Annotated in this window: 50 protein-coding genes and 1 tRNA gene (1 of these 51 cut by a window edge); 22 read left to right on the top strand and 29 right to left on the bottom strand. The window is 68.3% G+C overall.

Going from position 1 to position 57,271, the window contains the following annotated elements; genetic code table 11:
- Together MOQ72_RS30780 and MOQ72_RS30775 are read right to left on the bottom strand one after the other, a co-directional pair.
- A protein-coding gene (locus MOQ72_RS30780; protein WP_242189248.1) for a site-specific integrase crosses the window boundary here: on the bottom strand, positions 1-719 show its 5' portion. Its footprint begins 550 nt before the window's first position; the window shows 719 of its 1,269 coding nt (coding positions 1-719); its start codon is at positions 717-719; the stop codon falls past the left edge of the window.
- Between the two features lie 75 nt (positions 720-794).
- Positions 795-868: transfer RNA gene (locus tag MOQ72_RS30775), tRNA-Leu, on the bottom strand.
- Between the two features lie 244 nt (positions 869-1,112).
- Here MOQ72_RS30775 and MOQ72_RS30770 point away from each other — a divergent pair.
- Together MOQ72_RS30770 and MOQ72_RS30765 are read left to right on the top strand one after the other, a co-directional pair.
- Positions 1,113-2,420, top strand: a complete 1,308-nt coding sequence (locus MOQ72_RS30770; protein WP_242189269.1) for an amino acid permease — start codon at positions 1,113-1,115, stop codon at positions 2,418-2,420.
- A gap of 119 nt (positions 2,421-2,539) precedes the next feature.
- On the top strand, positions 2,540-3,151 hold the full coding sequence (locus MOQ72_RS30765) for an ANTAR domain-containing response regulator (RefSeq protein ID WP_242189247.1): 612 nt from the start codon (positions 2,540-2,542) through the stop codon (positions 3,149-3,151).
- 7 nt (positions 3,152-3,158) lie between these two features.
- Here the strand turns inward: MOQ72_RS30765 and MOQ72_RS30760 are convergent, their stop codons facing one another.
- Positions 3,159-3,515 (bottom strand): PaaI family thioesterase, encoded by a 357-nt coding sequence (locus MOQ72_RS30760; RefSeq protein ID WP_242189268.1) that lies wholly within the window; start codon positions 3,513-3,515, stop codon positions 3,159-3,161.
- Between the two features lie 202 nt (positions 3,516-3,717).
- Between MOQ72_RS30760 and polA the strand changes: the two genes are divergently transcribed.
- Together polA and MOQ72_RS30750 are read left to right on the top strand one after the other, a co-directional pair.
- On the top strand, positions 3,718-6,363 hold the full coding sequence (gene polA / locus MOQ72_RS30755; protein WP_242189267.1) for a DNA polymerase I: 2,646 nt from the start codon (positions 3,718-3,720) through the stop codon (positions 6,361-6,363).
- A 193-nt stretch (positions 6,364-6,556) separates the two neighbouring features.
- On the top strand, positions 6,557-6,967 hold the full coding sequence (locus MOQ72_RS30750; RefSeq protein WP_242189246.1) for a VOC family protein: 411 nt from the start codon (positions 6,557-6,559) through the stop codon (positions 6,965-6,967).
- 131 nt (positions 6,968-7,098) lie between these two features.
- Here MOQ72_RS30750 and MOQ72_RS30745 read toward each other — a convergent pair whose 3' ends face one another.
- Genes MOQ72_RS30745 through MOQ72_RS30730 form a run of 4 tightly spaced genes read right to left on the bottom strand, consistent with a single transcriptional unit; the run spans position 7,099 to position 11,618 of the window.
- Positions 7,099-9,123 (bottom strand): YhgE/Pip domain-containing protein, encoded by a 2,025-nt coding sequence (locus MOQ72_RS30745; RefSeq protein ID WP_242189245.1) that lies wholly within the window; start codon positions 9,121-9,123, stop codon positions 7,099-7,101.
- Positions 9,120-9,770 (bottom strand): ATP-binding cassette domain-containing protein, encoded by a 651-nt coding sequence (locus MOQ72_RS30740; protein WP_242189244.1) that lies wholly within the window; start codon positions 9,768-9,770, stop codon positions 9,120-9,122. The genes MOQ72_RS30745 and MOQ72_RS30740 overlap by 4 nt, the downstream gene beginning before the upstream one ends.
- A 45-nt stretch (positions 9,771-9,815) precedes the next feature.
- On the bottom strand, positions 9,816-10,748 hold the full coding sequence (locus MOQ72_RS30735; protein WP_242189243.1) for a GNAT family N-acetyltransferase: 933 nt from the start codon (positions 10,746-10,748) through the stop codon (positions 9,816-9,818).
- Between the two features lie 9 nt (positions 10,749-10,757).
- Positions 10,758-11,618 (bottom strand): class I SAM-dependent methyltransferase, encoded by an 861-nt coding sequence (locus MOQ72_RS30730; RefSeq protein WP_242189242.1) that lies wholly within the window; start codon positions 11,616-11,618, stop codon positions 10,758-10,760.
- 297 nt (positions 11,619-11,915) lie between these two features.
- On the opposite strand from MOQ72_RS30730, the gene rpsA reads away from it, so the two are divergent.
- Together rpsA and coaE are read left to right on the top strand one after the other, a co-directional pair.
- Positions 11,916-13,424 carry a 30S ribosomal protein S1 gene (rpsA, locus tag MOQ72_RS30725; protein WP_242189241.1) on the top strand — a complete coding sequence of 503 codons (1,509 nt, stop codon included), beginning with the start codon at positions 11,916-11,918 and terminating at the stop codon, positions 13,422-13,424.
- Between the two features lie 414 nt (positions 13,425-13,838).
- Positions 13,839-15,029, top strand: coding sequence for a dephospho-CoA kinase (gene coaE, locus MOQ72_RS30720; RefSeq protein WP_242189240.1), 1,191 nt, complete (start codon positions 13,839-13,841; stop codon positions 15,027-15,029).
- Between the two features lie 82 nt (positions 15,030-15,111).
- Here coaE and MOQ72_RS30715 read toward each other — a convergent pair whose 3' ends face one another.
- The 3 genes from MOQ72_RS30715 to MOQ72_RS30705 all read right to left on the bottom strand — a co-directional run bounded on the left by MOQ72_RS30715 (position 15,112) and on the right by MOQ72_RS30705 (position 16,847).
- Entirely contained in the window at positions 15,112-15,618 is a 507-nt protein-coding gene (locus MOQ72_RS30715; RefSeq protein ID WP_242189239.1) for a DUF402 domain-containing protein, read from the bottom strand.
- Between the two features lie 106 nt (positions 15,619-15,724).
- A complete protein-coding gene (locus MOQ72_RS30710) occupies positions 15,725-16,321 on the bottom strand; it encodes a ribonuclease FAU-1 family protein (RefSeq protein ID WP_242189238.1) in 597 nt (198 codons plus the stop codon).
- A gap of 94 nt (positions 16,322-16,415) precedes the next feature.
- Positions 16,416-16,847 carry an SPW repeat protein gene (locus tag MOQ72_RS30705; protein ID WP_242189237.1) on the bottom strand — a complete coding sequence of 144 codons (432 nt, stop codon included), beginning with the start codon at positions 16,845-16,847 and terminating at the stop codon, positions 16,416-16,418.
- Positions 16,848-16,955: 108 nt separating this feature from the next.
- On the opposite strand from MOQ72_RS30705, the gene uvrB reads away from it, so the two are divergent.
- Both uvrB and MOQ72_RS30695 read left to right on the top strand, forming a co-directional pair.
- Entirely contained in the window at positions 16,956-19,112 is a 2,157-nt protein-coding gene (gene uvrB, locus MOQ72_RS30700; RefSeq protein WP_308197996.1) for an excinuclease ABC subunit UvrB, read from the top strand.
- Between the two features lie 31 nt (positions 19,113-19,143).
- Entirely contained in the window at positions 19,144-20,289 is a 1,146-nt protein-coding gene (locus MOQ72_RS30695) for an FAD-dependent oxidoreductase (RefSeq protein WP_242189236.1), read from the top strand.
- A 127-nt stretch (positions 20,290-20,416) separates the two neighbouring features.
- Here MOQ72_RS30695 and MOQ72_RS30690 read toward each other — a convergent pair whose 3' ends face one another.
- Both MOQ72_RS30690 and MOQ72_RS30685 read right to left on the bottom strand, forming a co-directional pair.
- Entirely contained in the window at positions 20,417-21,343 is a 927-nt protein-coding gene (locus tag MOQ72_RS30690; RefSeq protein ID WP_372495586.1) for a DUF2705 family protein, read from the bottom strand.
- A complete protein-coding gene (locus MOQ72_RS30685) occupies positions 21,340-24,204 on the bottom strand; it encodes an alpha/beta fold hydrolase (RefSeq protein WP_443706323.1) in 2,865 nt (954 codons plus the stop codon). The genes MOQ72_RS30690 and MOQ72_RS30685 overlap by 4 nt, the downstream gene beginning before the upstream one ends.
- 493 nt (positions 24,205-24,697) lie before the next feature.
- Here MOQ72_RS30685 and MOQ72_RS30680 point away from each other — a divergent pair, with 493 nt between their 5' ends.
- Positions 24,698-25,675, top strand: coding sequence for a TerC family protein (locus MOQ72_RS30680; protein ID WP_242189263.1), 978 nt, complete (start codon positions 24,698-24,700; stop codon positions 25,673-25,675).
- Between the two features lie 90 nt (positions 25,676-25,765).
- Here the strand turns inward: MOQ72_RS30680 and MOQ72_RS30675 are convergent, their stop codons facing one another.
- The 3 genes from MOQ72_RS30675 to MOQ72_RS30665 form a co-directional block, all read right to left on the bottom strand.
- A complete protein-coding gene (locus tag MOQ72_RS30675; protein WP_242189235.1) occupies positions 25,766-26,422 on the bottom strand; it encodes an RES family NAD+ phosphorylase in 657 nt (218 codons plus the stop codon).
- A gap of 40 nt (positions 26,423-26,462) precedes the next feature.
- Positions 26,463-27,047 carry a DNA-binding protein gene (locus tag MOQ72_RS30670; protein ID WP_242189234.1) on the bottom strand — a complete coding sequence of 195 codons (585 nt, stop codon included), beginning with the start codon at positions 27,045-27,047 and terminating at the stop codon, positions 26,463-26,465.
- 169 nt (positions 27,048-27,216) lie between these two features.
- Positions 27,217-28,194 (bottom strand): chitinase, encoded by a 978-nt coding sequence (locus MOQ72_RS30665; protein WP_242189233.1) that lies wholly within the window; start codon positions 28,192-28,194, stop codon positions 27,217-27,219.
- 199 nt (positions 28,195-28,393) lie between these two features.
- Between MOQ72_RS30665 and MOQ72_RS30660 the strand changes: the two genes are divergently transcribed.
- From MOQ72_RS30660 to MOQ72_RS30640, 5 genes are all read left to right on the top strand, one after another.
- A complete protein-coding gene (locus MOQ72_RS30660) occupies positions 28,394-30,091 on the top strand; it encodes a class I adenylate-forming enzyme family protein (protein ID WP_242189232.1) in 1,698 nt (565 codons plus the stop codon).
- Entirely contained in the window at positions 30,088-30,843 is a 756-nt protein-coding gene (locus tag MOQ72_RS30655; RefSeq protein ID WP_242189231.1) for an SDR family oxidoreductase, read from the top strand. Before MOQ72_RS30660 ends, MOQ72_RS30655 begins: the two co-directional genes overlap by 4 nt.
- Positions 30,836-31,606, top strand: coding sequence for an SDR family oxidoreductase (locus MOQ72_RS30650; protein WP_242189230.1), 771 nt, complete (start codon positions 30,836-30,838; stop codon positions 31,604-31,606). The genes MOQ72_RS30655 and MOQ72_RS30650 overlap by 8 nt, the downstream gene beginning before the upstream one ends.
- 78 nt (positions 31,607-31,684) lie before the next feature.
- Positions 31,685-32,302, top strand: coding sequence for a TetR/AcrR family transcriptional regulator (locus tag MOQ72_RS30645; RefSeq protein ID WP_242189229.1), 618 nt, complete (start codon positions 31,685-31,687; stop codon positions 32,300-32,302).
- Positions 32,303-32,465: 163 nt separating this feature from the next.
- Positions 32,466-34,025 (top strand): AbgT family transporter, encoded by a 1,560-nt coding sequence (locus tag MOQ72_RS30640; protein WP_242189228.1) that lies wholly within the window; start codon positions 32,466-32,468, stop codon positions 34,023-34,025.
- A gap of 76 nt (positions 34,026-34,101) precedes the next feature.
- Here the strand turns inward: MOQ72_RS30640 and MOQ72_RS30635 are convergent, their stop codons facing one another.
- From MOQ72_RS30635 to MOQ72_RS30605, 7 genes are all read right to left on the bottom strand, one after another.
- Positions 34,102-34,554 carry a MaoC family dehydratase gene (locus MOQ72_RS30635; protein WP_242189227.1) on the bottom strand — a complete coding sequence of 151 codons (453 nt, stop codon included), beginning with the start codon at positions 34,552-34,554 and terminating at the stop codon, positions 34,102-34,104.
- Between the two features lie 52 nt (positions 34,555-34,606).
- Positions 34,607-35,722: an acyl-CoA dehydrogenase family protein gene (locus MOQ72_RS30630; protein ID WP_242189226.1), complete on the bottom strand. Its 1,116-nt coding sequence runs from the start codon at positions 35,720-35,722 to the stop codon at positions 34,607-34,609.
- Positions 35,719-36,903: an acyl-CoA dehydrogenase family protein gene (locus tag MOQ72_RS30625; RefSeq protein WP_242189225.1), complete on the bottom strand. Its 1,185-nt coding sequence runs from the start codon at positions 36,901-36,903 to the stop codon at positions 35,719-35,721. The genes MOQ72_RS30630 and MOQ72_RS30625 overlap by 4 nt, the downstream gene beginning before the upstream one ends.
- Complete coding sequence (fabG, locus tag MOQ72_RS30620) at positions 36,903-37,658, bottom strand: 3-oxoacyl-ACP reductase FabG (protein WP_242189224.1); 756 nt, start codon at positions 37,656-37,658, stop codon at positions 36,903-36,905. The genes MOQ72_RS30625 and fabG overlap by 1 nt, the downstream gene beginning before the upstream one ends.
- 70 nt (positions 37,659-37,728) lie before the next feature.
- Positions 37,729-38,943, bottom strand: coding sequence for an acyl-CoA dehydrogenase family protein (locus MOQ72_RS30615; RefSeq protein ID WP_242189223.1), 1,215 nt, complete (start codon positions 38,941-38,943; stop codon positions 37,729-37,731).
- A gap of 1 nt (position 38,944) precedes the next feature.
- A complete protein-coding gene (locus tag MOQ72_RS30610; RefSeq protein ID WP_242189222.1) occupies positions 38,945-39,985 on the bottom strand; it encodes a phosphotransferase family protein in 1,041 nt (346 codons plus the stop codon).
- A gap of 100 nt (positions 39,986-40,085) precedes the next feature.
- Positions 40,086-40,766, bottom strand: coding sequence for an HAD family hydrolase (locus MOQ72_RS30605; protein WP_242189221.1), 681 nt, complete (start codon positions 40,764-40,766; stop codon positions 40,086-40,088).
- 103 nt (positions 40,767-40,869) lie between these two features.
- Between MOQ72_RS30605 and MOQ72_RS30600 the strand changes: the two genes are divergently transcribed.
- Together MOQ72_RS30600 and MOQ72_RS30595 are read left to right on the top strand one after the other, a co-directional pair.
- Positions 40,870-41,403 (top strand): DinB family protein, encoded by a 534-nt coding sequence (locus MOQ72_RS30600; protein WP_242189220.1) that lies wholly within the window; start codon positions 40,870-40,872, stop codon positions 41,401-41,403.
- Between the two features lie 321 nt (positions 41,404-41,724).
- Complete coding sequence (locus MOQ72_RS30595; RefSeq protein WP_242189219.1) at positions 41,725-42,360, top strand: cyclase; 636 nt, start codon at positions 41,725-41,727, stop codon at positions 42,358-42,360.
- A gap of 64 nt (positions 42,361-42,424) precedes the next feature.
- Here MOQ72_RS30595 and MOQ72_RS30590 read toward each other — a convergent pair whose 3' ends face one another.
- Positions 42,425-43,606, bottom strand: a complete 1,182-nt coding sequence (locus MOQ72_RS30590) for a benzoate/H(+) symporter BenE family transporter (RefSeq protein WP_242189218.1) — start codon at positions 43,604-43,606, stop codon at positions 42,425-42,427.
- Positions 43,607-43,654: 48 nt separating this feature from the next.
- Here MOQ72_RS30590 and MOQ72_RS30585 point away from each other — a divergent pair, with 48 nt between their 5' ends.
- From MOQ72_RS30585 to MOQ72_RS30575, 3 genes are all read left to right on the top strand, one after another.
- Positions 43,655-44,218, top strand: coding sequence for a helix-turn-helix domain-containing protein (locus MOQ72_RS30585; RefSeq protein WP_242189217.1), 564 nt, complete (start codon positions 43,655-43,657; stop codon positions 44,216-44,218).
- 123 nt (positions 44,219-44,341) lie between these two features.
- Positions 44,342-44,923 carry a TetR/AcrR family transcriptional regulator gene (locus MOQ72_RS30580; protein WP_242189262.1) on the top strand — a complete coding sequence of 194 codons (582 nt, stop codon included), beginning with the start codon at positions 44,342-44,344 and terminating at the stop codon, positions 44,921-44,923.
- Positions 44,920-45,294, top strand: coding sequence for a VOC family protein (locus MOQ72_RS30575; RefSeq protein WP_242189216.1), 375 nt, complete (start codon positions 44,920-44,922; stop codon positions 45,292-45,294). Before MOQ72_RS30580 ends, MOQ72_RS30575 begins: the two co-directional genes overlap by 4 nt.
- Before the next feature lie 156 nt (positions 45,295-45,450).
- Here the strand turns inward: MOQ72_RS30575 and MOQ72_RS30570 are convergent, their stop codons facing one another.
- The 3 genes from MOQ72_RS30570 to MOQ72_RS30560 form a co-directional block, all read right to left on the bottom strand.
- Complete coding sequence (locus MOQ72_RS30570; RefSeq protein ID WP_242189215.1) at positions 45,451-47,001, bottom strand: GMC family oxidoreductase; 1,551 nt, start codon at positions 46,999-47,001, stop codon at positions 45,451-45,453.
- Between the two features lie 22 nt (positions 47,002-47,023).
- Positions 47,024-48,568 carry an APC family permease gene (locus tag MOQ72_RS30565; RefSeq protein WP_242189214.1) on the bottom strand — a complete coding sequence of 515 codons (1,545 nt, stop codon included), beginning with the start codon at positions 48,566-48,568 and terminating at the stop codon, positions 47,024-47,026.
- Between the two features lie 323 nt (positions 48,569-48,891).
- Positions 48,892-50,385 (bottom strand): aldehyde dehydrogenase family protein, encoded by a 1,494-nt coding sequence (locus MOQ72_RS30560; protein ID WP_242189213.1) that lies wholly within the window; start codon positions 50,383-50,385, stop codon positions 48,892-48,894.
- Between the two features lie 444 nt (positions 50,386-50,829).
- Here MOQ72_RS30560 and MOQ72_RS30555 point away from each other — a divergent pair, with 444 nt between their 5' ends.
- Together MOQ72_RS30555 and MOQ72_RS30550 are read left to right on the top strand one after the other, a co-directional pair.
- Entirely contained in the window at positions 50,830-51,405 is a 576-nt protein-coding gene (locus MOQ72_RS30555) for a TetR/AcrR family transcriptional regulator (protein WP_242189212.1), read from the top strand.
- Positions 51,406-51,675: 270 nt separating this feature from the next.
- A complete protein-coding gene (locus MOQ72_RS30550) occupies positions 51,676-52,626 on the top strand; it encodes a coiled-coil domain-containing protein (RefSeq protein WP_242189211.1) in 951 nt (316 codons plus the stop codon).
- 307 nt (positions 52,627-52,933) lie between these two features.
- Here the strand turns inward: MOQ72_RS30550 and MOQ72_RS30545 are convergent, their stop codons facing one another.
- Positions 52,934-53,329: a PPOX class F420-dependent oxidoreductase gene (locus tag MOQ72_RS30545; protein ID WP_242189210.1), complete on the bottom strand. Its 396-nt coding sequence runs from the start codon at positions 53,327-53,329 to the stop codon at positions 52,934-52,936.
- A gap of 148 nt (positions 53,330-53,477) precedes the next feature.
- Here MOQ72_RS30545 and MOQ72_RS30540 point away from each other — a divergent pair, with 148 nt between their 5' ends.
- On the top strand, positions 53,478-54,848 hold the full coding sequence (locus MOQ72_RS30540) for a S28 family serine protease (protein ID WP_242189209.1): 1,371 nt from the start codon (positions 53,478-53,480) through the stop codon (positions 54,846-54,848).
- Between the two features lie 157 nt (positions 54,849-55,005).
- Here MOQ72_RS30540 and MOQ72_RS30535 read toward each other — a convergent pair whose 3' ends face one another.
- The gene (locus tag MOQ72_RS30535; RefSeq protein WP_242189208.1) at positions 55,006-56,118 is read right to left on the bottom strand and encodes an acyltransferase family protein; all 1,113 of its coding nucleotides are present in this window, start codon (positions 56,116-56,118) and stop codon (positions 55,006-55,008) included.
- A gap of 114 nt (positions 56,119-56,232) precedes the next feature.
- Positions 56,233-57,036 carry an SAM-dependent methyltransferase gene (locus tag MOQ72_RS30530; RefSeq protein ID WP_242189207.1) on the bottom strand — a complete coding sequence of 268 codons (804 nt, stop codon included), beginning with the start codon at positions 57,034-57,036 and terminating at the stop codon, positions 56,233-56,235.
- Positions 57,037-57,271 lie beyond the last annotated feature (235 nt).

Below are 57,271 nucleotides of genomic sequence, written 5' to 3'. Positions count from 1 at the left end.
ACGAGCGTTCCCCAGTCGTCGTCCATGCGGAACGCCTCTTCGGAAAGCCGGGCGGCCTCGGCCAGGGTCGGCGGGTCTGGTTCCGGGCGCTTCTGCCTCGGCTTGCGGGCCACGCGGGCAGGATTCGAGCTGATCCAGTCCCAGCGCTCGGCGGCGTCGAGGGTGCCGCTGATGATCGCGTGAATCTGTCGGACCGTCGAAGCGGCCATTGGCTTGCACTCGTGCGCTCGGAATTGCTCGGTCGCGCAGTCGTGTTCGCCGCTCTTCTTGTGGCGCTCGACATACGGCTTGCCGTCGCAGCGGCGACGGCAGCGTCGAAGCTCCGTGTAGAAGCTCTCCAGCATGCGAGCCGAGATCTTGTTTACGGCAGTGTCGCCGAGTGCGGGCACGATGGAGCGGTTGATGTAGCCCTCGTAGGTGTGCCGGGTGCTGTCTTCGATCTCGCTCGTGCGCATCCACTCGGCGAGCGCGTACGACAGGCTCACCGATGACGGGGCGGAGCGCTGGCCGTCGACCTGGGCCAGCAGCTTGTTCAGCGCCTTCTCCGCGAGCTTCTGTGCCGCCTTGTCTGTGCCGTTGATGGTCTCGCGGAGGTAGGCCCGCTTGCCGGTTACGGGGTCCGTACCTGCGTAGACGATGACGCGGAGGGTCTTCCCGCGTTCTTCGATTCGGCCGCGTTGACGGCCCTCAGCCCGAGCACGACTCATGGCCTTGAGCATACTCGCACCCAAGGCCGCACCCACTGGACCAGATCATGATCCACACCTTCACTTGTAACGCCAGGTCAGGCGCTGTGCCCCCGGTGCGACTCGAACGCACACTGGACGGATTTTGAGTCCGCTGCCTCTGCCGATTGGGCTACGGGGGCTGGTTCGGTCGTCAGCATACTCGATCCTTGATCAACCCTCTTTGGGAGGGTGCCGGGGCTTTCTTGTCTTGTTTGTCCTGGTTCGGGACCCTGGTGGTTTTCGATCATTGCGGGTTAGGTTCGCAGCTTCTACGCCGAATTTACGCCGGGGGCTGTTGTGGTTGATGAAGCCAGGGTTGGGGCCGTCGCCGACGATTCCGATGATGTTGGGCTTCGGCGGAGTCTGAAGAACCGGCACCTGCAGATGATCGCGCTCGGCGGCATCATCGGCGCCAGTCTGTTCATCGGTAGCGGCGCCGTGATCTCCACCGTCGGGCCCGCAGCCGTGCTGTCCTACGCGTTGGGCGGGCTGATCGTCGTACTGGTGATGCGGATGCTCGGCGAAATGGCCACCGCCGCTCCCGCGCTCGGGTCGTTCATGGAGTACGCGCGGGCTTCGTTGGGCAACGGTGCGGGGTTCACCATCGGTTGGCTGTACTGGTACTACTGGGTCGGCGTCGTCGCCTTCGAGGCCGTGGTCGGCGCCGAGTTGGTGAACCCGCTGGTTCCCGCGGTGCCTCAGTGGGTGATCTCGCTGGTGCTGATGTTCCTGCTCACCGCGACGAACCTGGTTTCGGTCCGGTCTTTCGGGGAGACCGAGTTCTGGTTGGCGTCCATCAAGGTCATCACGATCGTGATCTTCTTGGTGTGCGGGACCATTTTCGTGCTCGGGATTTGGCCGGGGGCGGAGTTCTCGGTCGGCAACATCGCGCTCGACGGGTTCGTCGCCAAGGGCGGCTTCGCCGTGTTGCACGGCGTGGTCATCGTGATCTTCTCCTACTTCGGCACCGAGATCGTCACCATCGTGTCGTCCGAGTCCAACGAGCCGGAGAAGTCGGTCGCCAAGGCGACCAGGGCCGTGGTGTGGCGGGTGCTGCTGTTCTACGTGGGTTCGGTGACGTTGCTGGTGATGATCACGCCCTGGCAGGACATTCCCGCCGACGGCGACAGCCCGTACGCCGCTGCTTTCGCCCGGTTCGGGTTGCCCGCCGCCGAGGTCGTGGTGAACGTGGTGGTGTTCACCGCCGTGATCTCGGTGCTCAACTCCGGGCTCTACACCGCCTCGCGGATGCTCTTCGCCTTGCAGCGGCGCGGGTTCGCGCCGAGCTGGGTTCGCGATGTCAACGGTCGTGGGGTGCCGTGGAAGGCGATCCTGCTGTCCACTTTGATCGGATACGTCGCCGTCGCGGCCAGTTACGTCTCACCGGACACGATCTTCTACTTCATCATCAACTCCGCCGGGGCCGTCGCGTTGTTCATCTACGCGATCATCGCGCTCTCCCAGCTGCGAATGCGGCGGCGGCTGGAACGGGAGGCGCCGGAACGGCTGAAGTTGCGGATGTGGTTCTTCCCCTACTTGACCTGGGCCACCTTGATCGTGATCGCCGCGGTGATCGTCACGATGGGCGCCATCGCGGAGATCCGTTCGCAGCTCACCCTCAGCCTGATCAGCCTTGCCGCCATCGTGCTGATCTACCTGCTGTTCGTGCGGCGGCGGGCGGCTCGTCCTTGATCGGCCCGATGTCGCAATGGTCACGTCGCGTGTTTACCTCGGCGTGAAGTTGTACCCGGTAAGCTGCGGTTTCCGATGCAAACCGCATCGGCGGACCCGAGTTCTACTGGAGGACCCCGGTGACGACGCCGGCTGCCGAGGACACACGCGAGGCCAGGCCCGTCGAACGTCGCGTACTCGTGGCCGAGGACGAGGCGTTGATCAGGCTCGACCTGGTGGAAATGCTCCGCGAGGAGGGCTATCAGGTCGTCGGTGAGGCCGGGGACGGGCAGGAAGCCGTTCGGCTCGCCGAGGAGTTGCGCCCGGATCTGGTCATCCTGGACATCAAGATGCCGAAGATGGACGGCATCGAGGCCGCCTCCAACATCGCCGGTGAGCGCATCGCGCCGGTGGTGATCCTGACCGCGTTCAGCCAGCGCGACCTGGTCGAGCGGGCGCGCGACGCGGGGGCGATGGCCTACCTGGTCAAGCCGTTCGCCAAGCGCGACCTGGTGCCTGCCATCGAACTGGCGGTGTCCAGGTTCACCGAGGTGCAGGCGCTGGAGGCCGAGGTCGCCGACCTGACCGAGCGGCTGGAAGCGCGCAAGACCATCGAGCGGGCCAAGGGCCTGCTGATGAGCCAGCACAACCTCTCCGAGCCGGAGTCGTTCCGCTGGTTGCAGCGCACCGCCATGGACCGCCGGACCACCATGAAGGCGGTGGCCCAAGCGGTGCTGGAGAACCTCTCCTGAACACTGCTCACTGGCCGGGCGGCTGGTCGCGCAATGCGCAGGTCAGCCGCGCGGAGCAGGTTCGCCGACCCTGCTCGTCGGTGATCGCGATGTCGTAGGTCGCCGTCGTGCGTCCCTGGTGCAGGGGCGTGGCGACGCCGGTCACCACTCCTTCGGTGGCCGCGCGGTGGTGCGTGCAGGACAGCTCCAGGCCCACCGCGACCCGGTTCGCACCGGCGTGCAGGGCCGCGGCGATGGACCCGACGGTCTCGGCCAGCGCCGCGTTCGCCCCGCCGTGCAGCAGGCCGTACGGCTGGCGGTTACCGGCGACCGGCATCGTGCCGATCACTCGATCGGGGCCCCATTCGACGATCTCGATGCCCATCCGCTCGGTGAGCTGCTCGTCGGCAGCCCGCAGCACCGGGTCCGACCGGTCGTTCTCGCTGGTCGTCGCCTCACCGCTGTCGAGCGCAGCCACCCCTGGGTCCTCCTCCGCCTCCGGTCACACGGTGTCGGAGCTTCAGCCTAGACTCGCCGCCGTGACGGATTCCGAGGACCGACGCCTGCTGCTCATCGACGGCCACTCGATGGCCTACCGCGCCTTCTACGCCCTGCCGAAGGAGAACTTCCAGACCGGCACCGGGCAGCACACCAACGCGGTCTACGGCTTCACCTCGATGCTGATCAACCTGCTGCGCGACGAGCAGCCCACCCACCTCGCGGTCGCCTTCGACGTCTCCCGCAAGACCTTCCGCAGCGACGCCTACGCCGAGTACAAGGCCAACCGCGGCGCCACCCCGGACGAGTTCCGCGGCCAGGTCAGCCTCATCCAGGACGTCCTCGGGGCGCTGCACATCCCGGTGCTCAGCAAGGAGAACTACGAGGCCGACGACATCATCGCGACGTTGACGACGCAGGCCGCCGGGCAGGGCTTCCACGTCTCGATCTGTACTGGTGACCGGGATGCGCTGCAGCTGGTCACCGACGACGTCACGGTGCTGTACCCGACCAAGGGCGTCTCGGAGCTCACCCGCTTCACGCCGCAGGCCGTCGAGGACAAGTACGGCCTGACGCCGCAGCAGTACCCGGACTTCGCGGCGCTGCGCGGCGATCCGTCGGACAACCTGCCGAAGATCCCGGGCGTGGGGGAGAAGACCGTCACCAAGTGGATCCAGCAGTTCGGGTCGCTCGGCGAGCTGGTGGACCGGGTTGACGAGGTCAAGGGCAAGGTCGGCGATGCGCTGCGGGAGAACCTGTCGTCGGTGCTGCTCAACCGGCAGCTGACCGAGCTGGTGCGCGACGTCCCGCTGGAGGCCACGCCCGAACAGCTGGCGACGCGCCCCTGGGACCGCGACGCGGTGCACCGGCTGTTCGACGACCTGGAGTTCCGGGTGCTGCGCGACCGGCTGTTCGCGACGCTGTCCAGCGCCGAACCCGAGGTCGAGGAGGGCTTCGAGATCTCCGGTGGCGTGGTGCAGCCCGGCCAGCTCTCCGGGTGGCTGGACAAGCATGCCCGCAACGGCAACCGGGTCGGGCTCGCGTGCACCGGGCAGTGGGCGCGCGGCCGCGGTGATCTGGCCGGCATCGCCCTGGCCACCGCCGACGGCGCTGGTGCGTTCATCGACGTCACGGCCTTGACCGCGGACGACGAACAGGCGCTGGCGGCCTGGCTGGCCGATCCGGCGACCACCAAGGCGGCGCACGACGTCAAGGGCGCGCTGCACGCCATCCGCGACCGCGGTTGGACGCTGGCGGGCCTGACCAGCGACACCGCGCTGGCGGCGTACCTGGTGCGGCCGGGGCAGCGGTCCTTCGAACTGCCCGACCTCGTCGTCCGCTACCTGCAGCGCGAGCTGCGCGCGGAGCAGGGCGAGGACGACGGGCAGCTGTCACTGCTGGAAGACGAGGCGGAGTCCAGGGAGAAGGCCGCGGCGGCCGAGCTGGTCCGGGCGCGGGCGGTGGCCGAACTGGCTGACGCGCTCGATGCGGAGTTGGCGCGCATCGACAGCCGCAGCCTGCTCACCGATCTGGAGCTGCCGTTGCTGCTGGTGCTAAGCGAGTTGGAGAGCGCGGGCATCGCGGTGGACGCCGACCAGCTCGACGAACTGGGCGCGCACTTCGCGGCGCGCGTCAAGCAGGCCGCGCAGGACGCCTACGACGTGATCGGCAAGGAGATCAACCTCGGCTCGCCGAAGCAGTTGCAGGTGGTGCTCTTCGACGAGCTGAACATGCCGAAGACCAAGCGCACCAAGACCGGTTACACCACCGACGCGGAGGCGTTGCAGACGCTTTACGAGAAGACCGAGCACCCGTTCCTGCAGCACCTCCTGGAGCACCGCGACGCCACCCGGTTGAAGACCACTGTGGACGGTCTGGTGAAGTCCATTTCGGACGACGGGCGGATCCACACCACGCTGAACCAGACCATCGCGGCCACCGGGCGGCTGTCGTCGACCGAGCCGAACCTGCAGAACATCCCGATCCGCACCGAGGAAGGCCGCCGCATCCGGGAGGTCTTCGTGGTCGGCAGCGGCTACGCGGAGCTGATGACCGCCGACTACAGCCAGATCGAGATGCGCATCATGGCGCACCTCTCCGGCGACGAGGGGCTCATCGAGGCGTTCCGCACCGGTGAAGACCTGCACAACTACGTGGCTTCGCGGGCGTTCGGCGTGCCGATCCAGGAGGTCGACCACGAGTTGCGACGCCGGGTCAAGGCGATGTCCTACGGGTTGGCCTACGGCCTGTCGGCTTACGGGCTGGCGCAGCAGCTGCGGATCTCCGCCGAGGACGCCAAGGCGCAGATGGACGCCTACTTCGCGCGGTTCGGCCGGGTCCGCGACTACCTGCGGGAGGTCGTCGACCAGGCGCGCAAGGACGGCTACACCTCGACGATCCTGGGGCGTCGGCGGTACTTGCCGGATCTGACCAGCGACAACCGCCAGCGGCGGGAGATGGCCGAGCGGATGGCGCTCAACGCGCCGATCCAGGGCAGCGCCGCGGACATCATCAAGGTCGCGATGCTGGGCGTGCACCGTGCGTTGCGGGACAACGACATGCAGTCGCGGATGCTGTTGCAGGTGCACGACGAACTGATCATCGAGGTCGCCGACGGCGAGCGCGCCGAGGTGGAGAAGCTGGTGCGCGACCAGATGGGTTCGGCGTACCAGCTGGACGTGCCGCTGGAGGTTTCCGTCGGCGTGGGTCGGTCGTGGGACGCCGCCGCGCACTGAGCTGATCGGCGGAGCCGTCTTCGGATGGTGGACATCACCGTCGGCGGGCCCGCTTGCACGCGCCGCGCACCGGTGCGGATAGCCTGCCTAGGCGCTACCGGTCGCGACGGCGCGCACGGCCGTACCTTCCGGCGGGCGCGCAGAACGGTGCGGATACCCCGAATCCGCTTCCGCGCCAACCCCGAGGAGGAGCATGATCAGCATCGACAGAGTCGACCATCTGGTCCTCACCGTCGCCGATGTCGATCGAGCAGTGGAGTTCTACGAGCAGATCCTCGGCATGACGCCGGTGACCTTCCCCGGCGATCGACGGGCGGTGAGCTTCGGTCGGCAGACCATCAAGTTGCACGCGGCCAGCGAACTGGTGGAGCCGACCGCGACGCACCCGGTGCCCGGCTCGGCCAACCTGTGCTTCGTCACGGCCAGCCCGCTCGCCGAGGTCCAGGAACACCTGCGCGCCAACGAGGTGCGCATCGAAGAGGGTCCGGTTTCCCGGATCGGCGCGGAGGGCGCGATCACCTCGCTGTACCTGCGCGACCCGGACGGCAACCTGATCGAGATCGCCCGCTACGACGAGCCCGCCGACGAGGCCGTTGCCCAGTAGCAGATTCCGGTTTCGGAGAAATCAGTCCAAACTGGATATCCTTGCACTTGCTCGTGCACTGCCACGCATCTGAGCCTTGGGGTTCAGCCAGTTCCACCACCCGCGCTGGTGCGCGGAACGGGCGCGCGGAGCTAAAGGGACAGTTCGGGCTTGAGGCGGCTCGGGGTCCAGATCCGTTGGCGCCATGCCGCGATGGTGCTCAGCAGCAGCGCCGCGACCAGGTAGCAGAGCAGCACTGCGACCGCATTCGTCACCGACGCCGTACTGGCTCCGCCGTAGAGCAGGTGGCGCAGGCCGCTGACCACGTAGCTCAACGGCAGCACCTGGTGCAGCGGGTGCAGCGGTTCCGGGATCGTCTGCCACGGGAACGTGCCACCAGCCGTGACCAGCTGCAGCACCAGGATGACCAGGGCGATGAACTTGCCCTTCGGCCCGAACGCGGCGTTCAGCGAGTGCACCACCGCCGTGAAGGCGAACGAGGTCAGCACCAGGAACCCGAGCGTCCACCAGGCGTGCGCCGGGTGCACGCCCACCCCGAAGACCACGACGAGGTACAGCAGCACCGCCTGCACCAGGCCGACAGCGGCGGCGGGTAGCCAGCCGCCGAGCGCGATGCGCCACGGCGCGACACCGGCTGCGAGCGCGCGGCTGGACAGCGGTCGCATCAGCAGGAACAGCACGAAGCCGCCGATCCACAGCGCCAACCCCAGGAAGAACGGGGCCAGCCCGGCGCCGTAGGTGTCGGCCCGGACCTGGGCCTGGGTGTCGATGGCGACGGGGTCACCGATGGTGTCCGCGGTGGCGGTGCGGGTCCGCTCATCCGGGTTCGGGATGTCGTTCGCTCCCTTGCCCAGTTCCGCTGCCAGCGTGTTCGACCCGTCCGCGAGCTGACCCGAGCCGTCGGTCAGTTGCCTGGTGCCACCGGCGAGCTGGTCGGCTCCGCTGCTCAGCTGCCTGGTCCCGGCCAGGGCCTGCTGTTGGCCGTCGCGGAGCTGGTGCGCGCCGTCGTCGACCTGGGCCGCACCTTCAGCGAGGCGGCCGATGCCGCCGGTCATGGTCGGCGTCGCGTTGGCCAGCTGCCGGTTGCCGTCGGCGACCTGGCGGGATCCGTCGGCGAGCGCGCGCAGTTGGCCGACCTGCGTCTGGACCTTGCCGTTGGCCTCGGTAAGGGGGCTGCCCAGCTGGTCGAGGCTTGCGACGATGCGCTGCACCGTCGTCCCGTCCGTCCCGGCTTGGCGGAGCTGGTCGGCCAGGCGCGCCTTGGTCTCGTCCAGGTGGTCCGCGATTTCCTGCGAAACCCCGCCGAGCACTTCAGCTTTGGCCGCGAGTTCCTCGTTCCCCGCCGCGACCTGCTCCGCGCCGTCGGCGAGCTTCGCGGTCTGCTCGGGCAGTGCAGCGGTCGATCCGCGCAGCTCGTCCAGTCCATTGTGGAGCTTTTGGGTGCCGTCGGAGAGCTGGTTCGCACCCGCGGCGAGTTCGGTTTGGCCGTCGAGCAGTTCGCGGGCACCGGTGGACAGCTGCGCGGTGCCGCGTTCGGCTTGGCCCAGCCCGTCGTGGAGTTGCCCGGCGCCATCGGCGAGTTGGCCCGCGCCGTCGGCCGCTTCGACGGTTTTGTCGTGCACCGTGCTGAAGCCGAGCAGGAACTGGTTCGCGGCCTCGGTTCCGGCGTTGGCGGCTACCCCGTTGCGCACCTCGGAGGCCACCTTGTCGGCGATGGTTCCGACGAGGTAGTTGTTGGCGTCATTGGTGATCAGCTGGAGCTTCGCCTGCCGTGGTGCGAAGTCGGCGGGGGAGAGCAGGGCAGCGGAGAAGTCCTTCGGCACCACCAGCGCGAACGTGTAGCGGCCGCTGGCGACACCGTCCCCGGCCTGCTGCTCGTCGGTGCGTTGCCAGTCGAAGGTGCCGGATTCGACGAGTTCCCGGTACACGTCCTGACCGGCCCGCAGCTGACTGCCGTCGTCACGCCGCGCACCAGCGTCGTCGATGACCACGGCCGCGGGCACGGAGTCGAGCTTTCCGTAGGGATCCCAGTTCGCGTAGATGTACATCGCGCCGTACAGCAGCGGCACCAGGGTGACCGCGAGCAGCGCGAGTTTTGGCAGTTTGCCCGAAGTGAGGCGGCGCAGTTCGGTGGCAGCGAGCCGGAAACTAGTCATCGCAGACCTTCAACGAGATCCAAAGTGGACGTTTCGAGGTTGTCCGCGCCGATCCGAGCGGGCGCGATGCCCAGCTTGTCGGCGGAGTGCGGGGAGCAGAGGACGATGACGGCCATGCCGCGCTCGGCGCAGCGGGTCGCCAGCGAGCACCAACCGGTCGGGTCGCCGCCGTGGCGGTCGGGGCAGTCCAGCACCAGGGCCTTGGTCGAGCGTGCCGCGCAGCCGAGTCCGACCAGCAGTCGGGTGCGTTCGAACCCGGCGAGGTGCTCGAACCGCTCGTTGCCCGCGGCTGCGTGAGCCGACAGCCACTCGCGGACCTTGCGCCGCCCTGATCCGCGACCCGCGAGGCTCAAACCCTCGGCGACCACGTCGCGCACCGGCAGCGCACCGTCCGGCTCGCTGATCTGCGGCGCGTCGACGACCGCGACGCTGCGCCGCTGCGCATTCGCGTCGATGGCGCCGTCCAGGCGGACGGTGCCGCGACTGGGGCGCAGTCGGCCGGACAGCGCCAAGGCCAGCGCGGTGCGCCCGGAGTTCGGGTCACCGGTCACCAGCAGGACGTGACCGCTGCGCACGCGCAGCGAGGTGGGCGCCAGCAGCGGTCCATGCGCTCCGGTGACCTCGACGCCGGTGGCGACGATCTCCACGCCGACTCCTCGACTCTCACGGCCGGTGCGTCGGCCGGGCGAGCGTCAGCGCAGCGCGGTGGCCGGGCGCACCTCCCACATCGTCCACAGTGGCCGGTATCCCTGGCGGGGCCAGAACACCGAGGACAGCGGGTTGGGCGGGTTGTAGTACAGGAAGCTGCCGACGACTCCGGCGCGCGCGAACTCGTTGTGCGCCAAGGTCATCAGCAGTTGGCCGACGCCGGTGCCGCGGACCTTTTCCTGCACCGACACGCAGTTGACGTACGCCCACGTGCCGGACCGGAGCCGGTAGCCGCTGGGGGACTTGGCGGTGTCGACCCAGCCGCATTCCGCGACCGCGACCGGCGTCCCGTCCTGCTCCGCCAGCCACACCGGATCGCTGGAGTGCAGGCGCACGTGCGCAGCGGTCCGCTTCAGCCGCGGAGCGTCGGGGCGGTACGTCGACGTACCGACCAGGGCGGCGTATTCGAGCTCGGCCAGGGTGAGTTCGACGACGGCGTCCAGGTCGGCCGGTCCGGCGCGACGCACTTTTACGGTACCAGACAGTTTCGTATCTGGAGCGGGGCTGGGGGGCCGCACGGCCAGGCAGGAAAGCGGGAGGAAGCCGTGGTCGAGCAGGGCCCGCGTCGCCGCGACGTCCCGGCTCGGCCACACGACCATGCAGGACGAGTTGGGCCCCGGTGAGGTGTGCGTCGCCAGCCATCCGCGCCACGCCCGCAACAGCGCGTCCATGCCCGCCCGCGGCTGCTCGCCGACGATCGGGAAGAGTTCGAAGACCTCGCCCGCCTGCCAGAGGCTCTGCGCCGATCCGGGCGGATTGGTGTGCCGCACGACGAGCCCGGCCGCGGTGCCGCCGTCGGGGATCCGGGCCACGATCGGCTCGCCGTCGGACGGCAACTGGTGGGTGTCCGGCAACTGCGGGTCCAACGCGGCCAGCCGCGCGAACTGCGCCTGCATCAACTCCTGTGCCGTCGCCAAAACATCTCCCTAGGCGTCGAGGGCGCAGACGAAGATCGCCGTGCCGGGGAACAGCCGACCGCGAAGCGGACTCCACTGCCCCCAGACCTGAGTGTGCCCCTCCGGCCACTCCGGTTCGACCAGATCCACCAGCCGGAGTCCGGCGGCGTGCAACTGGCGGACGTAGTCGCCGAGGGTGCGGTGGTGCTCCACGTAGGTGGCCCGGCCGATGCGGTCGACTTCCAGGTACGGCGTCCGGTCGAAGTAGGAGTGGGTCGCGGTCAACCCGGTCGGCCCCGGATCGTCGGGAAAGATCCACCGCATCGGGTGGGTCACCGCGAAAACCCACCGGCCGCCCGACCGCAGCACCCGCGCGACCTCCCGGAACACGGCCTCGGAGTCGGCCACGAACGGCACCCCGCCGAAGGCCGAACAAGCCAGGTCGAAGGATTCGTCGGCGAACGGCAGGCTGTCCGCGCTCGCCTGCACCAACGGCACCGCGGTGCCGCTGCGCTCGCCGCACTCGACGGCATGCCGCAGCATTCCGGCCGAGATGTCCAAGCCGACCGGATGCGCACCCTGGTCGGCCAGCCATCGGGAGCAGGAAGCCGCGCCGCAGCCCACCTCCAGCACCCGCTTACCGCGCACGTCGCCGAGCAGCCCGGCCCGCTGCTCGCGCAGCCGCTCCGGGCACCAGACGAAGTCGCTTTCGCCGAGGAACGCACCGTGCTCGGCTTGGTAGTCGTCGGCGTCGGCATCCCACCAGAGTCGGCTCGCGGACCGCGATTCCGCCGCGCCCACGGTGCGTTTGGTCACACCGGTTGTGCCCAACAACTGTTCTGCCGAGCTACCCTGGGTTTCGTCGCCTGCTGGCTCGTCGGCTCGTGTCAAGGGTTCTCCTCGCCGATAGTGGGTACTGCTCGGACGTGAGCATTGTCCTCGTCCGGGACCCGCTGGTCGTCGAGGAGCACGGTAGTTTGCCCGGCGATCGAGAAAGCGCGTACGATACCGCCCGCGCCGTGGGTCTTTTGTCGGCGGCTCTTCTGCACCGGGTCACCCGGCGGTGGGGGCCGGTCGGGAAGCGGAATCTCCTGGTCCAGCAAGCCAGCTGGTCTTGGCCGGATGCCCGTGGCGCGGCAACAATGTAGATCCAGCGACCAACCTATCCGTACCGGAGCAACCCACCTGATGTCCACCGACACCACCACCGTCCCGACTGCAGCCGCCACCAAGCCGCAGGTCGCAGTGAACGACGTCGGGACGGAGGAGGACTTCCTCGCCGCCGTCGACCAGACCATCAAGTACTTCAACGATGGGGACATTGTTGAGGGCACCATCGTCAAGGTCGATCGCGACGAAGTGCTGCTCGACATCGGCTACAAGACCGAGGGCGTCATCCCCTCCCGCGAGCTGTCGATCAAGCACGACGTCGATCCTGCCGAGGTCGTCACCGTCGGCGACTTCGTCGAGGCGCTTGTTCTCCAGAAGGAGGACAAGGAAGGCCGACTGATCCTCTCCAAGAAGCGCGCTCAGTACGAGCGCGCCTGGGGCACCATCGAGGAGCTCAAGGAGAAGGACGAGCCGGTGCGCGGCACCGTCATCGAGGTCGTCAAGGGCGGTCTCATCCTCGACATCGGACTGCGCGGCTTCCTGCCCGCCTCGCTGGTGGAGATGCGCCGCGTCCGCGACCTGCAGCCCTACGTCGGCCGCGAGCTCGAAGCGAAGATCATCGAGCTGGACAAGAACCGCAACAACGTGGTGCTGTCCCGTCGCGCCTGGCTGGAGCAGACCCAGTCCGAGGTCCGCAGCGAGTTCCTCAACCAGCTGCAGAAGGGCCAGGTCCGCAAGGGCGTCGTGTCCTCCATCGTCAACTTCGGTGCGTTCGTCGACCTCGGTGGTGTCGATGGTCTGGTGCACGTCTCGGAGCTGTCCTGGAAGCACATCGACCACCCGAGCGAGGTCGTCGAGGTCGGCCAGGAAGTCACCGTCGAGGTGCTCGACGTGGACATGGACCGGGAGCGCGTGTCGCTGTCGCTGAAGGCGACCCAGGAAGACCCGTGGCGGCAGTTCGCCCGCACCCACGCGATCGGCCAGATCGTGCCGGGCAAGGTCACCAAGCTGGTGCCCTTCGGCGCGTTCGTCCGGGTCGACGAGGGCATCGAGGGTCTGGTGCACATCTCCGAGCTGGCCGAGCGCCACGTGGAGATTCCGGAGCAGGTCGTCCAGGTCGGCGACGAGGTGATGATCAAGGTCATCGACATCGACCTGGAGCGTCGCCGGATCTCGCTGTCGCTGAAGCAGGCCAACGAGGGCTTCAGCCCCGACTCGGACTTCGACCCCACCCAGTACGGGATGACCGCCGAGTACGACAACGAGGGCAACTACATCTACCCCGAGGGCTTCGACCCGGAGACCGAGGAGTGGCAGGAAGGCTACGAGAAGCAGCGTGAGGAATGGGAGCGGCAGTACGCCGAGGCCCACACGCGCTACGAGAAGCACATCGCCCAGATCACCAAGGCCCGCCAGGCCGACGCGGAGGCCGCCGCGGCCGCCGCTGCCGGTGGCGGCGAGGAGCAGCAGCCCAGCAGCGGTGGTGGCAACTACTCGTCGAACTCCAACGACGAGCAGGACAGCGGCTCGCTGGCCAGCGACGCGCAGCTGGCGGCCCTGCGGGAGAAGCTCTCCGGCGGTGCGTGACGCCTGAACGGTAGCAACGACCGGCCCCGCGCCTTTCGAGGTGCGGGGCCGTTGTCGTGAGTGAAGGGCACCTGTGACCGGCTAAGAACGCGCGGATTGGGCATGTCGAGGGGGTCGTCAGGCAAGCGGCGTCAGCCGCTTCCTCCCACCCTCGCAGCTGGCACCGCCGCGGGTTCTCAGAGGTTTTCTCGCGAGGACAGCCCCGACGTGGTGTATTTGGACATACATGATGTCGGGGATCCCACAGCGAGAAGACCTCTGAGGTTCCGCTACCCGCACCGCCACGCAAGCCAATCCGCGCACCCTCTAAGTCGGTCGAAGGTGCCCTTCACTTCGTCCTCGCGCCCGGTGGGAACGCGGTGTGGTTTGGTCCGGGCCGGTTGGGCGCTCACGACCCCTGGCAGGATGGGCGGCGTGTTGCGGGTGGGACTCAGCGGTGGCATCGGGTCGGGGAAGTCGACAGTGGCTCGGCGGTTGGTGGAGCGCGGCGCTGTGCTCATCGACTCCGATGTGCTGGCTCGCGAAGTGGTGCAGCCGGGCAGCCCGGGGCTGGCCGAGCTCGTCGAGCGGTTCGGGTCGGAGATCCTGGACACCGACGGGGCGTTGAACCGTCCAGCGTTGGCCGAGAAGGTCTTCGGCGACACTGCGGCGCGCGCCGACCTCAATGCCATCACGCATCCCAAGATCCGCGATCTGACGGCCGAGCGGATGGCGCAGGCACCGGCCGACGCGATCGTCGTGCACGACGTGCCGTTGCTGGTCGAGGTCGGCTATGCGCCGAACTACCACCTGGTGATCATCGTCGACGCGCCGGAGCTGGACCGGGTGCGGCGGCTGGTCGACCGCGGCTTGGCCGAGCAGGACGCGCGCGCCCGCATCGCCGCGCAGGCCACCGACGAGCAGCGTCGCGAGGTCGCCGACGTGTGGTTGGACAACAGCGGCCCGGTCGATGACGTGCTGGCGCAGGTCGACGAGCTGTGGCAGCACCGGCTGGTGCCGTTCGAGGAGAACGTGCGGCTGCGCCAACGCCCGCCGAAGCGCGCACCGAAGCTCGTCGAGTCGGATCCGGAGTGGCCCAGGCAGGCCCGGCGGCTGATCGCGCGGATCGAGCGGGCTGCTGGGAACGAGGCGGTGCGGGTAGACCACATCGGCTCCACCTCGGTGCCCGGACTTCCCGCGAAGGACATCATCGACCTGCAGCTGACCGTCCGTTCGCTGGCGGACGCCGACGCGCTCGCCGATCCGCTGGGCGAGGCCGGTTTCCCGGTGCTGTCGGACATCCGCGGCGACACCCCGCACAGCTTCGCGCCGGACCCGGCGCTCTGGGCGAAGCGAGTCCACGTCTCGGCCGACCCCGGCCGCTACGCGAACCTGCACGTGCGCGTCGAGGGCACCCCCGCCTGGCGCCTGGCGCTGCTGTTCCCCGCCTGGCTGCGCGCCGACGAGGCGATCCGCGACGAATACTTGAACCTCAAGCGCGAAGTAGCGGCACGGCACGCGACCGACCCGAGCCACGATGCCTACGCGGAAGCCAAGGAACCCTGGATGGCCGAAGCCCTCCCCAAAGCCCTGCAATGGGCCGACCAGACCGGCTGGACCCCGTAACGAGCGATCTTTTCGGAGTGAGGGGCACCTGTGACCCACTTACTTGGTCACGGGTGCCCCTCACCCTTCGCCAATTGGGTGATCACCAGGCTTCGAAGATGCCTCGGTAGGCGAGCCACTGGTTGATGTCCCGGTGGCGGGTGACTTCCTCCAGGGTGCGGTGCACCGTGCGCAGTGCGTAGTCGGCCTCGCTGAGCCGGATCATGCCGCTGGCCACCGCCGCCGCGAACTCGGCGGCGTGCGTGATCCGCGCGCGGCGGTCCTCGCCGACCTCCAGGCCGAGCAGCAGGTCTGTAGTGGTCCACGACCGGGTTTCGCGTTCGATGTGGACCGCGGTGAGCGTGCTGGGACCCGGTAGCGAATGCCTGCTGCGCGGGCGGTAGCGGGTCAGCCGCAGCCCGAGTTCGGGCAGCAGCCAGGTGATCTCGGCGTCGTGCTCCACAGCGTCCGGCGTCGAACACTCCACGGCGAGTCCCCAGCGCTCGACATGGCAGACGTCCAACTGCGCGACGACCCCCGAAGGCTGCCTACGCCGCGAGCTGAAGACGTCGATGACTTCCACCAATTGAGGAGAAATCGCAGCGCTCACGGCGTCAGACAGTAACGGCAAAACCGCGCCCTAAGATCAACAGTAGCCGTTTTTAACGTAACTTTTTGGAGCTCGTAGAGTATCGATTCCGCTGGTGCGCCCGCTGTCACCGGGTTGGCGGTAGCTTTCGCTGCCCAGGCACGAGATCCTCGATAGGTTGCCCACGCCAGGACAGCTCAATTGCGTTGTCCCGCAACCATTTCGCCAGATCGTATTGGTGCCGGGCAAGCCCGTCCACGGCTTCGCAGGCGTGCCGCATCGCGCGTTCCGCGGTCTCGGCGTCCAACAATTTCGCCTGCACGGCGACCACGAATTCGTCGATGTCCAACAACTGCGCCGAGCGCCGATCCCGCACCGCGATGTCCAGGTAGTAATCAACGGTGCGCCACCGCTGCTCGCCCGGTTCGATGTCCACCACGTCCAGGTAGAAGTCGATTTCCTCGGCATGACCCGGGTGCCAGTACCAGCGCGTCACGCGCAGCCCCAGCTCGGGCAGCAACCACGATTCGAGGGCGGCGAGGCGGGGATGGCCCGGCATGCTGCGGGCGAGATAAAGACCGAACGGCTCGCGGCGATATTCCGCTACCATGCGCACGCGGCCTTTGGGGTCGGTGTTGGTACCTGCGGACAGGTCGAAGACCTCGACCTTCGGCGGGTGGACGGGCAGACCGAGCTGTTCGGCGATCTCGCGCTGCGTGGTCACCCTGCCACTGTATTGCGGCGGGCGCGACGTCCGAAGGTCGTCGCGCCCGCTTTCTGTTTGCGACTTGTGATGCGTCACCTCCGATCAGTCGGGGTCAGGTCGTCGCGCGGGAGGCCATGGCCGGAGCCATCGTCCCCAAGCCCGCGAGGATCAGGACTGCCCCACCGATCACGTTGCACAGGACCGTGCTGAGCGTGATGGCGGTGCCGCTCAGCACGAACACGGCCACGATCGTCCACGCACCCAGCACCGGACAGGTCCAGGCGATGCCGTGCGTGCGGTGGTAGGCGGCCGCGAAGGAGAGCCCGAGAACGGTGGCGGTCAGGCCGGTGATCAGGTTGTTCAGCGCCAACGACGGAGTCAAGGCGGCGAACCCGGTGATCCACGGCGACAATGCGACGAACAGGCCACCGAGCACGGTGAGTCCGTCCGCCACCTGAGCGGTTGGTGTTTCGGAAGCCCGCTCGTAGCGCAGGCGCATCTCGGTGAGATCCGGATGCCCAGCGATAGGTGTGCTGCCCGACATCACACCACCTCCAGCACTGGGGTGACGCAATCCATTATCTTCCCTGGTAGCCGTTTGAGCACCCCGTGACGCAGCACGATGTCGGGGTGGGCTCGTACATTGGTTGTCGTGGCATTCGCGACTGAGCACCCCGTACTGGCGCACTCCGAGTTTCGGCCGGTCAGCGACATCCCGCGGATCGACGGCCGGTTCCGCATGGTCAGCGACTACCGACCGGCCGGTGACCAGCCGCAGGCGATCGAGGAGTTGGAGCGGCGCATCTCCTCCGGGGAGAAGGACGTCGTGCTGCTCGGCGCCACCGGTACCGGCAAGTCGGCGACCACCGCGTGGCTGATCGAGCGCGTCCAGCGGCCCACCCTGGTGCTGGAGCCGAACAAGACGCTGGCCGCCCAGATGGCCAACGAGCTGCGCGGCTTCTTCCCGGACAACGCCGTCGAGTACTTCGTCAGCTACTACGACTACTACCAGCCCGAGGCGTACGTCCCGCAGACCGACACCTACATCGAGAAGGACTCCTCGATCAACGAGGACGTCGAACGGTTGCGGCACTCCGCGACGTCGAACCTGCTCAGCCGCCGCGACTGCGTGGTGGTCTCGTCGGTGTCGTGCATCTACGGCCTGGGCACGCCGCAGTCGTACCTGGACCGGTCCATCCCGCTGGAGGTCGGTGGTGAGATAGACCGCGACGTGTTCCTGCGCGCGCTGGTGGACGTGCAGTACACCCGCAACGACATCGCGTTCGCCCGCGGCACGTTCCGGGTGCGCGGGGACACCGTGGAGATCATCCCGGCCTACGAGGAGCTCGCGGTGCGCGTGGAGTTCTTCGGCGACGAGATCGACCGGCTGCACTACCTGCACCCGCTGACCGGCGAGATCGTGCGCGAGGTGCGGGACCTGCGGATCTTCCCTGCGACGCACTACGTGGCCGATGCGCAGCGGATGGACAAGGCCATCCGCGGCATCGAGCAGGAGCTCGAAGAGCGGCTGGGCACGTTGGAGAAGCAGAACAAACTGCTGGAGGCGCAGCGGCTGCGGATGCGCACCCAGTACGACATCGAGATGATGCGCCAGGTCGGGTTCTGCTCCGGTATCGAGAACTACTCGCGGCACATCGACGACCGCCCCGCCGGGTCGGCGCCAGCGACCCTGATCGACTACTTCCCGGACGACTTCCTGCTGGTCATCGACGAGTCGCACTACACGGTGCCGCAGATCGGCGGCATGTACGAGGGCGACGCGTCCCGCAAGCGGACCCTGGTAGAGCACGGCTTCCGGCTGCCCAGCGCGCTGGACAACCGGCCGCTGACCTTCGAGGAGTTCACCGACCGGATCGGCCAGTCGGTGTACCTGTCGGCGACGCCGGGGCCATATGAGATGGCGCAGGCCGGTGGCGAGTTCGTCGAGCAGGTGATTCGGCCGACCGGGCTGATCGACCCCGAGGTGATCGTCAAGCCCACCGAGGGCCAGATCGACGACCTGGTGCACGAGATCCGGGAGCGCGCCGACCGCGACGAGCGGGTGCTGGTCACCACGTTGACCAAGAAGATGGCCGAGGACCTCACCGACTACCTGCTGGAGCTGGGCATCCGGGTGCGGTACCTGCACTCCGAGGTCGACACCCTGCGGCGGGTGGAGCTGCTGCGCCAGCTGCGGCTGGGGGAGTACGACGTGCTGATCGGCATCAACCTGCTGCGCGAGGGACTGGACCTGCCGGAGGTCTCGCTGGTGTCCATCCTGGACGCCGACAAGGAGGGATTCCTGCGCTCCGGCACCAGTTTGGTGCAGACGATCGGCCGCGCGGCGCGGAACGTTTCGGGCCAGGTGCACATGTACGCGGACCGGATCACCGACTCGATGCAGCACGCCATCGACGAGACCAACCGGCGCCGCGCCAAGCAGATGGCTTACAACGAGGAGCGCGGCATCGATCCGCAGCCGCTGCGCAAGAAGATCGCCGACATCCTGGACCGGGTGTACTCCGAGTCGGAGGACACCGAGGAGTCGGTGGCCGTCGGCGGGTCGGGCCGCAACGTCTCGCGCGGCAAGAAGCCCACCGGGGAGGCCGTGGCCAGCTCCGGGCTGCTCGAGGACCGGGACATCAAGTCGATGCCGCGCGCCGAACTGGCGGACCTGGTGCAGCAGCTCAACGACCAGATGATGAACGCGGCCCGCGAACTCCAGTTCGAGCTCGCCGCCCGACTCCGCGACGAGATCCACGACCTCAAGAAGGAACTCCGCGGCATGGACGCCGCAGGCATCAAGTGACGACGCGCCCCTGCGCTAGCGTGGCCGTCAGATGATCACAACCGATGCCGGGGGAGCCGTCATGCACGTCGTCATCGTCGGTGGTGGCATCGCGGGCACTGCCGCCGCGCTGGCGTTGGACAAAGCCGGATTCAGCGTGAGCGTGCACGAGGCGCATGCGGACAGCGGGGCGGACATCGGAGCCTTCCTGACGCTGGCGGACAACGGGATGCGCGCGCTCCGCGAGATCGGCGTCGTCCCGCAGGCGGGTTTCCCGCTGACCGCGCTGCGCCTGACCGGCAGCTCCGGCGAGGAGCTGGCCGTTTCCGCACTAGGTGGGGCCTACCGCTGCGTCCGTCGCGCTGAGCTGTGCGAGTTGCTGCAGGCAGAGGTTCGAAGCCGTGGTCTCCGCATCGAGCACGGCGCGCGATTCGTTTCCGCCGAACAGGACGGAGACCGGGTGGTGGCGCGGTTCGCCGACGGCCGGGAGGCTGCGGGCGACCTGCTCATCGGGGCAGATGGGCTGAATTCCGCGGTCCGCGCGCTGCTCGACCCGGTGCCGAAGCGCTACGCGGGCCAGCAGGTCTTCTACGGCTACTCCGACCGCGCCGAGCCGCCGCACGAGCCGGAGCACATCGAGATGGTCCGGGGCAGCGGCAGTTCCTTCGGCTACGCGGTATCGCCCGAGGGGCGGACGTACTGGTTCGCCAGGCTTGCGGCGCCCCCGCTGGACGGCGCTGAGACCGCGGCGGCCATGCGCACCCGGCTGCTCGCGGCGCTGCGGCCGGACGCGACGCCGACGGCAGACATCGTCGCAGCGACCGACGATGTGCTCGTCACCAACGCCCACGACCTGGTTCCCACACCGCGTTGGCGCAGTGGTCGCGTGCTGCTCATCGGCGACGCGGCACACGCGGCGTCCCCGGCGACCGGGCAGGGCGCGTCGATGGCGTTCGAGGACGCGGTGGTCCTGGCGAAGTCGTTGCGCGACAACCTAGGTCTGGACGGCTACGAACGCCTGCGTCGTCCGCGGGTCGAGCGCAACATCGTGCGCAGCGCACAGCTGACCGCTGCGCTCGCCCCGGACCACGTGGAACGGGGCGATGAGGTCGAACGGCTGCGGCTGCGCCACGGTGACGTGCCTGCCGAGGATGACCCGCTGGGGTTGTTGGACTGGGACGCCGAACTGCCTTCGTGATGTGACGCAGGCACGGCATCGCCCGGTCCTTGCTGAGGCGTGCCGCGATCCGAACGCGCCGACGGACCGATCGCCCTGCCGTGCCGCGTGAGCGTGACCGAACAGCTGCCCCGTGTCGGACAGGTCGTCAGCTGGTGATGTCCTTGTGTTGGAAGCGCCAGATCGCCAGTGCGGTGAACGCGGTTGCGTAGGCCAAGGCGGAGAAGGCGCCGTGGGTCATCGCCGTCCAGTCGATGTCTTCGCTCAGCAGATCCGCGTACGCCGTCGAGTAGTGCGTCGGCAGGTAGCTCCGCAGGTCTCCGAGAGCGGTGATCTGGTCGAGGATCTCGGACAGGATCGACACCAACACCGCGCCGCCGACCGCGCCCAGCGGCGCGTCCGTGCTTACGCTCAGCCACAGCGCCAGTCCCGCGATCCAGGTCAGGTGCACCGCCAGGTACACCGTCGCCACCGCCAAACTCAGCACTCCAGCCGGGAACGGCACCGCTTCGCCGGTGGTGCTGATCAGCTCCCCACCGCCGTACCACAGCAGGCCCACTCCGAGCGCCACCGCGACGAGCAGCAACAGCCCGCATCCCGCCAGCAGCGCTGAAACCACGGCTTTCTGCCGGAGCAACCGCATTCGCGGAACCGGCGCCGCCAGCAGGTACTTCAGGCTCGACCAGGACGCCTCGCTGGCCACCGTGTCACCGAAGAACAGCGCCACCACCACGACCAGCAGGAAGTTGGTCGACGCGAACAGGGTGAACACCGCGAAGTTCAGGCCGCTGGCGGTGGCCATGTCGGCCAGCGTCCGGCCACCGCGCGAACCGTCGTCGCCGATCTCGAACGCCAGCAACAGCAGGAACGGCAGCACCGCGAGGAAACCCAACGCCAACCGGGTGCGGCGGCGACGCAGCTGGCGGCCCAGTTCCACCCGCACCGGCAGCGTTCGCTTCGCCCGATAGCCCTCGACGCTGCCGTCGGCCTGGACCGCGTGGCGGCGGCTGGAGCGGACCAGCGCCGTCTCCGCCGTGTCCAACTGCCCGACCTTGGCCTGTTCGGAGTCGGTCACCGGTGATCCTCCCCGACCAGCTGCAAGAAAGCGTCCTCCAACCGACGTCGCGGCCCCACCTGGTGCACCGAGACCCCGGAGGCGACCAGCACGTTGACCGCCACCGCCGCCGGATGCCCGGCGAGGTTGGCGTGCACCAGGTCGCCGTCGGTCTCCACCAAACCGAGCCCTTCGATGGTGCGCAGCGCCTCGGCGGCCTGCTCCGGTTCGTCGACCCGGAAGGTCGCTTCACCGTCGACCGACACGATGTCCGCCACGCTCCCCGTCGCCACCAGCCGACCGTCGTGCATCACCACCACGTGCGTGCAGGTCTGCTCGACTTCGGCGAGCAGGTGGCTGGACACCAGCACGGCGCGGCCAGTGGCCGCGTAGCGGCGCAGGATCTCGCGCATCTGGTGGATCTGCGGCGGGTCCAGGCCGTTGGTCGGCTCGTCGAGCACCAGCAACTCGGGTAGCCCGAGCATCGCCTGCGCGATCGCCAACCGCTGCTTCATGCCCTGGCTGTACGTGCGCACCCGACGGCGGGCCGCGGTGCCGAGCCCGGCGATCCGCAGCACCTCGTCGAAGCGGGCCTGCAACATCGGCCGCCCGGTAGCCGCCCAGAAGTACCGCAGGTTGTCCAAACCGGACAGATGCGGCAGGAAACCCGGCGCCTCCACGAGCGAACCCACTCGGGACAGCACCGGCGCACCCGCGACCAACCGGTGGCCGAACACCCGGACCTGCCCGGAACTGGGTTGCAGCAGTCCCAGCAGCATGCGCAGCGTCGTCGTCTTGCCCGCCCCGTTGGGGCCCAGCAGCCCGACGATCTGGCCGCGCTCGACGCGGATAGACAGGTCGCGGACCGCGGTGGGCTTGTCCGGATACGACTTGGTCAGCCCGGCGATCATCAGCGGCGTGTCGCTCAGCAGCGGGTCGACGTCGTCGGTGCTCTTGCGGCGGATCAGCGAGACCAGCCAGACCAGCAGTACCAGCGCGATGATGGCGCCGATGCCGACCAGCGGTGCCACCGGTACCACGTTGGCGCTCGCCGTGGCGCCGCGCACCGACGGGATCGACACCGCGCGGTCACCGGCCAGGCCGATGCGGTGCACCGCCGGTTCCGTCGGCACCGCGTACGCCTGGTCGGTGGTCGCCACCGCCAGCTCCAGCCGGTGGCCGGTCTCCAGCGGGTGCACCACGCCCGGCAGCGCTACATCCACCTCGACCGGGGTGCCATCCGGCGGGATGTTGGTGACGTGCAGCGGCGACACGGCGTTGCCGATCAGGCTGCGCTGCTGGTCCGGGCCGACGTCGTAGAGCTTGGCGAACAGCACCGCGTCCCCGGTGGCGGGCTGGCCCGGCACCGACGCGACCGAAAGCCGGGTGCGCGCCGCGCCGGAGATCAACAGCTGGTTGTCCAGCGGTTCGGTGCGGAACACCGCGACCTGGCCCGGCAGGTCGCGGGCCAGCGATTGGCCGAGGGTGCCCGCGGCGTCCAGCACCTCGCCCGCACCCGGCAGCGAGCTGGTGGCGGCCGGGTTGCCACCAGGTGGGTTGACCACCTGCGTGACCGGCCCGGCCAGCGGCAGCGCGAAGCGCGGGGTGCGCTCCGCCTGCACACCCGGATAGGCGGGTGCGGACACCGTGCGGACCGGGATCTCGCCGTCGCGCTGGGGCCGACCGGCGATGTCGTAGTCGAAGCCGGTGCCGGGGTCGGGCACCGGCGGCACCCCGCCGAGGTGGAAGGCGAACCAGTCCGCGATGCGTTCCCGCAGCGCCGGACCGGGCGGACCGCCGTCGTGGCCACCGGCGAACCAGATCGTCTTGACCTTGCCGCCCGCCGCGGTGATCTGCCGGGCGTTGGCATCGGCTTGGTCCAGGCCGAACAGGGTGTCCCGTTCGCCCTGCACCAGCAGCGTCGGGACCTCGATGTTGGCGGTGACGGACTTGGGGGAGACCTTGTCGAGCAGGTCGAGCGTCGCCTGCCCGGCCCGCCCGGTCTGGGCCACCTCGGTGTAGGCCGCGCACACCTGCGGGGTGAAGTTCCCGCAGGTCAGCGGCTGGTCTTGGGATTCGGTGCGCAGGCCGGGGGAGCCGCCGTCCGGGGACGGCAACGCCTGCGACCGGTCGCCGACGCGTTGTTCCGGGGAGCTGCCCGCCGAGAACAGCAGGCCCGCCCAAGCCTGTTTGAACACGCCCTGACCGTTGGACGAGCTCCCGGCCGGGGTGTCGGTGTTGATCCGGTCGTGGGAGGCGTCGTTGGGCAGCAACGCCTGGCCGAGGTCGTTGTAGGTCATCACCGGCGCGATCGCATCGACGCGGCGGTCGGTGCCCGCCAGCAGCAGGCTCAGCGCGCCGCCGTAGGAGCCGCCGGTGACGCCGACCCGCGGATCGCCTTCGTGGTCGCGCAGCACTTCGGGCTGGCGCGCCAGCCAGTCCAGCAGTTGGCGCGCGTCGGCTACCTCGTAGTCGGGGTCGTTCAGCGCGATCTTGCCGGTGCTGCGGCCGAAGCCGCGGGAGGAGTACGTGAGCACGGTGAACCCGCGCCGGGCCAGTTCCTGCGCCTGGGCTGCGGTGTCGTTCTTGCTGCCGCCGAAGCCGTGCGCGAGCAGGATCGCCGGTGCCGGGGTGTCTGCCGGGGCGAACAGCGTTACGTCGATTTGCACCCGCTCGTTGTCGTTGGGGCCATCCAGCACGTCCAACATCGCCTCCCGCGGCGCTTCCGGGGCGGCGGCCGGTTGTTCCTCACCGGACCAGAGGAATGCGCCGAGCAGCACCAGGGCGATGCAGGACAGGGCGACCAGGACGAGGCCCCTGCGGCGACGGGGGGAGGCGGACACGCTTTTGACAGTAGGGGAAGACAGCGGCACCAGTTCCATCCAGAAGCGGGCGAAGACAAGACGCTATGAAGCAGAGACCAAACAGCAACCGGACACATCGTCGTGCCGGGCGCCGAGGCCGTGCCGCATCCCCGAGTGCGGTCCCGGTGTGGCCGGGCGGTGGTGATCTTAACGATGTTCCGTTGAGACGCAATGATCCCGTTGCCGTCTTCGGTGTGATGCGCCCGTGCCAGGCATCGTTGCGCTGAGTAGCGCACTAGTGCGACCGCGGCGTGATGTTCGTTTCTCCTGCCTACCCCGGCTGGTGTTCGAACCCGTGCATAAGTGACAATCTTGACAAGTGGTGGAGGGGAGTATTCCTTCGCGACGGTGTCGTCATCACGGAACTTGCCTGGACAAGCCCGGTGCCGTCGACCGATCTCAGATCGGTGGAAGAGACCTCCGGTCCCCGGCTTTTGCCCTGAACCGGAGGTGATGGATGGGTACCGACGTGACGTTGTTTGCGCAGCAGGCGCAGACCACCGTCGATCGATTGGCCGTCCCGTGGTGGATTTGGGCCGCCACGCTCGGCGGTCTCGCCCTGCTGCTGTTGCTCGACCTCGTGATCGTGGACCGCAAACCGCACGAGGTGACCACTGGCGAAGCCGCCAAGTGGGTCGTGTTCTACGTGGGTTGCGCGATCCTGTTCGGGATCGGGGTGTGGTTGTTCGGTGACTCGCACTTCGCGATCGAATACTTCACCGGATACATCACCGAGTACTCGCTGAGCGTGGACAACCTGTTCATCTTCATGGTGATCATGTCCAGCTTCGCCGTCCCGTCGATCCACCAGCACCGGGTGCTGTTGATCGGCATCCTGCTCGCACTGCTGATGCGCGGCATCTTCATCGCGATCGGTGCCGCGTTGATCGCGCAGTTCGTCTGGGTGTTCTTCATCTTCGGCGGTTTCCTGATCTGGACCGCGGTCGGCATGGTGCGCAAGAAGGACGAGGACGAGGAGTACACCGAGAACGCCATGGTCCGCTGGGTCCGCAAGGTGTTCCCGATCACCCAGGAGTACCACGGTGCCAAGTCGAGCGTGAAGATCGACGGCAAGCGGTTCCTGACCCCGATGTTCGTGGTGATCGTCGCGATCGGCAGCGCGGACCTGTTGTTCGCGGTGGACTCGATCCCGGCGATCTTCGGCATCACCCAGGACCCGTTCCTGGTCTTCACGGCCAACGCGTTCGCCCTGATGGGGCTGCGGCAGCTGTACTTCCTGCTCGGCGGCCTGGTGGACAAGCTGGTCTACCTGTCGGTGGGGCTGGCGGTGATCCTCGGCTTCATCGGCATCAAGCTGATCCTGCACGCCTTCCACGAGTACCACCTGGTGCCGGACTGGATGGAGATCAACAACTGGATGTCGTTGTCGGTCATCGTCGTCGTGCTGGCGATCACCACCTGGGCGAGCATGGCGAAGTCGAAGAAGGACGCCGAAACCCAGGAACAAGAAGCAGCCGAGAACGCCTGACGGCGTCAACTCCAAACCGACTGAAGGGCACCTTTCACCGGCTAAACCGGTGAAAGGTGCCCTTCGCTTCGGAGGCTGAACCGCACTCTTTCAATCCAACAGCGTGTAGCTGAGTTCTTTGCACACTCGTCCCAGGGGCACGTCCAGGCCCGGGTGGCTCAGCGGTAGCAGTACGTCCGGGGAGTCCGGCAGTGCGGTTGCCGCCGGGGGGTCCCACAGGCACAGCGATGGGTTGCCCGCGTCCATCGACGATCGGTACCAGAGCCCGTCGAGCTCCGGGTACGCCGCGCGGATTCCGCGCGCCCATGCCTGGGTGCGGAGCTTGGGACCGCTGTTGATCGCCTGCGAGGCACCCGCTCGGGTGGGCCACAGGCCGGTCAGGTCCAGCAGCCGGAGCGTCCGACGTGGACGGAACAGCACCAGGTGCGGGCTGCGCGTCCGGCGATCCACTGTGGATGTCGCCTGGTAGACCTCGGCGATGCAGGTCTGCACCGACAGCGAGAAGTACAGCACGCCGTGTTCGCGGGTGACCGTCGGACCGCCCTGGGTGTTGGGCAGGTGAGGGTCGAATCTGGCGTGCGGCAGCGGTCCGGCGTAGCGGAAGGTGTTCCACTGCTGGGGGTGGTTGCCCCCGGAGGTGAACACGCGCACCAGGCGAGTGCCCGCGGGCACCGCGATGACGTCTTCGGTGCGCCGGAGCATCGCCTGCAGCGCAGCGGGAGCAGGCGGCTGGGGTAGCCGTGCCATGGAGGTCCTGGGGTGGGGTCTCGAAGGTGGGGGAGAGCGCTCAGGCCGGGGTGCCGATCGTCGCGGCGAGTTCGGCCACCCGCTGCGGGTCGCCGCCTGCCAGCAGCCACTCGCGCGGGCTCGCGGGCCGGTCCCCGAGTTCGAGGTCCTCCTGCGGCGTGGTCATGAAGTTGGCCAGCACGAGCGCGGGCTGGTCGATGGGCATCAACGCCAGCACCGTGTCCAGGCCGGGCAGCACGTCGGTCTCGGTGAACTGCCAGGCGGGCAAACGCCACCCGCCGCGGTCCTTCCAGCCGATCAGCCGTCGCTCGCTGACGCGGTGGCGGATCCGGCTGCTGTCCACCCCGACCCGCTCCGCGGCCTGGTTGACCGACAGCGCGGTGTCGCGCAACACGGCCTGTTCGGCGACGGTTCGCGCGCGCGGGTCGACTTCGGCGTCGCTGAGCGGCGTCAGGTCCAGACCTGCTTCGGCGAGTGCGGCTCGCTCCGCTTCGGTGAAGTGCGCGGCTGGGTCCACCTGGGGCGAGGTGAGCTTCTTGGCGGCATCCTCGACCAGATTCAGGAATTCGTTGGCGGTGACCTTTAAACCGGCACGTGCCAACACGGTCTCCAGCGCGGCTGACATAGGTCCAGGGTAGCGCGGGATTGCGGAAATGTGTGCGCGAACGTGCGCCTAGTGCGAAATATCACTTTTAGTAGCATGTGGATTGCGCACTGTGACGGACTTCCGACTCCGGTCGGGGTGTTCTTCGGCGTAATAGTGGCCGGAAACACCCCGCCGGAGGCGGAGTTGATTACGGCAGGGCGTCCAAATGCGCCCGAACCGGGTCGGAGAATGCGTTCCCGCTGCTGGCGTCCCAGTTGATCGACCAGGTCATCACGCCGCTGAGTTCGGGGTGCGGCTGTTCGGGGGTGTACTGGCCGCAGTCGGTGGCCGCGGTCAGGCAGCTCAGCGCGTTGTTGACGACCGTCGGTTCTACGTAGCCGCTACCGGCCGCGGACGCCGATGCCGGTAGGCCGAGCGAGACCTGGTCCGGGCGCAGCACTTGCAGCAGGTTGCACGCCTGGGCGGTGATGAAGTCGACCGAGCCCTGGCTGTAGACCTGTCCGTCGCAGCCGTTCATCGAGCCGGAGTTGTAGTACTGGGTGTGCACCACGGTGAGGATGTCCTTGACGTTGTTGATCAGCTCCAGGTACGAACCGCCCGGCTGCACGTCGATGGTCTGCGGCGCCATGGTGAGCACGAAACCGTCACCCACCTGATCGCGCAGTTGCTGGATCGCGCTGGTCGTGTTCGGGACGTTGAGACCGTGTTCGAGGTCAATATCCAACCCATCAATGCCGTAATCGGTTAATATTTTTCCAACCGAGTCGACGAAGTTCGCGACGTTCGCTTCGCCGCCCAGGTCGATGTTGCCCTTTTCGCCGCCGATGGACAGCACGAATGTCTTGCCCTCGGCCTTCTTGGCGGCAATGTCTGCTTTGAGTTGTTCGTCGGAATATCCGCCGAGTGTGGTGGCCAGCTGCGGGTCGACGGTGAAGGTGACCGCGCCGGGGCGGGCCGGATCGGCATTGGCGAAAGCCAGCACGATGACGTCGTAATTGGCCGAAACGTCGCTGATGCGCAGCGGTTGGGCATTGTTGACGAAGTTCTGCCAATAGCCGGTGAGCTGGTGCTTCGGCAGGGCTTGCGGGGCGGCGGCCGAGGCTGTTGGGGCGAATGCGAGCGCGGTCAACACGGCCGCGGCGAACGCGGCCAGTCGTCTGGTCATGCGGGGCCTCCGTGGGGTGAGCGCCAGATGATGTTCTCGCAAAATGGACTAGACCAGTTGTCCGGTCAAGGTTTTGGCGAGGTTGCGAAGCGCGGATTGGGCCACTCGGCGCACGGCGTGCGGCCGAGGGTTGACGAGATTGGCCGGTGCCCGTTGACTGGGCGTACCGACTGGTCGGTCTCGATGTGGAGGTGGCGCGTTGGGCAGCGTGTACGACGAACGGCCTTGGCTGGGGCGCTACGACGGTGAACTGCCTCCGGAGATCGAGCCGCGGTTCGACAACATGCTCGAACTGTTCGCCGCCGCCCGCCGCGATCGTCCCGATCAGGTGGCCATCACCTACTTCGACGGTCGGCTCAGCTACCGGCAGCTCGACGAGCTCAGCGACGGACTGGCGCACTACCTGGTCGAACGGGGTGTCGGCCGGGGCGATCGGATGGCGCTGTACCTGCAGAACGTGCCGCAGTTCGCGATCGCGCTGCTCGCTGGGTGGAAGGCCGGTGCGATCGTCGTGCCGCTCAACCCGATGTACCGGACCCGCGAGCTGACCAAGATCCTCGCCGACGCGCAGCCTGCCGCTGTCGTCTCCTCCGAGCAGGGCTGGCACGACGTGCTCGGCGAGCTCGCCGCTCCGGCCGGAGTTCGGGTCGCGGTCACCACCAGCGAGCTCGACTTCCAGACCCGGCACGACCCGCGACTGTTCAGCAGGCTCGAACGCCGTCCGGCCGCCGGGTGCGCGGACCTGCTGGCGGTCGCGCGGGCGCATGCCGGGCAGCGGCCACCCGAGCTTTCGCTGTCCAGTTCGGACATCGCGCTGCTCGTCTACACCTCCGGGACCAGTGGCGTGCCGAAGGGTGCTACCAACACGCACGGCAACGTGGTGTTCAACGCCGAAGGCATGCGGACCCGCATCGAGCGCGTCAGCGGAAACGGCATCTTCGGGCTCGCGCCGCTGTTCCACATCACCGGTCTGGTCTGCCAGCTCGCTGGCGCGCTGGCGCTCGGGCGGCAGCTCGACTTGGTGTACCGGTTCGAACCCGGCGTCGTGCTCGACGCGCTGGTCGAACACCGGCCCTGCTACATGGTCGGTCCGTCCACTGCGTACATGGCGCTGATGAACCACCCGGAGGTGACCACCGACCACTTCGCTTCGCTGGAACTGGTGCACTCCGGTGGCGCACCGCTGCCGTCGGCTGTCGTGGCGGCTTTCCGCGCGCGGTTCGGGCACTACATCCGCAACGGGTACGGCCTGACCGAGACGACCGCTACGGCGACCTCGGTACCCGCGCACCTGGAGGCACCGGTCGACGAGGCTTCGGGCACCCTCAGCGTCGGCGTGCCCACCTACAACACCGTGCTGCGCATCGTCGACGACGCGGGCGAGGACCTGCCCGCCGGGGAGGTCGGCGAGATCGTGGTGGAGGGACCGATGGTGGTGCCGTCCTACTGGAACAAACCCGAGGAGACCGCGGCGGGCATCCGGGACGGTCGGTTGCACACCGGCGACGTCGGGTTCATGGACGCGCAGGGCTGGTTCTACGTGGTGGACCGGAAGAAGGACATGATCAACGCCTCCGGTTTCAAGGTCTGGCCGCGCGAGGTGGAGGACGTCCTCTACGGACATCCCGCGGTGCGGGAGGTCGCGGTGGTCGGGGTGCCCGACTCCTACCGAGGCGAGACGGTGAAGGCGTACGTCAGCCTGAGCACGGGCGCCTCGGCCACCACCGACGAACTCGTGGCGCACTGCAAGCGGCAGCTCGCCGCGTACAAGTACCCGCGCAGCATCGAGATCCTCGAGGAGTTGCCCAAGACCGCGACCGGCAAGATCTTGCGACGCCAACTGCGGGACACCGCCCGTGCCGCAGCCGAACCACGCTGGGAGAAAGGAATTCGATGAGCAAGCGTTTCGCCGACCGGGTGGCGATCGTGACCGGGGCGAGCCGGGGCATCGGCCTGGCCATCGCCGAACGCCTGGTGTCCGAAGGCGCGAAGGTGACGCTGACGGCGCGCAAACCCGAGCCGTTGGCCGAGGCCGTGCAGGGCCTCGGCGGCGCGGAGCACGCGCTCGGCATCGCGGGCAAGGCAGACGACGAGGAGCACCAGGCAGCGGCGGTCGCCAAGACCGTCGAGACCTTCGGCCGGGTGGACATGCTGGTCAACAACACCGGCATCAACCCAGCCTACGGCCCGCTGATCGAGCTGGAACACGGGGTCGTGCGGAAGGTTTTCGAGGTCAACGTGCTCGCCGCGCTGTCCTGGACCCAGCAGGTCTACCGGGCGTGGATGCGGGAGCACGGCGGTTCGGTGCTCAACATCTCCTCGGTGGCCGGGCTGCGACCCGCGCCGGGCATCGGTCTCTACGGCGGCACCAAGGCGATGCTGGCGCACATGACCAAGGAACTCGCGGTCGAACTGGGCCCGGACATCCGGGTCAACGGCGTCGCTCCGGCCGTGGTGAAGACGAAGTTCGCCACCGCGCTGTACGAGGACCGGGAAGACGAGGTCGCCGCGAACTACCCGTTGCGGCGCTTGGGAATTCCTGCCGACATCAGCAGCGCGGCGGCCTTCTTGCTCTCCGACGAGGCGTCCTGGATCACCGGGCAGATCCTGGTGCTCGACGGCGGTGTGACCCTGAAGGGCGGTGTGTGAGTTGCGGCTTGCCGATGCGGTCGTGGTGATCACCGGTGCGGGCAACGGCATCGGCGCGGCGCTGAGCCGGAAGTTCGCCGGAGCCGGTGCGAAGGTCGTGCTGGGCGATGTGGACGCCGACGCGGTGCGTCGGGTGGCTGCCGAGGTCGGCGGCATCGCGGTGCCCGGTGACGCGGCCAGCGAGGACGGCGTGCGCGCGCTGGTCGACACCGCGCTCAACGAGCACGAGCGGATCGATCTGTTCTGCGCCAACGCCGGGATCGCGCGCGGCGGTGGTCCGGAGGCCGATGAGCAGGACTGGGCGCATTCCTGGGAAGTCAACGTGATGGCGCACGTCCGCGCCGCCCGCGCGGTGCTGCCGCACTGGTTGGAGCGCGGGCAGGGGCACTTCCTGGCGACGGTGTCGGCAGCCGGTCTGCTGACGATGTTGACGGCGGCGCCGTACTCGGTGACCAAGCACGCCGCGCTCGGCTTCGCCGAATGGCTCGCGATCACCTATCGCGACCGCGGCATCACGGTGCAGGCGCTGTGTCCGCAGGGGGTTCGCACGAACATGCTCGGCAGCAGCGACGCGAGCAGAGCGCTCTTGGACAGCGGTGCGCTGGAACCGGAGCAGGTGGCCGAGGTGGTCGCCGAGTCGTTGGACAGCGGCGAGTTCCTGATCCTGCCGCACCCCGAGGTCGCCGACTACTACGCGCTGCGCGCCAGCGAACCGCAGCGGTGGCAGGCAGGCATGCGGAAGCTGCAACGCAAGGTGGAGTAGCGAGGCGTGTCGTCGCCGGTCCGCGCCGAGTCGGACCGGCCGGTGGATACGCTGGGTGGACCGACAGGGGAGGTAGACATGGCGCGGGCGGCGAACGGTCGCACCACTGCCGGGACGGCAGTGGGTGCCGAACCGGTTCCGCAGCGGTTGCTGGCCGTGGCCACGCGGTTGTTCGCCGAGCAGGGCTTCGAGATGACCTCCGTGCAGCAGATCGTGGACGCCGCCGGGGTCACCAAGGGGGCGATGTACCACTACTTCGGCTCCAAGGACGACCTGCTCTACGAGATCTACGCGCGGGTGCTGCGGGTCCAGCACGCGCGCATGGAGAGCGCGGCCGAAAGCGATGCCCCGGTGCAGCGGCGGTTGCACGCGGTGGCCGCCGACGTGGTCGCCACGACGGCCGCCAACCTCGACGACACGGTGATCTTCTTCCGCTCGATGCACCTGTTGCACCCGGACAAGCAGGCCGAGGTCCGCGCGGAGCGGCGGCGCTACCACGAGCGGGTGCGCGAACTCATCGAAGAAGGCCAACTCGCCGGGGTGTTCCGGTCGGACAAGTCGGCGGATCTGGTGGTGGACTTCTTCTTCGGCGCGGTGCACCACCTGGGTACCTGGTTCCGCAAGGACGGCAAGCTCACCGGCGAGGAGGTCGGCGAGCAGTTCGCCGACCTCCTGCTGGCATCGCTGCGCCCGTAGGGGTTGTCAGCCCTCTCCGCCGGAATCGCGGATGGCCCCGGCGCATCGGGTTTCGGTCTTGTTGCGCTGATCGATAATTCTGCCGCCGGGGGTTGCGCCGCGGGTGGTCGGAAAGGTTCGCTACCGCTTGCGTTTTTCGTGAGCCCCGGTAGCAGGAGCCAGCATGAGCAGTGAGACCCGAGCCGAACGGCCGCCGAGGATCGACCGGGCGCTGAACCTGGTCGAACGGATCGGCAACAAGCTCCCCGAGCCGTTCCTGCTCTTCGGGGTGCTGTTCCTGATCGTGGTGGTGGTGTCCACCGTGGTCGCGGCGTTCGGCGTCACGATCCAGATCCCCGGTGCCGACGAGGTGACCCGGATCCGGGGCGCGCTCAGCGGCGAGGGCTTGGAGTTCCTGTTCACCAAGATGGCGGAGAACTTCATCGGGTTCCCGCCGCTGGAAACCGTCGTCACCATCATGCTCGCGGTGGGGTTGGCCGAACGCACCGGCCTGCTGACCGCGTTGATCCGGGCCGCGTTCGGCGGGGCACCGCGCTGGGTGCTGCCGTACGCGGTGGGGCTGGTCGGGATTTCGGCCAGTGTGATGGCGGATTCCTCGATGATCATCATTCCGCCGCTGGCCGCGCTGGTGTTCAAGGCCGCCGGACGGCACCCGGTCGCCGGGCTGCTGGGCGGGTTCGCCTCCGTCGGTGCCGGATACTCCACCGCACCGGTGGTCACCAGCCTCGACGCGCTGTTCTCCGGGATCAGCAACAAGGTCGCCGAAACCCTGCCGGATCCTGGCACCGTGGTCACCCCGGTGTCGAACTACTACTTCAACCTGGTCTCGTCGATCGTGCTCGGGCTGCTCGCCGGGGTGTTGATCGACAAGGTGATCGAGCCGCGCATGGTGCGCACCGGGGTGCCGCGCGAACAGGCCGACGCGGCGGACGAACCCGAGGTCAAGGTGGGACTGGAGGCCGCTGAGCGCCGCGGGTTGATCTGGGCGGGCATGGCGTTCCTGATCGCGTTCGGGTTGGTGCTGCTGCTGGTGCTGTGGCCGGGTTCGCCGCTGCGCAACGAAACCGGCGGATTCCTGCCGGAGTCGCCGCTGCTGGATTCGGTGACCACGCTGATCTTCCTGGGTTTCGCGGTGCCCGCCATCGCCTACGGGGCGCTCGCCGGATCGATCGAGCGGGCCGGGGACGTGCCGAAGCTGATGGCCGCCGCACTGCGCGATCTCACCGGATTCCTGGTGCTGGCGTTCATGCTGGGCCAATTCATCGCGCTGTTCAACTGGACGAATCTCGGTGCCTGGGTGGCGGTTTCCGGTGCGGACCTGCTGCGCGCGCTCGGCTTGGACGGCTACCCGGCGTTCCTCGGGTTCATGGTGCTGGCTTCGGTGCTGAACCTGTTCATCATCTCCGGCTCCAGCCTGTGGACGCTGATGGCGGCGGTGTTCGTCCCGATGTTCGCGTTGCTGGGCTTCGAGCCGGGCTTCGCGCAGGCGGCGTTCCGGGTGGGCGACTCGGCGACGCAGATCATGACCCCGCTGAACCCGTACATGATCATCATCCTGGGCTACCTGCGCCGCTACGAACCGAGCGCGGGCATCGGCACCCTGGTGGCCCGCATGGTCCCGTTCGTAGCCCCGTTCTGGCTGCTGTGGGCCCTGATCCTGACGGTCTTCTACTTCGCGGACCTACCACTGGGCCCCGGCATGGACATCCACATCGGCCCCTGACCCCGGAAGGGTGAGGAGTGAAGGGCACCTTTTACCGGCTTACTCGGTCAAAGGTGCCCTTCACTCGGAGACTTTGTCAGAAGACGACGCGGGAGAGGGATTCTGCTACGCAGGCTGGTTTGGTGGCTCCTTCGATTTCCACCGTTACCTTGATCGTCAGTTGGAGGCCGCCGTCCACTTCGGTCACGTCCGCCAGTTCCGTTGTCGAGCGAACTCGGGCGCCTACCGGGACCGGGTTGGGGAAGCGGACCTTGTTGAGGCCGTAGTTGATCCCCATCTTGGTGCCCTCGAACCGGTAGGTCTCCGAGTTCAGCTTCGGCAGCAGGCTCAGGGTGAGGAACCCGTGCGCGATCGGGCCGCCGAACGGGCCCTGCTTGGCTCGCTCGATGTCGACGTGGATCCACTGGTGGTCCAGGGTGGCGTCGGCGAACTGGTTCACCTGCTCCTGGGTGATCGTCAGCCATTCGCTGGTGCCGAGCTTCTCACCCTTGGCCGCGATGACCGCTTCCTTGCTGCTGAACACTCGCAACGCAAACCTCCTTGGGAGACAACGAAAAGCCGGGGTCGATCTGAACCGACCGCTAAGGCGTCGGCAGGTCGGCTAGTTCGCCGATGCGCTGCCGGTGGACTTCGGCGATGCCGAAGGTGAGCTGGGAGCTCTTGGCCCGCCCCAGGTAAAGGTGGGCCGGGTGCTCCCAGGTCATCCCGATGCCGCCGTGCAACTGCAGGTGCTCTTCGGCGGCCCGCACCACCAGGTCGGAGCAGTACGCCTGGGCGATGGCGACCGCGAGTTCGGTCTCAGTACCGCGGGCCAGCGCATCGGCGGCGTTGCGGGCGACGGCCCGCGCCGAGCTCACCCCGGCCCACAGATCGGCCAGCCGGTGCTTGATCGCCTGGAACGACCCGATCTGGCGGCCGAACTGGTAGCGCGTCTTCGCGTAGTCCACTGTGGCGTCCAGGCAGCGCTGAGCCAGCCCCACCTGCTCGGCGGCCAGCAACCCGGCCGCAGTGACCAGCGCCTGCCGCAGGATCCGCTCGGCGTCAGCACCGGTGGCGATCCGCTCGCCCACTGCGCTGTCCAGGGTGAGCGTGCCGAACCGGCGGGTGAGGTCCAGCGGTGTCGTCGCGGTCCGGGATACCCCGGACACCGAAGTGTCCACCAGGTACAGCGCCGCACCGTCGGCGTCCACCGCGGGCACGACGACGTAGTCCGCGACTTCCAGGTCCACCACCGCCGACACCGCGCCGGTCAGCGTGGCGCTGTCGGCCTTCACCGACTGCGGGAAAGCACCGTAGGGCACGGTGGTCAACCCGACGGCGACGGTGCCGAGCTGCGAGCCGTCGCCGAGTTGCGGCAGGATCTCCCGGGTCCGCGGCTGCCCCGTGCAGGCAACCAGCGTGGCGGTGGTCAACAGGTTGCTCAGGAACGGCACCGGCGCGACGCATCGGCCGATTTCCTCAGCCACCACCGAGAGCTCCCGCGCGCTGGCCCCGGCTCCGCCGAGTTCCTCGGGCACCAGCAGCGCGGCGAGACCCAGCTCCCCGGCGAGGGTGCGCCACAACCCCAGGTCGTAGGGCTCGTCGGTTTCGCAGCGGGTCAGCACGGCGGTCCAGTCGCACCGGTCCCGCAGCAGGCGGCGGACATTCGCGCGCAGGTCCTCTTCCACTTCGCTGTAGAGCAGGTCCGGAGCGCTCATCGCGGCAACTCCTTCCACGGCCGGTCCTTGTCGGTGCGGATCTCCGGCGGCAGCCCGAGCACCCGTTCGGCGATGACGTTGCGCAGGATTTCCGTGGTGCCGCCCTCGATCGAGTTGCCCTTCGCGCGCAGGTACCGGAAACCGGGCCCGCGCTTGGCGAAGTCGGTGAACTCCGGCTGGCGGAACGTCCAGTCGTCGTAGGCCAGCCCCGGCTCACCCAGGAACTCCAGCTCGAAACCGGTGATGGCCTGGTTCAACTCGGCGAAGACCATCTTGACCGCCGAACCCTCCGGGCCCGGATCGCCGACCGCGAGCTGCTGGCGCAACCGCAGGCTGGTCAGCCGGGTCGCCTCGGCGTCCACCCACAGCCGCAGCAGCCGGTCGTGCAGGCCACTGGTGCGATTCTCCGGGTGGTCGCGCCAGGACCGCGCCGCGATCCCGATCATGCCGCCCTCCCGCGCGGGCGCGCGCCCGCCGATGGCCACCCGTTCGTTCATCAGCGTGCCGAGCGCGACCTGCCAGCCCTGGCCGACCTCGCCGAGGCGTTGTGCGTCCGGGATCCGCACCCCGGTCAGGAACACCTCGTTGAACTCGGCTTCACCGGTGATCTGCCGCAGCGGGCGGACTTCCACCCCCGGTGCGGTCATGTCGCAGATGAAGTAGGTCAGGCCCTTGTGCTTGGGCTGGTCCGGATCGGAGCGGGTCACCAGGATCGCCCAGCGGGCCTGGTGGGCCAGCGACGTCCAGACCTTCTGCCCGTCAACCACCCAGCTGTCGCCATCCCGAACCGCGCGGGTGGCCAGCGCGGCGAGGTCCGAGCCCGCACCCGGTTCGCTGAACAGCTGGCACCAGATCTCCTCGCCGGTCCACAACGGACGGAGATAGCGGCGGCGCTGTTCGTCGTTGCCGAAGCGCAGGATCGTCGGCGCCGCCATGCCCAGGCCGATGCTGTTGAGGTGCGGCCGGTTGTCCGGCGCACCCGCCTCGGCGAACGCGGCGTCCACCACCGGCTGCAGTTCTCGCGCGGCACCCAGCCCGCCGAGCCCGGCGGGGAAGTGCACCCAGGCCAGCCCGGCGTCGAAGCGCGCCCGCAGGAACTCCAGCCGATCCAGCTTGCCCGGATCGTTCGCGGCGAGGAATTCCGCCACCCGACCCCGAAGTTCGTCGGTGTCCACGGTCATCACGCCTTCGGTCCACCAGCGACGTAGATCACCTGGCCGGAGACGAAACCGGAGCGCTGGTCGACGAAGAACGACACCGTGTTGGCGATGTCCTCCGGCTGGCCCACCCGCGCCACCGGGATGTTGCTGGCGGCAGCCTTGGCGAAGTCGTCGAAGTCCATCCCGACGCGCTCGGCGGTCGCCTTGGTCATGTCGGTGGCGATGAAGCCGGGCGCGATGGCGTTCGCGGTGACGCCGAACTTGCCGAGCTCGATGGCCAGCGTCTTGGTCAGGCCCTGCAACCCGGCCTTGGCCGTGGAGTAGTTGGCCTGGCCGCGGTTGCCCAGCGCCGAGGTGCTGGAGAGGTTGACGATGCGACCCCACCCGGCCTCGACCATGTGCTTCTGCACCGCGCGGCTCATCAGGAACGCACCCCGCAGGTGCACGTTCATCACCGCGTCCCAGTCGTCCTCGGACATCTTGAACAGCAGGTTGTCCCGGATGACGCCCGCGTTGTTGACCAGCACCGTGGGAGCGCCGAGCTCCGAAACGATGCGCTCCACGGCGGCCTGCACCTGCGCGGCGTCGCTGACGTCGGAGCGGACTGCGAGCGCCTTGCCGCCGTTGGACTCGATCGCCGACACCGTGTCGGCGCACTGCTTCTCGTCGATGTCGATGACCGCCACGGCGAAGCCGTCCTCGGCGAGGCGCTTGGCGGTGGCGGCGCCGATGCCACGGGCGGCGCCGGTGACGATGGCGACACGGCTATCAGCCATTGGATCTCCTTGCGGGTTTCGTTGTGATCGGGTCGTGAGTGGTGGTGGCCGTTCTAGCGACCAGTACCGCTCACGAGCGGTACTTCTTCAGCTCTCGGCGGGCCAGGGAGCGGCGGTGCACCTCGTCCGGTCCGTCGACGATGTGCAGGGTCCGCGCGTGCGCGTACAGGTTGGCCAACGGGAACTCCTGGCTGACGCCACCGCCGCCGTGGGCCTGGATGGCGCGGTCGATCACCCAGGTGGTCATCTCCGGGACGGCGACCTTGATCGCCTGGATCTCGGTGTGCGCGCCCTGGTTGCCGACGGTGTCCATCAGCCACGCGGTCTTGAGCACCAGCAGCCGGGCCTGCTCGATCTTCACCCGCGATTCGGCGATCCAGTGCTGCACCACGCCCTGATCGGCCAACGGCTTGCCGAAGGCGACCCGCTCGTTCACGCGTCGGCACATCAGCTCCAGCGCCCGTTCGGCCATCCCGATCGCCCGCATGCAGTGGTGGATGCGCCCCGGCCCGAGCCGGGCCTGGGCGATCGCGAAGCCGTCGCCCTCCCCGGCGACGACGTTCTCCGCCGGGACCCGCACGTTGTCGAACACGATCTCGGCGTGTCCGCCGTGGTCGGCGTCGGTGTAGCCGAACACGTGCATGCTGCGCTCGATCTGCACGCCCGGCGTGTCCTTGGGCACCAGGATCTGGCTCTGCTGGCGGTGCCGCTGCGCGTCCGGGTCGGTCTTGCCCATCACGATCAGGATCTTGCAGCGCGGGCTCATCGCACCGGAGGAGAACCACTTGCGGCCGTTGATCACGTAGTGGTCGCCGTCGCGTTCGATGCGGGTGCCGATGTTGGTGGCGTCGGAGGAGGCCACGTCGGGCTCGGTCATGCAGAACGCCGAGCGGATCTCGCCGTCCAGCAGCGGTTGCAGCCACTGCTTCTTCTGCTGCTCGGTGCCGAACAGCGCCAGCACCTCCATGTTGCCGGTGTCCGGCGCGGCGCAGTTGGTGGCTTCCGGGGCCAGCCGACCGGCCCGGCCCATGATCTCGGCCAGCGGCGCGTACTGCAGGTTGGTCAGCCCGGCACCGTGCTCGCCAGGCAGGAACAGGTTCCACAGGCCGCGCCTGCGCGCCTCCGCCTTGAGTTCCTCGATGACCGGCGGGTGCGCCGACCACGGGTCGTCGGCGGCGGCCAGCTGTTCGAGGAACACCGGCTCGGCGGGGTAGACGTGCGAGTCCATGAAGTCGAGCAGCTGCTTGCGCAGCTCCTCGGTGCGTTCGTCGTAGCCGAAATCCATCTCATACCTCCTTGAGGGCATCGAGCCCCTGCGCGACCAGCGGTGCCACCAGCGCGCCGACGTGTTCGAAGCCCTCGCCGACGGTCTGGTTGTGGATGTAGCGGTAGTGGATTCCTTCCAGGATCACGGCGATCTTGAAGAAGCCGAACGCGAGGTAGAAGTCCATATCGGACAGATCGGTGCCGCGGCGCTCGGCGTAGCGGTCCAGCAACTGGCGGGCGGTTGGGAAGCCGTACTCCGGGCCGACGCCCTTGGCGATCGGGTTGGGCTCCACGCCGCTGAAGCCCTCCCAGTACGCCGCGAGCAACCCGAGGTCGGTGAGCGGGTCGCCGATGGTGGCCATCTCCCAGTCGAGCACTGCCCGGATGCGCAGGTCGTCGCCGACGATCACGTTGTCCAGCCGGTAGTCGCCGTGCACGATCCCGGCTCGCGGCGCGTCGGGGACGGTCGCCGCCAGCCGGGTGGCGAGCTCGTCGATGCCCTCGATGTCGCGGCTGTGCGAGGCGGCGAGTTGCTTGCTCCAGCGGCTGACCTGCCGGGTCAGGAAGCCTGCCGGACGGCCGAATTCACCCAGCCCGACCGATTCCGGTGCGATCGAGTGCAGGTCGGCGAGCACGTCCATCAGCTGCCAGGACAGCTCGAAGCGCTGGCGCTGGTCCAGTTTCTCGGTCAGCTGCGGCGTGCGGTAGACGGTGCCCGGCACGTACTCCATGACGTAGAAGGGGGCGCCAAGCACGCTGTCGTCCTGGCACAGCAGGATGGTTTCGGGCACCGGCACCCGCGTTCCGGCCAGCGCGGTCATCACGCGGTGCTCGCGGCCCATGTCGTGCGCGGTAGCCAGCACGTGCCCCAGCGGCGGGCGGCGCACCACCCACCGCGAACTGCCGTCGCTGACGAGGTAGGTCAGATTCGACCGTCCACCTTGGACCAGCTCGCCGCTCAGCGGTCCACCGATGAGGCCGGGTCGCTCGGCGTCCAGGTATGCGCGCAGCCGGTCGAGGTCGAGGCCGGGCAGCCCGCCGGGCGACGGTTGGTCGTTCATCAGCTCTCCACAGTGTTTTGCGGGACACCCGCACCCGAGTGTTCTTGCGGGACACCCGCACCCGGTCGGACGTGATGAGCCCGGCGAAAAGTCTGGCCCATCAGTCCTCCTCGCTTCGCGGGGCCACCCGGTCCAGGGCCGGTACGAGTTCGGCGAGCCGGGCGCAGGTTCCGGCGACGTCGGTGTGCAGCACGCCGTGCAGCCCGAGCCGTTGGGCGGCCTCGACGTTCGGGGCACCGTCGTCGACGAACACCGCTTCGCGGGCCGCAAGGCCGAGTCGGTCCAGCGTCAGCTGGTAGATCCGCGGATCCGGCTTGCGCAGCCCGACTTCGCCGGAGATCACCGCGAGTTCGAAGAGCCCGTCGAGCAGGTCCCACGGGTAGTTGTTGCCCCAGCTGTTGGACAACAGCGCGGTCCGCACCCGGCAGGCCCGCAGTCGGCGCACCAGGTCCAGCATCACGGGTTCGCTGCGCATCCGGGCGAACATCCGCCGCATCAGCCCGTCGGCCTCGACCGGCTGGTCGTCGATGGTGCGCAACCGCCGGGCGAGGGTGCGGTCGAACTCGGCCGCGGAAATCTCGCCGGTCTCCAGCTGGTGGATCGGGCTTCCGACCGGGGCGCTGCGCGACAGCCACTCCTTGAGCGCCGCGGAGAACGTCTCCGGTCGGATACCTTCCTGTTCGGTCCAAGCCTTGATCGCGACGCGACCAGGGGTGGTCAGCACCCCGCCGTAGTCGAAGATCACCGCCCGGATGGTGGGGGCCGCGCCGCTGGAACCCATGCCAAGGACCGTACCGACTAGACGGTATGCACGCCAGACCCTGGTCGGAAGGTCGCAGGCCGGAGGTCTCGCCGGTGTCGGGGGAGCTGTCTACGCTGACCGCATGGATTGGCGAGCCGAAGCACTCGATCAGTTGGACTTCTACTGGACGATGTGGCGCCCGCGCCTCGACGGCCTCACCGACGAGGAGTACTTCTGGGAGCCGGTCGCGGACTGCTGGTCGCTGCGCCGGGTCGACGACGGGTGGGCGATGGATTTCAGCTTCCCGGAGCCCGTCCCGCCGCCGTTCACCACGATCGCGTGGCGGCTGAACCACATCGCCGGGCACGTCTTCGCGATGCGGGCGAACAACCACTTCGGCGACGCCTCGTACCGGATGGACAACCACGACTACCCGACTGACGCGGCGACCGCGCTGGCCTACCTCGACGAGCAGAAGACCTTGTGGCGCAACGGCATCGGATCCTTGGACGCCGAAGGCTGGGCGAAGCCGGTCGGCCCGGCCGAAGGGCCGTTCGCCGACCGGCCCTACCGCGCGCTGGTGCTGCACCTCAACCGCGAGCTGTTCCACCACGGCGCCGAGGTGGCCCTGCTGCGCGACCTGTACCGGGCATCCGGCGGCCGCAGCTTCGCCTGACGTTGGTCCAGTCGAGTGGGCACAGTGGACCGACTGGCTCTGCTTCGGGTGAGCGTGCAGGTACCACCACTGGCCGCTTGTCGGTCACTGGGCGTTGTCGGTCTGGGGGATCGTAGGCTGACGGAAACCTTTATGTCGCAATGAATTTCACCCGAACAGCGGTGTTGGGTGAAGCGATGTTCTACGCGCCGTCGCGGCGGCGAAAAGGTGGGAACGCCGGGAAAATTCAGTTGCGTTGACGCCGACTTTACTCGTCGGTAAGTATTCGGGTCGCCGCGCGGCCCGCACCTTTTCGTTCCCCGAATCAGCGAGGTGAGGCCAATGAAGACCGTTCTTCGTGGCAGACGCGCCGCAACCGCTGCGGCCTTCGCCGCGGTCGCAGCGCTCGCGTTGACTCCGCAAGCCCTGGCCGCCGCTTTCGACATCAACTTCGACTGCGCCGGTGACTCCCCGTTGGGGCAGCAGCAGTTCAGCCTGCAGCAGGCCGCCGACGTCACCGCCCCGGCCACCGTCGCGCCCGGCGGCGCGCTCGACATCGTGATCGACCCGGCCCCGAACACGTTGCCCTCCGAGGTCAACGGCTACACCGTGAAGGGCGTCGAGGGCGTCGACCTGAAGATCCCGATCCCGGCGAACTCCAGCTTCGTTTCCGCCGATCTCACCGGTGGGGCCAACCTGGGACCGAATGCGCCGACCTTCACCGTGGACAGTGGCATCGCCACGCTGCACCTGGACGGCCCGATCCCCGGTGGCGCCGAGTTCGAGCTGCCCACCGTGACGGTGCACCTGACAGCTGGGCCCTCCGGTGCGATCGAGACCAAGTTGCAGGGCACCAGCCACGACGACCCCGGCCTGACCTTCACCGCGGTGGTGTCGACGGTCATCGGCGACACCGACGTGCCGTCGCGCTGCTTCCCGAACCCCAACCCCATCTTGACCACCACGACGATCGGCTGATCGCTCGACGGCGGGGGTTCGCCCCCGCCGTCGTCCGTTCCGGTACGCCGACGAGAGCGACCGGTCAGGCCGGGGTCCGCTGCCGCGTGATCAGGTGCGCGGCGACTCCGGCGAGCAGGCCCCAGCACACCGAGGCGACCCCGAACACCGTCACACCCGAAGCTGTTACCAGGAAGGCGATCAGCGCGGCGGTGCGGTGGTGCGGATCTTCGGTCGCCTTGGCCAACGAGCCGCCGATCGTGTCCAGCAGTCCGATACCGGCTAGTGCGGTGATCAGCGCGAGCGGGAACGCGGCGATGAGGCTGCCGAGCATCGCGCCGAAAACGCCCAGCAGCAGGTAGCAGCCTCCGGAGACGACGCTGGCTTTGTAGCGTTGCGCCGGATCCTCGTGCGCGTCGGGGCCCATGCACAGCGCCGCGGTGATCGCCGCGAGGCTGATGCCGAAGCAGCCCAACGGCGCCAGCACGAAGTTCACCGCACCCGTCCAGGACAGGATCGGCGACACCGGCGTCGCGTAGCCGTGCGCCCGCAGCGTCACCATGCCGGGTAGGTTCTGCGAGGTCATCGTGATGACGAACAGCGGAACGGCGAGGCTGATCAAGGCGTGCGGCGACCAGCTCGGCCAAGTCGGCACAGGTGTGGCGAGTGCGAACTCGACGCCGTCGAAGCGCAGCGAACCTTGGCCGACCGCGAGCGCCACGCCGATCACGAGCGCGATGAGCACCGCGTACCTGGGCAGCCACCGCTTGCCGAGCAGGTAGCCCGCCAGCATGGCCAGGACCAGCCAGAACTGGGTCTGCATGGTGGTGAACATGTGCAGGCCGAACTGCAACAGCACGCCGCCCAGCAGCGCTGATGCGATCGCCGGTGGGATCAGGTTGACAGCCCGCTCGAACCAGCCGGTGATCCCGACCAGCACTGTCAGCGCCGCTGCGAGCAGGAACGCACCGACCGCTTCCGGCATCGAGGTACCTTGACCGCTCGTGGCCAGCAGCGCGGCGCCGGGCGTGGACCAGGCCAGCACGACCGGTGCCCGGTAGCGCAGCGACAGCGCGATCGAGGTGACGCCGATGCCCGCGCCCAGCGCGAGGATCCACGAGGCGATTTCCGCGGGGTCCGCGCCGAGGGTCCGCGCGGCTTGGAAGACGATGGCCGCGGAGCTCGCCACGCCGACCAGCGTGGTGATCCCGCCGGAGACCAGAGTGGACAGCGGCAGGGCGGTCCGGAGTTGTTGCCGTGACTGCACCGAAGCTCCGTTCTGTTTATGGAACGGAGCGGACTCTAGGAGGTAGCGGTGGAGCTGGTCAAGGTCGTCGGCGCGAACCTGCGCGCGGCCCGCGCCCAGCGGGGCTTGTCGTTGTCGGAGACCGCGCGCCGGGCCGACATCGGCAAGGGCACGCTGTCCGAGCTGGAGGCCGGTCGGCGGAATCCGACGCTGGAGACGCTCTACGCGCTGGCGACGGTGTTGGACGTGCCGCTGGGACGCCTGCTCGTCGCCGAGTCCGAAGCCGCCGAGCAGGCGGCGCTGCTGGTAAATCGGGCCAGCGGCGCGGACGTTTCCGGGCGGACCGTGGACGTGCAGCTGATGGACCGGGTGGTCAGCGGCGGCCAGCGGCTCGAGGTGTACCGGCTGCACGTGCGCGCCGGATCGCGGTACGTGTCCGCCGCGCACCGGCCGCGGGTGATCGAGCAGTTGCTGGTGCACTCCGGAACGCTGGTGGTGGGGCCGGAATCCGCGCCGGAAACGCTCGGCCCAGGTGATTACATCCGCTTCGACGGCGGAGTGGACCACGTCTACGAGGCGCTCGATGCGGAGGTGTCCGCGACGCTCGTGATGCGCTACGTCGACGCCGTCTGACCAAACGACCGGCGCTGCGGAATTCATCGGAGTGAGTACTCACTTCTTCCTTGACGGAGTGAATACTCACTCCGTAGCGTGGTCGGCATGGGAGAGACGAAGAGTCGGCGCCGAGCGCCGGGGATGAGTCCAGAAGAGCGGCGGGCGATGATCGTCGCCGCCGCGTTACCGCTGGTCGCCGAGTACGGGGCGGCGGTGACGACGAAGCAGGTCGCGCTGGCCGCGGGAATCGGGGAGGCGACGATCTTCCGAGTTTTCGAGGACAAGGACGAACTGTTGGCGGCCTGCGTGGCCGAAGCCGTCCGGCCGGATCACGTGGTGCGGGAGATCAGCTCGATCCCGCTGGACCTGCCGCTGGCCGAACGGCTCGGCGACGCCGCAGACGCGTTGGCGGCGCACCTGCAGCGGATGGGCGCAGTCATCGGATCGCTGCACACCACCGGCCAGTTGCGCAGGTCGCGCGGCGCGGCGGATCAGGAGCCGCCGAAGGCCGACGACCGGGCCGAGTCGATGCGGCAGATCCGCGAGGCGATGGCCGAATTGTTCGAGCCGGAACGCGAATCCCTGCGGCTGTCACCGGAGAAGTCGGCGGCGATGTTCCTCGGCCTGCTGTTCGTGCGGCCCCGCATGGGGGATTCCGCGTCGCTGGAAACCACCGAGATCGTCGATGTCTTCCTGCGGGGAGCGCTGGGAGCCGCGGGATGACCGTCACCTTGAACCACACGATCGTCCCGGCGCGGGACAACGACGCGGCGGCCGATTTCCTCGCCGGGATCATGGGGCTGCGTCGGCTGCCGCCGGACGGGATCGACGGGAAGTTCGCACCCGTCGAGGTCAACGACTCGCTGACGCTGCAGTTCATGACCGCACCCGAGGCCCAACCGCACCACCTCGCGTTCGACGTGGCACCGGCGGAGTTCGACCAGATCCTCACCTGCCTCCGCGCAGCGGGCGTGGCCTACGGCAGCAATCCGCGCGAGCCGGAGAACGGCCGCATCGACCATCCACTGTGTCCTCGCGGGCTGTTCTTCCGCGACGACACCGGGAACCTCTACGAGGTGATGGCCCCGGCGTGATCCGGAAATGCGAAGGCCCCTCCAGGACGGGGGACCGGAGGGGCCTTCGCAGCACGCGGACATCGGGGCGGACTCGGGGAAGCCGCGGTGTCCGATATTTGGTTGTGCGCTACTCGGCCGGGCGGCGGGATTCCGGCCCGAAACCGAGTGCCGGGATCAGCGGTTGTCCTCCTTGAGCATGTCGGAGCACTTCTCGCCGATGGCCATCGTGGTGATGTTCGGGTTCACCGCGACGAGGAAGGGCATCACCGAGGCGTCCGCGACCCGCAGGCCCTGCACGCCCTTGACCCGCAGCCGCGCGTCCAGCGGCTTGCTGGCGTCGTCGTCGGCACCCATCGGCACCGACGCCGCCGGGTGGTAGACGGTGTTGTGGGTGCGGCTGATGTAGTCGGCGATCTCGTCGTCGGTGCGCACGTCCGGGCCGGGGAACAGTTCGGCACCGGCCCAGTCCCGCATCGCCGGTTGCGCCACGATCCGGCGAGCCAGCTTGATGCCCTCGGTCATCACCCGCATGTCGTGCGGATCGGTGAAGTACCGCGGATCGACCTTCGGCTTGTCCCGGAAGTCCCGGCTGCGCAGCCGGACTGTGCCGGTGGATCGGGCGCGGGTGACGTTCGGGGTCAGGCAGAAGCTGTTCTCCGAGGTCGGGTAGCCCTGCCGCACGGTGTGCATGTCGAAGGGCACCGAACCGTAGTGGAACATCAGGTCCGGTCGGTCCAGGCCGGGCTCGGTGGTGGTGAAGATGCCGATCTCCCACCACTGGGTGGAGTCGGTGACCATCGGCTGCTCGGCGTCCCAGCTGATCACGCCCTCCGGGTGGTCCTGCAGGCTGGAGCCGACACCGGGGGAGTCGACCAGCACGTCGATGCCGAACTCGCGCAGGTGCTCGGCCGGGCCGATGCCGGAGAGCATCAGCAGCTTCGGGGTGTCGATGGCACCCGCGGACAGCACCACCTCGCGACGCGCGGTCACCGCGCGGGTGTGGATCAGGTCCGGATCCAGGTAGCGCACGCCGGTGGCGCGGGTGCCGTCGAAGGTGATCGACTTGGCCCACGCCTGGGTGCGGATCTCCAGGTTGGGCCGCTTGCCGATGATCGGATGCAGGTAGGACACCGACGAGGACGACCGGGTGCCGTCCTCCCGCCCGTTGATCTGGAACCAGTTCGCGCCGTGCACGACGGTCTTGCCGGAGTTGAACTCCGTGGTCGGGATGCCCTCCTGCGCGCAGGCCCGCAGCAGCGAGACGCCGCACGGGTCCCGCGGCGGGACGCTGCGGATCGTCACCGGCCCGCTGCGGCCGTGGTGCTCGCCCGGCCCGTCGTTGGTCTCCAACCGCTGGTACAGCGGGAAGACGTCCTTGGCGCCCCAACCGGTGGCGCCCATCGACACCCACTCGTCGAGGTCCTCGGCCGGGGCCCAGAACGCGATGCAGGAGTTGTGCGAGGAACAGCCGCCGAGCACGCGGGCCCGCGCGTGCCGCATGAACGAGTTGCCGTTCTCCTGCGGCTCGATCAGGTAGTCCCAGTCGTAGCCCGACTCCAGCAGGGCCATCCAGCGCTTGAGCTCCAAGATCGCCTCGTCGCCGACGTCGGAGGGTCCGGCTTCGAGCAGGCAGACGGTCACCGCCGGGTCCTCCGACAGCCGCGCCGCGACCGCCGCGCCCGCGCTGCCGCCGCCGACCACGACGTAGTCGAACTGATCTGTCATGGGTCGAATCTCCTTCTCCTGCTCAGGCGACCGGGCTCTTGACGTCCGAAGTGGACGCGGCGGCGTGCTCGGCGAGGACACCGACGCGGTGGCGTTGGACGAACCAGTAGTACGCGAACCCGCCGACCGCCGCGACTCCGACGAACAGCACCGAGCTGTACTGCAGGTACCAGTGGTACGGCGGCTCGGCGTTGTAGACCTCGCGGCGCGGCCACGCCAGGTTGATCGTCATGCCCGCGCCCCAAAGGACTGCCAGCACGTTGATCGGCAGCCCCAGCTTGCCCAGGCTGAACCGGCCGTCGCGCTTGGCCTCGTCCCGTGGCGCCGACCACTTGCCGCGCAGCCGCGCGACCAGCATCGGCACCGTGACCAGCAGGTAGGAGATGTAGATCAGGATGATCGCCAGGCTGGTGACGGCGGTGAAGATCTGCGGCTGCCCGATGTTGACCAGCAGCAGCGCCACCGCGAGCACGCCGATGACCACCGCCGGGATCATCGGGGTCTGGAAGCGCGGGCTCACCCGCGCCAGCAGTGAACCGGCGGGCAGCGCGTTGTCGCGGGCCATCGCGAAGGCGATCCGGATCGCCGCGGTGTGCACCGCGAGCACGCAGACCGTGATGGCCACGAAGATCGCCAGCAGGAACAACCGGCCGACCAGCGGGCCCAGCGCGTCGTTGAGCACGAACTGCAGGCCGCTTTCGGCCAGCTCCGGCGCGGAGAAGTCGCGGGTGGCCATCAGCCCGAGCAGGATGATCAGGCCGCCGAGGATGAACGAGGCGATCAGCGCCCGCAGGATCGCCTTGGGAGCGTTGCGGTGCGGGTTGATGGACTCCTCGCCGAGCGACGCTGCGGTGTCGAAGCCGTACATCACGTACGACGAGGCGATACCGGCTACCAGGAAGGCGCTGAGATAACTGCCGCCGAAGGCCGACTCGGTGCCGTTGGTGTCCAGCACGATGGTCGGCGGGTTCACCACCACCAGCGCCAGCGCGATGATCAGCAGCACGGCGGCGACCAGTTCGATGAACACCCCGGCGCTGTTGATCTGCGCCATCAGCTTCACGCCGAAGGCGTTGACCAGGGTGGTGAACAGGATCAGCACCAGGGCCAGCGCGATGCCGTTGACCGCCTGGTCGGTGCTCCCGGTGCCGTCGCCGATGAACTGGAAGCCGGACCAGATCTGCGGCAGCGTGTTCTGGTAGGCCAGCGCCGTGGCCGAGATCGACACGATCGAGGCCAGCAGCATCATCCAACCGGCCAGCCAGCCGACGTGCTGGCCGCCCAGCTTCTTCGCCCAGTTGTAGATGGAACCCGCGATCGGGTATCGCGATGCCAGCTCGGCGAAACTCAACGCCACCAGCAACTGCCCGACGAACACGATCGGCCAGGACCACCAGTAGGCGGGGCCACCGAAGGACAGGCCGAAGTAGGACAGTTGGAAGGTGCCGGTGAGCACCGAGATGTAGCTGATCCCGGCGGCGAAGGTGTGGAACCCGCCGAGGCTTCTCTTCAGTTTGTTGGTGTAGCCGAACTCGTTGAGTTCGGCGTCGTAATTGGGCGCGCTCATGACTGGCCCGCCTCTCCGCGTTTCACAGTGGTGGTTGCGTCCAGTCCAATCTCCCGTTGCGTGGTTTCTTGTGGCTGGTTTGCGTCACGGTCCCCTGGGGTGCAGTTGCGGAGGACTGGGGTTGACACAGGGCTACTCATGCCCGGAACTCCTTTCCCGATCACCCCAGCCCGCTGGATGCTGGAGGGAGCGGAATCGGGTGGTTGTTTGCGTCGCGCGAAGAACACCGCCGACATCGGCGGATTGGGCAGCGCGCGGCCGGACCAGCCGCGCGGCCCCTGCAGCGATGTTCGGCACCGCCGCGGGTGAGGGCGAATTCCTCCCTATTCTTCGGGGAACCAGTTCTGCGGTGCGGGGCGCAGGTTCTGGTAGACGTGCTTTGCCTCCTGGTACTCGCCGAGTCCCGCTCGGCCGAGTTCGCGTCCGATGCCGGACTGCTTGAAACCGCCCCATTCCGCTTGCGGCAGGTAGGGGTGGAAGTCGTTGATCCAGACGGTGCCGTGCCGCAGCCGGTTGGCCACCCGCTGGGCCTTGCCCGGATCGCCGGTGAACACCGCACCGGCCAGGCCGTAGTGGGTGTCGTTGGCGATGCGCACCGCGTCGTCCTCGTCGCTGAAGCGCTCCACGGTCAGCACCGGTCCGAACGATTCCTCGGTGACCGCGTAGGAACCCTGCTTGACCTCGTCGAGCACGGTCGGCAGGTAGTAGTGCCCGGCGGCGTAGCGCTCACCCGCGGGGCGGCGGCCACCGGTGCGCAGCACGGCGCCCTCGGCGACCGACTTGGCCACGTAGTCGTCGACCTTCCGCAGGTGGTTGGCCGAGATCAGCGGGCCGGTGTCGGCGTCGTCGTCGAACGGCCCGCCGATGCGGATCCGCTCGGCGCGCCGGACGATCTCGTCGACCAGCGCGTCGTGCAGTTCGTCCTGCACGATCAGCCGGGCACCGGCCGAGCAAACCTGGCCGGAGTGCAGGAACACCGCGGTCAGCGCGTAGTCCACGGCGGTTTCGAAGTCGGCGTCGGCGAACACGACGTTCGGGTTCTTGCCGCCGAGCTCCAGGGCGACCTTCTTCACCGTCGCCGCCGCGCTCGCGGAGATCTTGCGCCCGGTGTGCAGCCCGCCGGTGAACGACACCAGGTCGACGTCCGGATGCTCGGCCAGCACCGAACCGACCTCGGCACCGGTGCCCAGCACCAGGTTGCCGACCCCGGCGGGCAGCCCGGCCTCGGTCAGCGCGCGCACCAGCAGGATCGCGGTGCTCGGGGTCAGTTCGCTGGGCTTGAGCACGAACGTGTTGCCCGCCGCGAGAGCCGGGGCGACCTTCCAGGCCACCTGCAGCAGCGGGTAGTTCCAGGGCGTGATCATGGTGCACACGCCGACCGGCTCGTACTGCACGCGGCTGATCGCATCCGGCGAACCGGTGTCGACGAGGCGGCCCGCGTCGGTACCGGCGATCTTGCCGAAGTACCGGAAGCAGGCGGCGATGTCGTCGATGTCGTATTCGCTCTCGACCAGCCGCTTGCCGGTGTCCAGCGATTCGGCGCGGGCGAAGGTGGCCTTGTCGCGCATCAGGATGTCGCTGACCCGCAGCAGCAGGTCACCGCGTTGCCACGGCGAGGTGGTCGGCCAAGCGCCGTCGTCGAAGGCGCGGCGCGCGGCGGAGATGGCGCGGGTGGCGTCGGCGGGACCCGCCTCGTCGACGGTGGCCACCAACGCACCGTCGGCCGGGCAGCGGATCTCGCGGGTGCGCCCTTCGGCGGCAGACACCCACTCGCCGTCGATGAACAGCGTGGCTGCTGAATTCGCAGCTTGCGGCATGGTTCGTTTCCCCGTGCTGTCGGTTGTGCTATTCGCGCCAGAACTGCCCGGATGTGCACTTCTGGCGCTGGTGCGCCCCACGTTGCCGTGATCCGGATCGGCCCGCCACCGAATGCGTGGCGACGAATGCGCCGCGAGTACCGGATCGGTGTGGAATTCACCAAATGGGACCGCTGACCCGCGGTGTTGCGGGAATTCACCTCCAGGTGCGCCATTCGGTGGTGGGTTTTCAGTTGGTCCCGGCGCAGTGCCGCCAAAAACCCTAACACCAATGCTGTACATCTGTACATCATCGTGTTGTCGCGGGCTTTGTCAAGCGTCGGAAAATGCGGGATGAACAGCGGGAACGCCGGACGGGTGAGCTGGGCCGCATCGCGTTCGGGGGTCGGCATGGCAGGCTGGACGGAGTTGTGGGACGTACGTACCGGAGGAGCGCCGAAGCTCATGTCGACCACCGAGCCTGCGCCAACCGCACGCCGCAAGGACCCGGATCGCCGCGAGCGCATCGCGCGTGCCGCGATCGCGGTCGCCGCCGAACGCGGCGTGGAGAAGATCACGCACCGTGCCGTGGCGGCTGCGGCCGGTGTTCCGCTGGGTTCGACGACGTACTACTTCGCCACCCTCGACGATCTGCTGGCCAGCGCGCTGCGGCTGGCGGCCGAAGACGACGTCGAGCACTTGCGCGACTGGGCCGAACAGCTCGACCGCAACGGTGATCTCGCCGTCGCGCTGACCGATCTGGTGCTGCACTACCTCGGCCCGGCCCGGTCGCAGACCGCGGTCGAGCACCAGCTCTACATCGCTGCGCTGCACAAGCCCGCGTTGCGTCAGATCAGCCAGGAATGGGACGCCGCGCTGGCGGAGTGGTTCGCCTCGTACACCGACCCGGCGACCGGTCGCGTGCTGTCCGCCGTGTTCTGCGGTTTGCTGCTGCAGGGCATCGTCCGGGAATCGGTGCCGAGCCGAGACGAAATCGAGATGATATTCCAGCGGGTGCTGCGGTCTGTCCCGAAAACCTGATTCCAGCAGGCAATTCGCCCCTGGTGTCCGGATGGTCAACATCGGATGACTGTTGCATTGCACCGGAATCCGAACAGTTGATCTCCATCACCGCCCCGGTGGAGAATGGGTCCAGCGATCCGTAGGCACCGCGCATCCGCGAGCTGCTAAGGCTGATCGGTTCAGCCCGGCGGAGCACATCGCAGGACGCTTCTCCGGTGTACAACGGACTTGCCGCGTCGGGGCGTGGCTCGCTCCCAGCAATGTTGATCAACCGAGCGGGGTGAGACCGTGGGGCAGATTGAAGACCGTGAACTGGTGCCGTTGAAGTCGGATTTTGACACGGTGTGGTACGGGTTCCGTCGATCGCAGGTGAAGTTCTACATCCAGCAGACCGAGGCCGAGATCCGGCTGGTCACCGAAGATCGCGATTCGGCGCTCAGCCAGGTCGGCGATCTGAGCACGCAGCTCAACGAGGCGCGCGCCGAGGTCGAGTTGCTCAAGCAGCAGCTCGACGAGCAGGCGCGCTCGCCGATCGAGGCGGCCGCCCTGTCGGACCGGTTACGCCGGATGGTCCGGCTTGCGCAGGACGAGGCGGACGAGATCGTTGCCGCCGCCCAGGCCGCTTCCGAGCACGAGTGGGCGCGATCCGAGCAGGCCGCGGCCGACCTCCGCAACCGGTACGAGAAGCTGGTGGCGGAGGCCGACGAATGGCGCCGCCAGTCCGAACAGCAGCGCAACGAGATGCTGGCGCGCACCCGCGACGAGGTCCAGGCGATGGCGCGGGAAGCCGAGCAGTGCCGCCGCCGGTTGGACGCTGAGGCGGAGGAACGGCGCACCCAGGTCGAGCGCGACTTCGAGTTGTCGATGGCCGCGCGCCGGGAAGAGGCGATGCGCATCCTGGCCGAGCGCGAGCAGGCCAGCCGCGAGGAAGCGCAGCGCCGGGTCCGAGAGGCCACCGCGGAAGCGGAGCGGCGGATGCGGCGGGCCGACGAGTACGCCGAGACGATGTTGCGGATGCGGCAGGGCCTCGCGGAGCGGGTCCGAGCCGCGCAGCAGGTGCTGAGCACGGCGGAGCCGTTCCTGGCGGCGACGGAGGCTGGCGAGCCCAGCGAGGGGTCGGACGCCTACGTCGGCGAGGTCGTCTACAACGGACAAGTTCCGGCGGACGAGGTCACGGTGCCCAAGCAGCGCGACGAGGAACCCGTACCAGAACCAGACGCAGCGACAACTCCGGCGTAAAACAATTTTGGTGGTTGTTTTGCGTGGCGGTGCGGGTAGCGGAACCTCAGAAGCCTTCTCGTCTCCGGGATCCCCGACATCATGTATGCCATACACCACGTCGGGGCTGTCCTCGCGAGAAGGCTTCTGAGAACCCGCGGCAGTGCCGGTTGCGGGGGTGGCCTAAGCGGCTGCGCCGCTTCAAAAGCAAGAACACCGTCATGCACTGATCGCGTGTGCCGGTGCCGAGCTGAGTTGGTGAGCGGGACTCCCGTCCGGTTTTGCCGGGTGGGAGTTCCGCTCTCGCAGCACCGGGGCGCGGCGTTGGTCAGCGGCCCCAGCTGTGCCAGCTGTCCACTTCGATCCAGGCGCTGATCCGCGGCTGGTCGCGGACCGGGTAGGGCTCGTTGCGGTAGTGCTGGGCCAACCGGTCGATGTCGGTGAGGTCCGGGTCGTCCTCCAGGCTGACCACCCGGCCGCGCAAGCTGACGTGCCGGTACCAGTTCTCGTCGTCCAGCACGGTCAGCGACACCCGCGGATCAGCCCTGATGTGCTTCAGCCGGACCCTGCTGCGGTCCATGTTGACCAGTACCTTCCCGCTGTCCCACAGGTACCAGGTGGCCACCGTGATCGGCGCGCCCTCGGCATTGACCGTGGCGATCACCGCCGGGTTGGGGCGGGCCAGCAGCTCCAGCACGTCCGGCGGCAGCTGTTCGTTCGGCATCGATTCGTCCTTCCAGGAGCGGTTTCGGCAGCCTGCGGCGAAGATTCCACCAGAAGCGGCTGGCAACGGCGAGAACACGCCGAAACCTTCCCGTCGCAGCACTGCGGGAACTAGGTTGCATGTTGGTCTTGGCGCGGCGGGAGGCGTTGTGAATTTGCGCGGTCTGGTCACCATCGCGGTGGCGTTCGGCATGTTGCTGCTCGGCACCCCGGTCGGGGCGGCCCCGGCGGATGACGACATCCGGGATCGCCTGGCGGCCGTGCCCGGTTTGACCGTCGTCGGCGAACGGCCCACCGAACCGGGATTCCGGCTGTTCGACCTGACCTTCACGCAGCCGAACGATCATCGGCACCCGGAAGCGGGCAACTTCCAACAGCGCCTCACCCTGCTGCACCGCGATGTCGAGCGGCCGACCGTGCTCTACACGACCGGTTACGAGCTGCCCACCAACGTCACCCGCACCGAGCCGACCCAGCTGATCGACGGCAACCAGATCAACCTGGAACACCGGTTCTTCACCCCGTCCCGGCCGGAGCCCGCCGACTGGGACGATCTGGACATCTGGCAGGCCGCCACCGACCAGCACCGCGTGATCTCCGCGTTGCAGGCGATCTACCAGCGGGAATGGATCACCACCGGGGCCAGCAAGGGCGGCATGACAGCGGTCTACCACCGCCGCTTCTACCCCGACGACGTGGACGGCACGGTCGCTTACGTGGCGCCCAACGACGTCAACAACGACCGGGACCGCTACGACGCGTTCCTGGCCAGCGTCGGCACCGACGCGGCCTGCCGCGATGCGCTGACCGCCGTGCAGCGCGAGGCACTGCTGCGGCGGGACGAGATGCTGGCGAAGTTCCGCGCCTACGCCGACTCCGAGGGGCTGACCTTCGATCGGATCATCGGCGACATCGACCGCGGCTTGGAGATGGTGGTGCTCGACGCGCCGTTCGCGTTCTGGCAGTACCGCGGCCAGCAGGACTGCGCAAAGATCCCGGCGCCCGGTGCGAGCACCGACGAAATCTACGCGTTCTTCGACGAGACCGTGCAGTTCTCCTTCTACACCGACCAGGGCATCGAACCGTACACGCCGTACTACTTCCAGGCCGGTACGCAACTCGGCTGGCCGTACGTCTCCGACGAACCGCTGGCCGATCTGCTGCACCACCGGGAGTTGAGCCAACCCCGCAACCTGGTGCCGCGCGACATCCCGATGCGGTTCAACCCCGGTGCGATGCGGCCGGTCGACGCGTGGGTCCGGGACGAGGGCTCGGAGCTGATGTTCGTCAACGGCGAGCGCGACCCGTGGAGCGCGGAACCGTTCACCATCGGCCCGGACACCGAGGACTCCTACAGCTACCTGGTCCCCGGCGCGAATCACGGCGCCAAGATCGCCGGTCTGCCCGCGCAGCAGCGCGCCGAAGCCGAAGCGACCGTGCGGCGCTGGGCCGATGTGGAAGCCCCGGCGCTGCGGATCACCCGACTGGACGTGGAACCCCTGACCCGCCGACCGATCTGAGTACCTGTCGTCGACCTGTCCGGTGAAGGGTGAAGGGCACCTCTTACCCAGTAAGAACTCGCGCGGATTGGGCATGTCGAGGGGGTCGTCGGGTTCCGCTACCCGCACCGCCACGCAAGCCAATCCGCGCACCCTCTAAGCCGGTCGAAGGTGCCCTTCACCCCAATCTCATCTTGGCGCGCCAGGCGGCGAGGTGGTCGTAGGTGCGCATCAGGAACCGGTGGGTGGGGCGTTCGACGGCGTGGGTGAGGGCCCAGCCGAGGATCGTGCCGGTGATCAGCATCGCGGCCGTCTGCACGAGGGGATTGGCGCCGATCTCGTCGAGCTCGCGCATGACCACGTAGCCGATCGCCTGGTGCGTCAGGAAGACGCCGTAGGAGATCCCGGCGAACCAGCGAACCCGAGCGGCCAGCCAGTTCGGGATGAACCGGTCCCAGTCCGGGCCGCGAGCGGTCAGCGCCACCACGACCATTCCGACGCACACCGCGACCGTCGAGCCCCAGTCCGCGATCAGGCCCTCCGGCGTCTCGGAGTAGTTGTGCAGCGCCTGGCCGAGCATGCAGGTGACCAGCAGCGCCGCGAAGTGCCCCAGCCCGATGCGCCGGGTCGACCACAACCAGATCGCCACCCCGACGACGAACAGGTGCCAGCGGTGCATGCCGATGCCGTCGACGACCGTGCGGTACGCCTCGGAGAGGTCGGACACCCGCAGCGGCCACTGCGCGATCGGCACCAGCACCGCCGCCCACAGCACCACGACGATCCGCCGACCGTGACCCCAACTGGTGCTGAACAACAACGCGGCGGCGGTGAAGCCCATCAGCTGCAGCGGCACCGTCCAATGTGAACCGTCGATGAACCAGTAGGCCGCCGGTTTCCAGTTCCACAGCATCAGCAGGTTCCACCCCAGATCGGCGAAGCTCGGGTAGAACCAGCCCGGTATCGCGGCCCAGCGCAGCACCAGGAAGATCACCACCACCGCGCCGAGGAACGGCGGGAGCAACCGGGCGATGCGTCCCCACCAGTAGCGCAGCACGGTGCCGCGGCCGATGGTCACGCACGCGAAGTACGCCGAGACCACCAGCAGCAGGCTTGCACCGACCTGGTAGGGGAAGACGAACGTGCGCGGGGTCAACTCCGGGTGCAGGTACGTGCTTAGGAACGTGGCGTGGTAGAGCATCACGAGCACGACGCAGCCGGTGCGCACGACATCCCAGCTGACCTTGCGGCTGCTCCGGCCCGAGGCTTGGCCGGGACGCTTCGTGGTCATCTCGGGCACGTTCGCCACCGTATCAAGGCGATATGTTCCGATTTTCCGAATGATGTCGGTTTGACCAGCGCGGACGGCCTATTCAGCTGACCCGTTGGGGTGATGTTGGATTGATCACGGTTTTCGCGCCACCGCGGCGTAACCGAGCGGCGCCGCCGTTGCCAGGTCCGCATCGCCGTGCTCCGGTCGCCATTCCGCGATCGGCACCACGCCTGGTTCGAGCAGCTCCAGGCCGTCCAAAAGGGACTCCAGGTACGCCTTGCTGCGCGGAGTGCCCGGATGCTGGCTGTCCAGCAGCAGTTCGGTGACGGCGCGCATGGCCTCGGGCGCGTGATCGGCGGTCAGGTGGGTCAAGGCCAGGAAGGAGCCGGGGGCGAGGGCGGCCAGATAGCTGCGCAACGTCCCAGCGGGATCGTCGCGGTCGGAGATGTGGTGCAGCACGGCGAACATCAGCACCGCCACCGGCCGGTCGAAGTCGAGCAGCCGCCTGGTCGCGTCCGCGGTCAGCACCTCTTCGGTGTCGCGCAGATCCGCGCGCACGATGGCGGCGTTCGGGTTTCCGGCGAGGACCAGTTCGCCGTGCGTCACGGCGACCGGCTCGTTGTCGACGTAGACCACCCGCGCACTCGGATCCAGCCGCTGGGCGACCTCGTGCGGCGTGCCGATCGTCGGGATGCCGCAGCCGATGTCCAGGAACTGCCGCACGCCGGCGGCCAGGCACATCCGCACCACCCGGTGCAGGCAGGCGCGGTTGGCCACGGCATTGCGCCGCATGTCCGGGGCGACTGCCAGCACTCGCCGGGCCAGCATGCGGTCGGATGTGAAGTTGCTGCTACCGCCCAGGAAGAAGTCGTAGATCCGAGCCCCGCTCGGGCGGTCCGGGTCGAGGTCCTGCGGGAGCTTGGCGTGTTCCGACATCATGCCTCCGAGTAACCGTGCTGGAGCGCAGAGTAGTGGCCCAGTTGCTCGCCGAACAGGGTGAAACGTGATCGATGCCACCTCACAGGCGGGATTGACCTGCAGTGCGCTGGAAGTTTCAGACTTTCGTCGATCGGACGAGATCGACGGAGGGAACGACGATGGCGCGGTACGTTTTGCCGGAGTTGGATTACGACTACGCGGCGTTGGAACCGGCGATTGCTGGTGAGATCAA

Source organism: Saccharopolyspora soli, from assembly GCF_022678645.1.
Classification (GTDB): Bacteria; Actinomycetota; Actinomycetes; order Mycobacteriales; family Pseudonocardiaceae; genus Saccharopolyspora; species Saccharopolyspora soli.
This window is presented reverse-complemented; position numbering and strand designations above follow the sequence as displayed.

Excerpts from the sequence above, each read along its gene's own strand:
- MOQ72_RS30530 (WP_242189207.1), bottom strand. The coding sequence starts at position 57,036 with ATGTCGGAACACGCCAAGCTCCCGCAGGACCTCGACCCGGACCGCCCG.
- MOQ72_RS30760 (WP_242189268.1), bottom strand. The coding sequence starts at position 3,515 with ATGGGCATCGAGATCGTCGAATGGGGCCCCGATCGAGTGATCGGCACG.
- MOQ72_RS30560 (WP_242189213.1), bottom strand. The coding sequence starts at position 50,385 with ATGCCGCAAGCTGCGAATTCAGCAGCCACGCTGTTCATCGACGGCGAG.
- MOQ72_RS30615 (WP_242189223.1), bottom strand. The coding sequence starts at position 38,943 with ATGGATTTCGGCTACGACGAACGCACCGAGGAGCTGCGCAAGCAGCTG.
- MOQ72_RS30705 (WP_242189237.1), bottom strand. The coding sequence starts at position 16,847 with ATGTCGGGCAGCACACCTATCGCTGGGCATCCGGATCTCACCGAGATG.
- MOQ72_RS30535 (WP_242189208.1), bottom strand. The coding sequence starts at position 56,118 with ATGACCACGAAGCGTCCCGGCCAAGCCTCGGGCCGGAGCAGCCGCAAG.
- MOQ72_RS30655 (WP_242189231.1), top strand. The coding sequence starts at position 30,088 with ATGAGCAAGCGTTTCGCCGACCGGGTGGCGATCGTGACCGGGGCGAGC.
- MOQ72_RS30750 (WP_242189246.1), top strand. The coding sequence starts at position 6,557 with ATGATCAGCATCGACAGAGTCGACCATCTGGTCCTCACCGTCGCCGAT.
- MOQ72_RS30600 (WP_242189220.1), top strand. The coding sequence starts at position 40,870 with ATGGATTGGCGAGCCGAAGCACTCGATCAGTTGGACTTCTACTGGACG.
- MOQ72_RS30595 (WP_242189219.1), top strand. The coding sequence starts at position 41,725 with ATGAAGACCGTTCTTCGTGGCAGACGCGCCGCAACCGCTGCGGCCTTC.
- MOQ72_RS30575 (WP_242189216.1), top strand. The coding sequence starts at position 44,920 with ATGACCGTCACCTTGAACCACACGATCGTCCCGGCGCGGGACAACGAC.
- rpsA (WP_242189241.1), top strand. The coding sequence starts at position 11,916 with ATGTCCACCGACACCACCACCGTCCCGACTGCAGCCGCCACCAAGCCG.
- MOQ72_RS30770 (WP_242189269.1), top strand. The coding sequence starts at position 1,113 with ATGATCGCGCTCGGCGGCATCATCGGCGCCAGTCTGTTCATCGGTAGC.
- MOQ72_RS30625 (WP_242189225.1), bottom strand. The coding sequence starts at position 36,903 with ATGACCGTGGACACCGACGAACTTCGGGGTCGGGTGGCGGAATTCCTC.
- MOQ72_RS30665 (WP_242189233.1), bottom strand. The coding sequence starts at position 28,194 with ATGACCAGACGACTGGCCGCGTTCGCCGCGGCCGTGTTGACCGCGCTC.
- MOQ72_RS30640 (WP_242189228.1), top strand. The coding sequence starts at position 32,466 with ATGAGCAGTGAGACCCGAGCCGAACGGCCGCCGAGGATCGACCGGGCG.
- fabG (WP_242189224.1), bottom strand. The coding sequence starts at position 37,658 with ATGGCTGATAGCCGTGTCGCCATCGTCACCGGCGCCGCCCGTGGCATC.
- MOQ72_RS30570 (WP_242189215.1), bottom strand. The coding sequence starts at position 47,001 with ATGACAGATCAGTTCGACTACGTCGTGGTCGGCGGCGGCAGCGCGGGC.
- MOQ72_RS30645 (WP_242189229.1), top strand. The coding sequence starts at position 31,685 with ATGGCGCGGGCGGCGAACGGTCGCACCACTGCCGGGACGGCAGTGGGT.
- MOQ72_RS30605 (WP_242189221.1), bottom strand. The coding sequence starts at position 40,766 with ATGGGTTCCAGCGGCGCGGCCCCCACCATCCGGGCGGTGATCTTCGAC.
- MOQ72_RS30565 (WP_242189214.1), bottom strand. The coding sequence starts at position 48,568 with ATGAGCGCGCCCAATTACGACGCCGAACTCAACGAGTTCGGCTACACC.
- MOQ72_RS30745 (WP_242189245.1), bottom strand. The coding sequence starts at position 9,123 with ATGACTAGTTTCCGGCTCGCTGCCACCGAACTGCGCCGCCTCACTTCG.
- MOQ72_RS30555 (WP_242189212.1), top strand. The coding sequence starts at position 50,830 with ATGTCGACCACCGAGCCTGCGCCAACCGCACGCCGCAAGGACCCGGAT.
- MOQ72_RS30685 (WP_443706323.1), bottom strand. The coding sequence starts at position 24,204 with ATGGAACTGGTGCCGCTGTCTTCCCCTACTGTCAAAAGCGTGTCCGCC.
- MOQ72_RS30580 (WP_242189262.1), top strand. The coding sequence starts at position 44,342 with ATGAGTCCAGAAGAGCGGCGGGCGATGATCGTCGCCGCCGCGTTACCG.
- MOQ72_RS30675 (WP_242189235.1), bottom strand. The coding sequence starts at position 26,422 with ATGGCACGGCTACCCCAGCCGCCTGCTCCCGCTGCGCTGCAGGCGATG.
- MOQ72_RS30670 (WP_242189234.1), bottom strand. The coding sequence starts at position 27,047 with ATGTCAGCCGCGCTGGAGACCGTGTTGGCACGTGCCGGTTTAAAGGTC.
- MOQ72_RS30610 (WP_242189222.1), bottom strand. The coding sequence starts at position 39,985 with ATGAACGACCAACCGTCGCCCGGCGGGCTGCCCGGCCTCGACCTCGAC.
- polA (WP_242189267.1), top strand. The coding sequence starts at position 3,718 with ATGGCCTACCGCGCCTTCTACGCCCTGCCGAAGGAGAACTTCCAGACC.
- MOQ72_RS30545 (WP_242189210.1), bottom strand. The coding sequence starts at position 53,329 with ATGCCGAACGAACAGCTGCCGCCGGACGTGCTGGAGCTGCTGGCCCGC.
- MOQ72_RS30695 (WP_242189236.1), top strand. The coding sequence starts at position 19,144 with ATGATCACAACCGATGCCGGGGGAGCCGTCATGCACGTCGTCATCGTC.
- MOQ72_RS30630 (WP_242189226.1), bottom strand. The coding sequence starts at position 35,722 with ATGAGCGCTCCGGACCTGCTCTACAGCGAAGTGGAAGAGGACCTGCGC.